The organism is Micromonospora arborensis, assembly GCF_003205615.1.
In the GTDB taxonomy this organism is placed as follows: Bacteria; Actinomycetota; Actinomycetes; order Mycobacteriales; family Micromonosporaceae; genus Micromonospora; species Micromonospora arborensis.
In genome coordinates this window covers 1-57,127 of record NZ_PYBV01000036.1, presented here as the reverse complement: position 1 = coordinate 57,127, position 57,127 = coordinate 1, and the positions used below count along the sequence as shown (strand labels likewise).

50 protein-coding genes are annotated in these 57,127 nt (G+C 72.0%); 22 read left to right on the top strand and 28 right to left on the bottom strand.

What is annotated here, in order from left to right:
• Positions 1–47 precede the first annotated feature (47 nt).
• Entirely contained in the window at positions 48–1,016 is a 969-nt protein-coding gene (locus C7C45_RS25740; RefSeq protein WP_167454829.1) for a LysR family transcriptional regulator, read from the top strand.
• A gap of 212 nt (positions 1,017–1,228) precedes the next feature.
• Entirely contained in the window at positions 1,229–1,672 is a 444-nt protein-coding gene (locus tag C7C45_RS25735) for a hypothetical protein (RefSeq protein ID WP_146247409.1), read from the top strand.
• 137 nt (positions 1,673–1,809) lie between these two features.
• Here the strand turns inward: C7C45_RS25735 and C7C45_RS25730 are convergent, their stop codons facing one another.
• The gene (locus C7C45_RS25730) at positions 1,810–2,631 is read right to left on the bottom strand and encodes an SAM-dependent methyltransferase (RefSeq protein WP_244200565.1); all 822 of its coding nucleotides are present in this window, start codon (positions 2,629–2,631) and stop codon (positions 1,810–1,812) included.
• 157 nt (positions 2,632–2,788) lie between these two features.
• Between C7C45_RS25730 and C7C45_RS25725 the strand changes: the two genes are divergently transcribed.
• Positions 2,789–3,049, top strand: a complete 261-nt coding sequence (locus tag C7C45_RS25725; RefSeq protein ID WP_110566281.1) for a type 1 glutamine amidotransferase family protein — start codon at positions 2,789–2,791, stop codon at positions 3,047–3,049.
• 361 nt (positions 3,050–3,410) lie between these two features.
• Here the strand turns inward: C7C45_RS25725 and C7C45_RS35570 are convergent, their stop codons facing one another.
• A complete protein-coding gene (locus C7C45_RS35570) occupies positions 3,411–6,533 on the bottom strand; it encodes a S8 family serine peptidase (RefSeq protein WP_110566280.1) in 3,123 nt (1,040 codons plus the stop codon).
• A 234-nt stretch (positions 6,534–6,767) separates the two neighbouring features.
• Positions 6,768–8,090 (bottom strand): GNAT family N-acetyltransferase, encoded by a 1,323-nt coding sequence (locus C7C45_RS25710; RefSeq protein ID WP_110566279.1) that lies wholly within the window; start codon positions 8,088–8,090, stop codon positions 6,768–6,770.
• A gap of 83 nt (positions 8,091–8,173) precedes the next feature.
• Here C7C45_RS25710 and C7C45_RS25705 point away from each other — a divergent pair, with 83 nt between their 5' ends.
• Together C7C45_RS25705 and C7C45_RS25700 are read left to right on the top strand one after the other, a co-directional pair.
• Positions 8,174–8,611 carry a MarR family winged helix-turn-helix transcriptional regulator gene (locus C7C45_RS25705; protein WP_110566278.1) on the top strand — a complete coding sequence of 146 codons (438 nt, stop codon included), beginning with the start codon at positions 8,174–8,176 and terminating at the stop codon, positions 8,609–8,611.
• Entirely contained in the window at positions 8,598–9,116 is a 519-nt protein-coding gene (locus tag C7C45_RS25700) for a hypothetical protein (protein WP_208641328.1), read from the top strand. The genes C7C45_RS25705 and C7C45_RS25700 overlap by 14 nt, the downstream gene beginning before the upstream one ends.
• A 210-nt stretch (positions 9,117–9,326) precedes the next feature.
• On the opposite strand, the gene C7C45_RS25695 is transcribed toward C7C45_RS25700, so the two are convergent.
• Complete coding sequence (locus C7C45_RS25695; protein WP_110566277.1) at positions 9,327–10,142, bottom strand: ABC transporter ATP-binding protein; 816 nt, start codon at positions 10,140–10,142, stop codon at positions 9,327–9,329.
• A 175-nt stretch (positions 10,143–10,317) separates the two neighbouring features.
• Between C7C45_RS25695 and C7C45_RS25690 the strand changes: the two genes are divergently transcribed.
• The 3 genes from C7C45_RS25690 to C7C45_RS25680 all read left to right on the top strand — a co-directional run bounded on the left by C7C45_RS25690 (position 10,318) and on the right by C7C45_RS25680 (position 12,454).
• On the top strand, positions 10,318–10,824 hold the full coding sequence (locus C7C45_RS25690; RefSeq protein ID WP_110566276.1) for a hypothetical protein: 507 nt from the start codon (positions 10,318–10,320) through the stop codon (positions 10,822–10,824).
• A gap of 95 nt (positions 10,825–10,919) precedes the next feature.
• A complete protein-coding gene (locus C7C45_RS25685) occupies positions 10,920–11,732 on the top strand; it encodes a GntR family transcriptional regulator (RefSeq protein ID WP_341866508.1) in 813 nt (270 codons plus the stop codon).
• On the top strand, positions 11,729–12,454 hold the full coding sequence (locus C7C45_RS25680) for a PP2C family protein-serine/threonine phosphatase (protein ID WP_110566275.1): 726 nt from the start codon (positions 11,729–11,731) through the stop codon (positions 12,452–12,454). Before C7C45_RS25685 ends, C7C45_RS25680 begins: the two co-directional genes overlap by 4 nt.
• Here C7C45_RS25680 and C7C45_RS25675 read toward each other — a convergent pair.
• The 8 genes from C7C45_RS25675 to C7C45_RS25640 form a co-directional block, all read right to left on the bottom strand.
• Positions 12,451–13,656 carry a purine-cytosine permease family protein gene (locus tag C7C45_RS25675; RefSeq protein WP_146247408.1) on the bottom strand — a complete coding sequence of 402 codons (1,206 nt, stop codon included), beginning with the start codon at positions 13,654–13,656 and terminating at the stop codon, positions 12,451–12,453. The genes C7C45_RS25680 and C7C45_RS25675 overlap by 4 nt on opposite strands.
• Complete coding sequence (locus tag C7C45_RS25670; RefSeq protein WP_110566405.1) at positions 13,649–14,446, bottom strand: sugar phosphate isomerase/epimerase family protein; 798 nt, start codon at positions 14,444–14,446, stop codon at positions 13,649–13,651. The genes C7C45_RS25675 and C7C45_RS25670 overlap by 8 nt, the downstream gene beginning before the upstream one ends.
• 5 nt (positions 14,447–14,451) lie before the next feature.
• Positions 14,452–15,603, bottom strand: coding sequence for a dihydrodipicolinate synthase family protein (locus C7C45_RS25665; protein WP_110566273.1), 1,152 nt, complete (start codon positions 15,601–15,603; stop codon positions 14,452–14,454).
• A complete protein-coding gene (locus C7C45_RS25660) occupies positions 15,600–16,751 on the bottom strand; it encodes a Gfo/Idh/MocA family protein (RefSeq protein ID WP_110566272.1) in 1,152 nt (383 codons plus the stop codon). The genes C7C45_RS25665 and C7C45_RS25660 overlap by 4 nt, the downstream gene beginning before the upstream one ends.
• A 38-nt stretch (positions 16,752–16,789) precedes the next feature.
• On the bottom strand, positions 16,790–17,545 hold the full coding sequence (locus tag C7C45_RS25655) for an ABC transporter ATP-binding protein (protein ID WP_425271173.1): 756 nt from the start codon (positions 17,543–17,545) through the stop codon (positions 16,790–16,792).
• 43 nt (positions 17,546–17,588) lie between these two features.
• A complete protein-coding gene (locus C7C45_RS25650) occupies positions 17,589–18,593 on the bottom strand; it encodes an ABC transporter substrate-binding protein (RefSeq protein WP_110566404.1) in 1,005 nt (334 codons plus the stop codon).
• Positions 18,594–18,616: 23 nt separating this feature from the next.
• Positions 18,617–19,534 carry an ABC transporter permease gene (locus C7C45_RS25645; protein ID WP_244200564.1) on the bottom strand — a complete coding sequence of 306 codons (918 nt, stop codon included), beginning with the start codon at positions 19,532–19,534 and terminating at the stop codon, positions 18,617–18,619.
• A 167-nt stretch (positions 19,535–19,701) separates the two neighbouring features.
• A complete protein-coding gene (locus C7C45_RS25640; protein ID WP_110566270.1) occupies positions 19,702–20,421 on the bottom strand; it encodes a cupin domain-containing protein in 720 nt (239 codons plus the stop codon).
• Between the two features lie 93 nt (positions 20,422–20,514).
• On the opposite strand from C7C45_RS25640, the gene C7C45_RS25635 reads away from it, so the two are divergent.
• Both C7C45_RS25635 and C7C45_RS25630 read left to right on the top strand, forming a co-directional pair.
• Positions 20,515–21,588: a LacI family DNA-binding transcriptional regulator gene (locus tag C7C45_RS25635; RefSeq protein WP_110566269.1), complete on the top strand. Its 1,074-nt coding sequence runs from the start codon at positions 20,515–20,517 to the stop codon at positions 21,586–21,588.
• A complete protein-coding gene (locus tag C7C45_RS25630; RefSeq protein WP_110566268.1) occupies positions 21,585–22,604 on the top strand; it encodes a phosphotransferase family protein in 1,020 nt (339 codons plus the stop codon). Before C7C45_RS25635 ends, C7C45_RS25630 begins: the two co-directional genes overlap by 4 nt.
• A gap of 354 nt (positions 22,605–22,958) precedes the next feature.
• Here the strand turns inward: C7C45_RS25630 and C7C45_RS25625 are convergent, their stop codons facing one another.
• The 3 genes from C7C45_RS25625 to C7C45_RS25615 form a co-directional block, all read right to left on the bottom strand.
• Positions 22,959–24,263, bottom strand: a complete 1,305-nt coding sequence (locus C7C45_RS25625; protein ID WP_110566267.1) for an MFS transporter — start codon at positions 24,261–24,263, stop codon at positions 22,959–22,961.
• 49 nt (positions 24,264–24,312) lie between these two features.
• A complete protein-coding gene (locus C7C45_RS25620; protein WP_244200563.1) occupies positions 24,313–25,218 on the bottom strand; it encodes a LysR family transcriptional regulator in 906 nt (301 codons plus the stop codon).
• Positions 25,219–25,346: 128 nt separating this feature from the next.
• Complete coding sequence (locus C7C45_RS25615) at positions 25,347–25,907, bottom strand: NADPH-dependent FMN reductase (RefSeq protein ID WP_110566266.1); 561 nt, start codon at positions 25,905–25,907, stop codon at positions 25,347–25,349.
• Positions 25,908–26,043: 136 nt separating this feature from the next.
• Between C7C45_RS25615 and C7C45_RS25610 the strand changes: the two genes are divergently transcribed.
• Complete coding sequence (locus C7C45_RS25610) at positions 26,044–26,517, top strand: MarR family winged helix-turn-helix transcriptional regulator (RefSeq protein WP_110566265.1); 474 nt, start codon at positions 26,044–26,046, stop codon at positions 26,515–26,517.
• 59 nt (positions 26,518–26,576) lie between these two features.
• Here the strand turns inward: C7C45_RS25610 and C7C45_RS25605 are convergent, their stop codons facing one another.
• From C7C45_RS25605 to C7C45_RS25585, 5 genes are all read right to left on the bottom strand, one after another.
• A complete protein-coding gene (locus tag C7C45_RS25605) occupies positions 26,577–28,415 on the bottom strand; it encodes an IucA/IucC family protein (RefSeq protein WP_280101396.1) in 1,839 nt (612 codons plus the stop codon).
• A complete protein-coding gene (locus C7C45_RS25600; protein ID WP_110566264.1) occupies positions 28,412–29,020 on the bottom strand; it encodes a GNAT family N-acetyltransferase in 609 nt (202 codons plus the stop codon). Before C7C45_RS25600 ends, C7C45_RS25605 begins: the two co-directional genes overlap by 4 nt.
• Positions 29,017–30,294 (bottom strand): lysine N(6)-hydroxylase/L-ornithine N(5)-oxygenase family protein, encoded by a 1,278-nt coding sequence (locus tag C7C45_RS25595; protein WP_110566400.1) that lies wholly within the window; start codon positions 30,292–30,294, stop codon positions 29,017–29,019. The genes C7C45_RS25600 and C7C45_RS25595 overlap by 4 nt, the downstream gene beginning before the upstream one ends.
• Positions 30,295–30,383: 89 nt before the next feature.
• The gene (locus C7C45_RS25590) at positions 30,384–31,922 is read right to left on the bottom strand and encodes a pyridoxal phosphate-dependent decarboxylase family protein (protein ID WP_110566263.1); all 1,539 of its coding nucleotides are present in this window, start codon (positions 31,920–31,922) and stop codon (positions 30,384–30,386) included.
• A gap of 126 nt (positions 31,923–32,048) precedes the next feature.
• Positions 32,049–33,080, bottom strand: coding sequence for an ABC transporter substrate-binding protein (locus tag C7C45_RS25585; protein ID WP_110566262.1), 1,032 nt, complete (start codon positions 33,078–33,080; stop codon positions 32,049–32,051).
• 73 nt (positions 33,081–33,153) lie between these two features.
• Between C7C45_RS25585 and C7C45_RS25580 the strand changes: the two genes are divergently transcribed.
• The 5 genes from C7C45_RS25580 to C7C45_RS25560 all read left to right on the top strand — a co-directional run bounded on the left by C7C45_RS25580 (position 33,154) and on the right by C7C45_RS25560 (position 38,799).
• A complete protein-coding gene (locus C7C45_RS25580; RefSeq protein WP_425271172.1) occupies positions 33,154–34,266 on the top strand; it encodes a FecCD family ABC transporter permease in 1,113 nt (370 codons plus the stop codon).
• 67 nt (positions 34,267–34,333) lie between these two features.
• A complete protein-coding gene (locus tag C7C45_RS25575) occupies positions 34,334–35,359 on the top strand; it encodes a FecCD family ABC transporter permease (protein ID WP_110566261.1) in 1,026 nt (341 codons plus the stop codon).
• Positions 35,360–35,424: 65 nt separating this feature from the next.
• Positions 35,425–36,201 (top strand): ABC transporter ATP-binding protein, encoded by a 777-nt coding sequence (locus C7C45_RS25570; protein WP_208641347.1) that lies wholly within the window; start codon positions 35,425–35,427, stop codon positions 36,199–36,201.
• A complete protein-coding gene (locus C7C45_RS25565) occupies positions 36,198–38,252 on the top strand; it encodes a penicillin acylase family protein (RefSeq protein WP_110566259.1) in 2,055 nt (684 codons plus the stop codon). The genes C7C45_RS25570 and C7C45_RS25565 overlap by 4 nt, the downstream gene beginning before the upstream one ends.
• A complete protein-coding gene (locus C7C45_RS25560) occupies positions 38,242–38,799 on the top strand; it encodes a GNAT family N-acetyltransferase (protein WP_110566258.1) in 558 nt (185 codons plus the stop codon). Before C7C45_RS25565 ends, C7C45_RS25560 begins: the two co-directional genes overlap by 11 nt.
• An 87-nt stretch (positions 38,800–38,886) precedes the next feature.
• On the opposite strand, the gene C7C45_RS25555 is transcribed toward C7C45_RS25560, so the two are convergent.
• The 3 genes from C7C45_RS25555 to C7C45_RS25545 form a co-directional block, all read right to left on the bottom strand.
• Positions 38,887–42,606, bottom strand: coding sequence for a S8 family serine peptidase (locus tag C7C45_RS25555; protein ID WP_110566398.1), 3,720 nt, complete (start codon positions 42,604–42,606; stop codon positions 38,887–38,889).
• Positions 42,607–42,722: 116 nt separating this feature from the next.
• Positions 42,723–43,331 (bottom strand): bifunctional 4-hydroxy-2-oxoglutarate aldolase/2-dehydro-3-deoxy-phosphogluconate aldolase, encoded by a 609-nt coding sequence (locus C7C45_RS25550; protein ID WP_110566397.1) that lies wholly within the window; start codon positions 43,329–43,331, stop codon positions 42,723–42,725.
• A gap of 68 nt (positions 43,332–43,399) precedes the next feature.
• The gene (locus C7C45_RS25545) at positions 43,400–44,425 is read right to left on the bottom strand and encodes a sugar kinase (protein ID WP_110566257.1); all 1,026 of its coding nucleotides are present in this window, start codon (positions 44,423–44,425) and stop codon (positions 43,400–43,402) included.
• A 196-nt stretch (positions 44,426–44,621) separates the two neighbouring features.
• Between C7C45_RS25545 and C7C45_RS25540 the strand changes: the two genes are divergently transcribed.
• Both C7C45_RS25540 and C7C45_RS25535 read left to right on the top strand, forming a co-directional pair.
• Positions 44,622–45,803, top strand: coding sequence for a low temperature requirement protein A (locus C7C45_RS25540; protein ID WP_167454828.1), 1,182 nt, complete (start codon positions 44,622–44,624; stop codon positions 45,801–45,803).
• A gap of 158 nt (positions 45,804–45,961) precedes the next feature.
• Positions 45,962–47,140 carry a low temperature requirement protein A gene (locus C7C45_RS25535; protein WP_167454827.1) on the top strand — a complete coding sequence of 393 codons (1,179 nt, stop codon included), beginning with the start codon at positions 45,962–45,964 and terminating at the stop codon, positions 47,138–47,140.
• A gap of 10 nt (positions 47,141–47,150) precedes the next feature.
• On the opposite strand, the gene C7C45_RS25530 is transcribed toward C7C45_RS25535, so the two are convergent.
• On the bottom strand, positions 47,151–47,723 hold the full coding sequence (locus C7C45_RS25530; protein ID WP_110566254.1) for a nucleosidase: 573 nt from the start codon (positions 47,721–47,723) through the stop codon (positions 47,151–47,153).
• Positions 47,724–47,890: 167 nt separating this feature from the next.
• Here C7C45_RS25530 and C7C45_RS25525 point away from each other — a divergent pair, with 167 nt between their 5' ends.
• Positions 47,891–48,349 (top strand): Rieske (2Fe-2S) protein, encoded by a 459-nt coding sequence (locus tag C7C45_RS25525; protein ID WP_146247406.1) that lies wholly within the window; start codon positions 47,891–47,893, stop codon positions 48,347–48,349.
• A 184-nt stretch (positions 48,350–48,533) separates the two neighbouring features.
• Here C7C45_RS25525 and C7C45_RS25520 read toward each other — a convergent pair whose 3' ends face one another.
• Complete coding sequence (locus C7C45_RS25520) at positions 48,534–51,479, bottom strand: Hsp70 family protein (RefSeq protein WP_110566252.1); 2,946 nt, start codon at positions 51,477–51,479, stop codon at positions 48,534–48,536.
• Positions 51,480–51,775: 296 nt separating this feature from the next.
• Here C7C45_RS25520 and C7C45_RS25515 point away from each other — a divergent pair, with 296 nt between their 5' ends.
• The gene (locus C7C45_RS25515; protein WP_110566251.1) at positions 51,776–52,468 is read left to right on the top strand and encodes a response regulator transcription factor; all 693 of its coding nucleotides are present in this window, start codon (positions 51,776–51,778) and stop codon (positions 52,466–52,468) included.
• Entirely contained in the window at positions 52,461–53,474 is a 1,014-nt protein-coding gene (locus C7C45_RS25510) for a sensor histidine kinase (RefSeq protein WP_110566250.1), read from the top strand. The genes C7C45_RS25515 and C7C45_RS25510 overlap by 8 nt, the downstream gene beginning before the upstream one ends.
• A 4-nt stretch (positions 53,475–53,478) precedes the next feature.
• Here C7C45_RS25510 and C7C45_RS35565 read toward each other — a convergent pair whose 3' ends face one another.
• From C7C45_RS35565 to C7C45_RS25495, 3 genes are read right to left on the bottom strand one after another with little or no spacing between them, the layout of a single operon-like run.
• The gene (locus C7C45_RS35565; RefSeq protein WP_280101395.1) at positions 53,479–54,183 is read right to left on the bottom strand and encodes a class I SAM-dependent methyltransferase; all 705 of its coding nucleotides are present in this window, start codon (positions 54,181–54,183) and stop codon (positions 53,479–53,481) included.
• A complete protein-coding gene (locus tag C7C45_RS25500; RefSeq protein ID WP_110566249.1) occupies positions 54,180–54,860 on the bottom strand; it encodes a TIGR04282 family arsenosugar biosynthesis glycosyltransferase in 681 nt (226 codons plus the stop codon). Before C7C45_RS25500 ends, C7C45_RS35565 begins: the two co-directional genes overlap by 4 nt.
• Positions 54,857–55,531: a glycosyltransferase family 2 protein gene (locus C7C45_RS25495; protein ID WP_110566248.1), complete on the bottom strand. Its 675-nt coding sequence runs from the start codon at positions 55,529–55,531 to the stop codon at positions 54,857–54,859. Before C7C45_RS25495 ends, C7C45_RS25500 begins: the two co-directional genes overlap by 4 nt.
• A gap of 145 nt (positions 55,532–55,676) precedes the next feature.
• On the opposite strand from C7C45_RS25495, the gene C7C45_RS25490 reads away from it, so the two are divergent.
• Entirely contained in the window at positions 55,677–57,098 is a 1,422-nt protein-coding gene (locus C7C45_RS25490) for a hypothetical protein (RefSeq protein ID WP_110566395.1), read from the top strand.
• The last annotated feature ends 29 nt before the right edge of the window (positions 57,099–57,127 follow it).

Here is a 57,127-nt window from a genome sequence, read left to right as displayed (position 1 = left end):
TCCCCGGCGAGCCACAACCATTGGTTGTGCATCTGCATAATGGCCCGGTGGATACCGAGGCGCTGCGATCGTTCGTCCGAGCGGCCGAGCTCGGGCAGTTGCAACACGCGGCCGACGAGCTCGGCGTGACGCAACAGGCCGTGTCGAAGCGGATCGCCACCCTGGAGCGCGACCTCGGCGTCCGGCTGTTCACCCGTACCGCCCGAGGGGTCGAGCTGACACTCGACGGCCAGGCTCTCCTCCCGCACGCCCGGGACGTCGTCGCGGGCGTCGATCGCGGCATGGCCGCGATCAGACCAGGCTCGCGGACCCTTCGGATCGACGTCCTCGGCCTACGAACCGCACAGGCCGTCGTCCTGCACGACTACTGGCGCTCGCATCCCGAAACCGACCTCGACGTGGTGACCCTCCGGGTCAACGACCCACGCGCGGCGGTCGCCGCCGTCCAGGCGGGTGACATCGACGCCTCGTTCCGCTCGGTCACCGACCCGGCCGCACTGCCACGCGACGTGCGCATGATCCACGCGTTCGACTCCCCGACGGAGCTGCTCGTCGGCCCGAGGCACCCGCTCGCCTCCGCACGAACGCTGACGCCAGCCCAACTGCGCCGGCACCGGATCTGGGTGCCGGGCATCGCGCCGCACAGCGAATGGGCGGACTTCTACGATCAGCTCGCCACCGACTTCGACCTCCGCATCGACGCGGCGGGCCCGAACTTCGGCAACGAGGTGCTCCTCGACATCCTCGCGGACTCCGCCGACGTGGCAACGCTCGTCGGCTCGCGCGACCGGTACATCTGGCCGACGAACCACGACCTACGCCGCATCCCGATCGTGAGTCCGACGCTCGCGTACCCGCTCTCGCTGATCCTTCCCCGAGCGAATCCACACCCCGGGCTCCGCGCGATCATCGACCATTTCGCGAGCCTGGCACCGCTGCCCGCGACTACCTGGCGTCCCTCCTGGGCGACGACGCCACGACGCCGCGAGGAAGCCGTCGAACACCACCGACCTTGACGGTCAATTACCGCACCGCGCCTGTGGGTCGGTGATGGATCTCGGCGGTTACGGAACCGACACTCGTAGCATGGGTTCTTCGATCCCCAGGGGGCCGCCGAGTAGCCGGCCCACAGTGGACAGCTGCGTAGACGTCCCTGCTCTTCCCAGCAGGCGTTGATGATCTTCACCGCCGAGCGGGAGCGATTTACTACCGTACGAAGGAGATGGGTATGGGCTGGATCGCGGTGGTTGGAACCTTGGCCGGAACCGTCATTGGGATGATCGGAACGATCGCTGGCCAACGAGTGGCTGCCAGCGCGGCGGAATCCCGCGAGCGACTCCAGCGCCGTGCAGCTCTACGCGGCGAACGGAAGACCGCCGTTGACGCCTTCCTGGAGGCCGCCCAAGAGACCGAAGTGGCAGCCGGCAGCCGCGAATCCCTTTCCGACACGGAGAAAGCCCACGTCGCCAAACAACTGTGGTCTCGCCACAAGCAACTTACGTTGATTTGTTCGGACGAGCTCAGCACCGCGGCAGACGATCTCGCGAACAAACTCGGCCACTGTCTCTGGCACGGCACGCCTGAGGGCCAGCGGGTCTATGAGGTTATCGCAGACCACACACGTCTGTTCCGGCAAGCTGCGAAGGCCGAGTTGACGTGGTCAGAGCAGTGACCAACTCGGCGTCCGACACAGCGTCATCGACATAGGCGGATGACCAGTATCCCGGCGGGCTGGGCAGGCCGCTCCAGCACCGACGAAGTCCTCGATCGGCAAGCCGGCGCCGCGCGAGCCCTGGCCTGCGCAACTGGTCAGGGCTTGCGGGCCACCGCGCCGTAGATGGAGGCGTCGGCCAGGGACGGCCGCTGCTCCGGTGGCACCTGCGGCCGCCACTCGGTGACCGGCACGATGCCCGGCTCGGCCAGCTCCAGGCCGGTGAAGAAGCGGGCGAACTCGGCGCGATCGCGAGGTACGGCGTCCTGCTTCATCCGGCCGGAGGCAAACTCGGCCTCCATCCGCTCGACGATCTCGGTGGGGATGTAATCGGTGGTGAAGTGGGTCAGCGCCAGCCAACTGCCCGACGGCAGCGCGTCGAGCAGCCGGGCGACGTGTTCGTGTGGGCGGTCGTCGTCGGTGAGGAAGTGCGTCACGGCGACCAGGACCAGGGCCACCGGCCGGGACAGGTCCAGTGTGGTGTGCAACTGCGGGTCGGCGAGGATCCGCTCCGGATCGCGCAGGTCCGCGTCCAGGTAGGCGGTGGCGCCGGCCGGGTCGCTGGTCAGCAACGCTCGGGCGTGGACCAGCACCATCGGGTCGTTGTCGACGTAGACCACGCGGGAGTCGGCGGCGACGGACTGGGCGACCTCGTGGGTGTTGTCGGCGCTCGGGATGCCGGTGCCGATGTCGAGGAACTGCCGCACGCCGGCCTCCTCGGCGAGAAACCGAACCGCCCGGCCGAGGAAGGCCCGGTTTTCCCGTGCGAGGGTACGCACGCCCGGGTAGACGGCGGCGATCTGGTCGCCGGACTCGCGGTCGACGGCGAAATTGTCCTTGCCGCCCAGCCAATAGTTGTAGCGGCGAGCCGGGTGCACGACGCTGGTGTCGATCCGGTCCGAAGGTGATGGTGTCGTCAAGTGACCTCCCCAGGTCGACCGCCACCGATCGTAGGGGAAGAACGCCGATGTGGTGGCCCCACACCAGCTATTGGCGATCATCACTGGCTGTCAGTACCGTGATGCGGGCAGCGAGAAAGCGCTTTCCGACCCTCACCGTCCGACAGGGAGCGCCCCCATGCCCCGATTCCTCCGCGCGATCTGCCTCGCCCTGCTCGCCGTCGCCACCGTGGTGAGCACCACCACCGCCCTGCCCGCCGAGGCCGCCCCCCGCTTCCGGGTGTTGCTCTTCTCCAAGGTCACAAACTTCTACCACGACTCGATCCCGGCCGGTGTCGCCGCGATCCAGCAGCTCGGCACCGCCCACAACTTCGAGGTCGTCGCCACCGTGGTCACCGCGCAGTACACCGACGGCGGCGCGGCCGGCGGCGTGCCCTGATCGGTAGGGCCACCATCGGCTCGACCGGCGGGTGGGACAACCTGGTCTCCCCCACCGTCACGCTGACCAACAAACCCGCCGGCACCACCACCCTGTACGCGAAGTTCGTCAACAGCGCACAGGTCGGCGGCACCCCGGACCTGCTCTCGCTGGACTGGCTGCGGTTCAACGGGGCCGGCGTCAAGCAGGAGCCCGGCGGGACGCTGTCCCTCGCGGCCAGTCCGGGCAGCGGCACCGCCCGGGTGACGACCACCTACAGCAGCGGGGAGACCCGCTCGATCAACCTGATCATCACGGTCACCTGACCGCTGGAACGACGGTGGGGCGGTGCCCATCGGCACCGCCCCACCGCCAATACCGGTTACTCCCAGGCGCTCTGCTGCGTGTTGACGAGGTTGCCAGGAATGACCGTGCCGTTGGTGCTCAGCTCGGTGTAGGCCCAGAAGTCGCCCTCGGGCAGCGGCTTCTTCGGCTTCAGCGTGAATCCTTGCGTCGCACCGCGCTCCGCCGTGGATGGAAGCGTCAGCGTGGCGGCCGAGTACTTGGCGTTACGGCCGATGATGGCGTGGCTCAGCTGGAAGTCGACGACCGGGCCACCGGAATACTGTGCGAACACGTACGCGGTGTAGCGCCCCGGCTCGGGCAGGAACTTGTACGCCTGCTCCGCGCTGGTCCAGTACCTGTCGCTGCTGTAGATCAGCTTGTCGCCCTTGTACAGGTAGAGGTCGAGGTTCGTGTTCGGGTCGTCGGTGCTGGTTTCGACAATGATGCCGGCGGTGTTCGCCGGCACCGTGAAGTCGACCTTCTTCACTCCGGTGGCGCCCGGGTCGAACACGCCGCCGTCGACGCCAGCCGGCATCGAGTACGACTTCCGCTGCATCGGCGTGTAACCGGTGCTGCGACCGGTGAGTGGTCCGGTGAAGCCGGGCTGGAGCGAGCCGGACGCACCGTTGGCCATCCGGGCGTATTCCTCGCCGTCGTCGGCGTACGGTCGGGGCGCGATTCCCCATGGGCGGGCGGCGACCGGAATCCGGGCGCTGTGAGCCTTGCCGTGCCAGCCGATCGATCCGGTCACGTACCGGTCCCAGGGTGCGTTGCCCCGGCGCAGGGTGATGGTCACCTTCGCGGACCGACCCGGCTCCAGCGTCACCGATTCCGGCGCCACGGTGACCTTCATGCCGGCGAGGCCGGACACCGACGAGCGGTAGGTCTCCCGCGCCTTGCCCACGTTGGTCAGGGTGCGGGTGAGCGTCACCGGCCGGGTTCCGTCGTACTCCCGCAACGAGATGGCCGGCAGGTTGAGCTCCTTGCCGTCCGGTTCCGCCGTCTCGCTGAAGGCGGTCAGCTCCGCCGCCGTGGGCTCGATGACCAGACCCGGGTCGTTGGCCCCGGCCAGGTTGATGAATCCGCTGCCCTGCTCCAGAGGGCTGCTGGTGCCGACCGTGTCGGTGGCGGTGGTCCGCAATGCGGAGGCGACGGCGCCCGGTGACCAGTTCGGGTGCGAGGCCCGCAGAACCGCGGCCGCGCCGGCCACGTACGGCGAGGCCATCGAGGTGCCCGAGTACGCGTCGTACTGCCGCCCGAAGTTGCCTGCTGGCGAGACCGCGGCGATGATGTCCGCGCCCGGCGCGACCAGGTCCGGCTTGAAGACGCCGAGGGTCACCTTGTCCGGTCCGGTGGAGGAGAAGTCCGCGACGCTGGGTACGCCGGGGACGCTGGAGCCGTCACCGCCGGTGCGCAGCGACACCTTCGCGTCGGTGGGGTGGCGCATCAGGTAGTTGAACAGCGTGCCGGCCTGCTTCTCGGTCGGCAGGTAGACGACCGGGAAGTTGAAGATCGAGTTGATCCGGTAGTTGCCGACGGGGTCGAACACCACCATCGCCGCCCCGCCCTTGGCCTTGATCTCGGCGGCAGAGTTGAACATGTTGTCCAACGCGCAGGCGACCACCCTGCCCTTGATCTTGGCAGGGTCGAGGCTGCCTGGTGCGCAGTACACGGCGCCCAGATCCAGCGATCCGGCCTGCTCGCCGAAGACCATCGGCCGCGAGTCGCCACCGGGCAGCGCGTCCAGTGAGCCGCCGACGAGCTTCGTGCCGTCGCCCAGCTTGACGGTCGCCTCGTCGAGGTTCGTCACCGCCGCGCCGACCGTGGTCACCCAGGGTGCCGCGTTGCTGATCGCCCCGCTCACGATGCCGGTGTTGCCGGCCGACGCCGCCACGAAGACTCCCGCCAGCGTGGCGTTGAGGAAGGCGATGCCGATGGGGGTGTTGGCTTCCCAGTCGCCGAGATCGCTGCCGATCGAGTAGTTCAGGACCTGCACACCGTCGGCGACAGCCGCGTCGATGCCGGCGATGATGTCGGCGTCGGAGCCCGCGCCGCCCCAGAGCACCTTGTAGACGGCGATCTGAGCGTCCGGCGCCACGCCGGAGATGGGGCCGAAGCGGCGACCGTCGATCGTGACGTTCGACAACGGCAGACCCGCCGCCGTGGACGCGGTGTGGGTGCCGTGCCCGACCATGTCACGGGCGGAGAGAACCTCGCCCTCGGGCAGCGAGCCGCCGCCCGCGAGCAGCGAATCCGCGAAGTACCGGGCGCCGACGATCTTGCCGTTGCAGTGCTCGGCCACGAACGCCACGCCGGTCTGGCAGGTGCCGTGCCAGGTCGCGGGAGCGGGCATCTTCTTGGCGAACGACGCGCTCTCCGGCCAGATGCCGCTGTCCAGAACGCCGATCACCGTCCCCGCACCCGTGCTGGCGCCAGGCTTGGCTGGCTCGCCAGGCTTGGCCGGCTTGGCCGGCTTGGCGGCGAGGCCCGTCGCGGCCGACTGATCGGCCGCGGTCGAGGGTGCCTGCGAGTCGTTCGGGGTGGTCGCGGACGGCGCAGCAGCGGTCGTGGTGGTCGCGAGGGGCGACGCCGACCGGGTGCCGAGCATCCGCGAGGCGGTGACGGCGCGGACGCGCTTGTCCGCCTTCAAGGTGGTCACCTGCTGGGCGGTCAGCTGTGCCGAGAACCCGTTGAAGGCAGTCGAGTACGACGTGATGATCTTCACGCCGACGGCGGCAGCCACGGCGTTCCGCTGTGCGTCGAGGTGTCCGCGGTAAGCCCGCGATGGTGCCGAAGTCACGTCCAGGCGGTTGCCCGACTCCGGGCGGGTTCGCTCAAGCCCGGACACTCCGCCGGCATACGAGGTCAGCGGGTCCCCGGCCAGTTCGACGATGTACTGGCCAGAGCCGCTCTCGTCGGTCGTGGACCGCTGGCTGGCCGAGTCCTTCCCGGCGGGTCGACGGTCGGTCCCGTCGGTCAGGGTGACCTTCTTGTCGTTCCCAGGGGTGAAGTAGCCGGCCGCACCGCTGCCGTTACCCGACGGCCCGACGGGGGCCGCCGACGCCGCTCCCGCGACACCGGTGCTGCCGGTGACCAGGGCGAAGACCAGCGTCGGTACCGCCAGTCTTCGCAGCCTGTTTCCGCTCGTGCTAGTAGCCACGAGGCTCCTTTCAAGTGCTCCCTTGTGGAGCTGTTCTTCGATCACGATCCGCTGATGGGAGCGCACCCCCACCTAAGCCGCCGACGGTTAATCGGAGGTTCGCGAACTGTTACGGATCGCTGGTGCGTATAAGATCATGTTCTGCCAGCCGCGACTAGATCATGTTGCTCAGGCGCTGCCCAGGCAGGGTGCGCGGGTACGGATACCCGCGGGTAGGGATACCCGCAGGTGCGGTCAGTTGCGGGGCCAGACCTGGACCGGCACCCGGGGAAAGGCCGCTGTCAAGAACTGCTCGGTACGACGGTCGCCCAGGAGGCAGTCTGGCCAGGTGTGCAACACCTCGGGCAGGGTGCGGTGACCGAGGGCCAACTGGAGCAGGGCGCCCGGTGGGATGGCGGCATGGGTTCCAGGTTCGGTGGACGGGCTGACGGCGCCACGCACGCCGATCACGTCAGTCAGTCTGCCGTCGGTGAACTCGAGTCGGGCGGCGCGGCCGTACATGTCGATGGTCATCGTCGGCTCGTGCCAGCGCAGGTCGGCTGCCTGCCAGCGTGCCCGCAGCAGCGGTCGCAGCCGGGCAAGCAGGTCGGCCGGATCACCGGAGCGGACGTACCAGCCTCTGGGCCGCCTCGGTACGCCGGCCGGGCTGAGCCGAACCAGTGGGTGCTCCGGGCCGAGGATGGGCCGCACCGCCGTGAACGGCCCTTCCGCCGACGCCTCGTACCGCCGGCCAGCGTGAGTGAGGTGCGTGTGCATGGCGGCGGCGGCCTGCGGCCAGTCGGCCGGCTGGTCGACTGCGGCGGCGAACACGTTCAGCTCACCGGCGGCGGAGAGCCGGGAACCGTGCACCAGATAACCACACACGTCGCCGCCCTGGACCAGCACGGTGACCACGCGCCGGGCGAGATCCGCCGGACGGCGACCGGCGATCTCGTACCGCCACACCCCGGCGTCTCTCGGGCAGACCAGGGCATCGCCGTCGGCGAGCCGTCGGTCGATGCCGGCGAGCGCGTCCGCGTCGGCGACGGTGGCCGGGCGGACCGTCAGGCTGGCGGAGCGATCGTGCTCGATGGCCAGCAGCGCGGCGGCGGGCACCGTCGGAGCACCGTCGTTCGCCAGGGCGTACTCGTAGCCGAGCCGCCGATAGAAGTACGGGATCCCCTCGATCACCTGCACCGGCACGCCATCTGCCGCGTACCGCTGGTGCAGTGCGGCGAACATCCGTTCGGTGAGCCGGTTTCCGCGGTGCTCCGGTGCCGTACCGACCAGCTCGACCTGGGCAACCGGCAGCCGCACCCCGGCAAGGCTCCAGTGCTGCCGCAACCCCACCAGACTTGCCACCGGGCGGCCGGTGGCCGAGTCCTCGGCAACCAGGAAGTCGTCGGGCACGACAGAGGGATGACCATCCAGCAGGTCCTCCACCCAGGCAGCGATGCCGGGGTGCGGCTGGCCGCCGGTCACCGCCTGAAGCTGGACCGAGGCGTGCAGTCGGGCGAGTTCAGCGGCGTCGCTGGCTCGGCCGGGCCGGACCACGTAACGGTCGCTTGCCGTTGTCATGTCTTGTCCTCCGCAGGAATCCGATGCGAGCCCGTTCTCCACAATGGTTGCACAGTCGAACCATCCGGTTGTACCGTCGAACCATGCAGGCTGGTGAACTCGACGCGGCGCAGGAGGCCCTGATGCGGTTCGTCCGCAACTTCGGCCTCCATCAGCCCGACCGGACCCCCTGCGGGCAGCCACTGCCGGTGTCGGAGGCGCACGCCATGGTGGAGATCGCCCGAGAGGGGCAGATCCGGCAGGTGGAGTTGGCTCGCCGGCTGCGGCTGGAGAAGAGCAGCGTCAGCCGCCTGGTCACCAACCTGGTCAACCGGGGCTGGGTGCACCGAGAGACAGCCGAGGGTGACGGGCGTGGTGTTCTGCTTCTGCTGACTGCCGCCGGCACCACTGCCGCCGCCCGGCAGGCCGACGCCCGCCGGGACCGGCTCAGCGCCCTGCTCGATCGCGTCCCCGACGACCAGCGCACGGCAGTGGTGCATGCGCTCCAGACCCTCGCGGAGGCCACCGGTGAACCGTTCTGACCGCCCTCGTTCCCATCGGGCCCTGCTCCTGACGGCCGTCGCTGTCGCCGCGCTGAGCGGCGGCTGCGCCGACGACTCCACACCGTCGACAACGCCCACCTCCAGCCGACAGGCCGACGTCGCCGAGCGAGGCGCGTCAGTCATGCCGTTCGACCTGGACCGCACCACGCACCGTTTCACCAGGACCGACACCGGCGGCGTGCAGACCGTCGTCGCCGACGACCCTCGGGACACCACCCAGATCTCCCTTGTCCAACGACATCTGACCGCAGAGGTCGAGCGGTTCCGGCGCGGCGACTTCAGCGATCCCGCCCGCATCCACGGCACCGGGATGCCCGGCCTGGCAACGCTTCGGGCACACGGCGGCCGCATCACCATCGAGTACGGAACCATCCCCGGCGGCGCGCGCGTCACCTACACCACCGACGACAACGAGCTTCGCGATGCCCTGCACCACTGGTTCGACGCCCAGGTCAGCGACCACGGCCCGCACGCCACCCGTTAGGAGCCGCCCGGTCCGCGCTCCCTCGGCGTTGCCAGAGCACCGCGCACGCCTCGGCCAGGGCCAGTCCGAGCAGTGGGGCGACGCCCGCCCCGGCGAGCGTGCGGACCACCGCCAGCAACACCGGCGGCACCCCACACCAGGCCGCCACGGTACGAAGTACGACCGCGCCGACGGGCGGCGGCCTTCACCTGGGCGTCACCCGGCTGAGCGTTAATGGGCGACGTGGCCCAGTCGCACACCTGACGCACGTGCTCTCGCGTGCCATCGCCCCTCGGTGCGCTGGACGTCGATGGGGTGCTTGAAGGCACGGGAGATCGCATCGGAGGTGATGGCGGCTTCGGCGCGACCGCTGGCAACGGCGAGACCCTCGGAGATGAGCAGCGCGTGCGTGGTCGTCGCCGGCAGCTCCTCCAGATGATGGGTGACGATGACCGACGCAAGGTCGGGAGTCGCGCTGACCACGTGCGCGATCGTCTCCAGAAGTTGCTCGCGGGCGGCGACGTCGAGACCCGTGGTCGGCTCGTCGAGCAGGAGCAGCCGCGGGTCACCGGCCAGGGCGCGGGCGATAAGGACGCGCCCTCGTTCTCCTTGAGACAGGACGGGCCACGCCGCTGTGCGGCGGTGAGCCAGGCCGACCGAGGCGATGAGCGAGTCGGCCTTCTCGACCTGTTCCGCGGCGGGCGTCCAGCGCATGGGCGTCTCGATCGTGCCGGTGATGCCGGTCAGGACGACCTCGCGCACCGAGAGCGGCGACCGCAGCGGGTGGCGGGGATCGACGTGGCCGATGTCGCGCCGCAGCGCCTGCAGCTCCACGCGCCCGAGTCGCCGCCCCAGCACACTGACGACACCGGAAGTGGGATGGGCCCACGCTCCGCAGAAATTGAGCAGCGTGCTCTTGCCAGCGCCGTTCGGGCCCAGGAGCGCCCAGTGCTCGCCTCGGTGGACCGTCAGGCTGAGGCCGCGGATGATGAGGTCTTGGCCACGACGGAAGGTGACGTCTTCCAACTTCAGGACGGCGTCCGTCACGGGGGGTCCTCCTGAAGTGAGAGGAGCGAGGAGGACCTTGGCCACTGCGCTGACGTCTGCCCGAGCAGGACCAGGTCCCAGTCCACGGCCATGATCATACTCCTCTGCTTGTCTGAGGAGTTGTGCCGACTGGTCCGATTGCGTACGCCCATGAGCGGGCTGCGATGATCAGCGGATGGAGTTCGTGCTCGACCCACCGCGCGGGGTGGGTCCGCTTTCGCTCGGCATGACGATCGACGAGGCCCGTGGGGCGCTCGAAACGCTGGGCCGGCTGACGCCGACCGTCCATGGCGAACTGGTCCTGCATCTGCCGAGCGGGCTGGGGTTCAGCGTGGGGTTCGGGGTCGGGCCGACGCGGGGCCGGGTCAACGCGATCGAGGTGTGGCGTCCGCACGAGCAGGACGTGGTGCGCTACCGCGACGTCGATGTCTTCGGGCTGCCGGCGCTGGAGGTCGTGGAGCGCCTCCGTCGCCATATCGACATCGTGCCGAACGAGGACGACGACGGGTTCACCGCGCGAAAGCTGCACCTCGCGCTGTGGCGGCCGTTCAGCGAGGAAGACGACCCGGACGACGAGCAGGGCCGCTTCTTCCAATCGGTGCTCCTGGCTCGGCCCGGCTACGACGACACGCCCGCCGAGGCAGCGGCCCGGCTGGCCGCGGGCGACGAACCGGGCTACTGATTCAGCTCACCTGCATTCGGTGTCGCCAACCGGGCGCGAGTGTGGGGACAATCTGACCCAGAGTCAAGGATTGTCATGGGACAATCGGGAAGGGTGTGGGCGTGCCGGTGCACTCGCGCTACCTCGACATCGCGTCCATGATTCGAGAGCGGATCGAAGCCGGAGAATGGTTGCCGGGCGCACGGCTTCCGACTCTCAACGACCTCGCTGCCGAGTACGACGCCAACCGCGACACCGTCGGTCGGGCCATCGCCCTTCTTGAGACAGAGGGCTATCTGTGGGCCGTCCAAGGGCGGGGCATCGCTGTTCGCTACGGCACCATGCGCCCCCGTCGACCACGTGGTGACCTGGTCAAGCGCAACGAGCAAGCAACCGGATACTCGTTCCCCTCGGCGAGCAGCCAGGAGGTTTGGGTTCGCCACGGCGAGGCCGTCAGCGCGCCGGCCCGGCTGGACAATCCCCGCGTCGCCAAGCTTCTCGGCGTAGACCCGGGCACCGAGGTGCTTCGCCGGTTTCGGGTCACCGGGCCCGCGTCCGAAGCCCCATTCCAGATCAACGTGTCGTGGATTCATCCGCGTGTCGCCGACATCGTTGCCAACCTGGACGCGAACCCCGCTGCGGGCGAGTGGCTGCACCACATCGAAAAGGCTGGCCACTGGCCCATCAGTTGGATGGAGATTCACCGAGCCCGGATGCCCAGCAAGGACGAAGCCGCCCTCTTGGAGATCCCCACCAACCTGCCCGTACTGGAGATCGTTCGGGTCGGCACCTCGGGTGCCGACAACAATCCGGTCGAGGTGACCGAGTACGTCGTGGCGAGCGACCGGGTCGAGACGGTCCACGTCCTGCACCGTGCCGAGAACGCCCAGCAGCCGTGGCCTGACGCCGGATCGAGAGGTGACTCATGACCGTCACCCTCACTGTCGAGGCCGCCAGCCGAACTCACCAGGGCCTCGTCCGTAGACGGAACGAGGACTCCCACCACCAAGGGCAGTGGCTCTATGTCGTCGCGGACGGCCTCGGCGGCCACGTCGCCGGTGACATCGCCAGCAGCACGGTGACAAACGCCTTGGCGGCGTATGACCGTCCGGTCCAAGCGAAGGATCTTGCCAGCTTCATGGGACGGGCGATAAACGAGGCGAGCGAGGCGTTACGCCGGAAAGTCCGCGCGGACCCGGAGCTGGCCGGGATGGGAACCACGTTGGTCGCTCTGCTGTGCTCCGGCGGCGAGGCGGTCGTGGCGAACGTCGGGGACTCCCGCGCCTACCTGATCCGACGCCACGGCTCCCGCGACAACGCGATGCTTCAGATCAGCGAGGATCACAACTACGAACATCTCGTCGCCAACGCCGCGAAGGTGCCGGGTCTGGGCGAGAGGCTGACCCGCTGCCTCGATGGCCGAAACGACGGCCGATCGCCCGACCTGACGCCTCTCCAACTCTCTCCCGGTGACCGAATCCTGTTGTGCTCTGACGGTCTGAGCTCCTACGTGCCCCACGAGCGGATACGGGCCACGCTCGCATCCGACAAGAGTCCCGGAGAAGTTGCCGACCAGCTCATCGACCTGGCGGTGGACCAGGGCGGGCACGACAACGTCACCGTCATCGTGCTTGACGTGACCCAGCGCTAGACGCCGACTCCGCGACGCCGCCAGAGCAGGGTGCACGCCCCGGCGAGGGCCAGCCCGAGCAGCGGCGCGACGCCGACCCCGGCGAGCGTGCAGCCGACCGCCAGCAGCGCCGGCGGCACCCAGCACCAGGCGGGCACGGTCCGCGGCGCACGACCGCGTCGACGGGCGGCGGCCTCGGTCGCCATCGGCACCACCAGCACGGGCAGCGCGGCGGCCAGCAGGGTGAGCCAGGGCAGCACCAGGCGGTCGAAGCGCGCCACCGCCAGCATCCCGCCGAGCACCGCGACGGCGAGCATCGCCGCACGGGCCGGCACCCGCGGTGCCAGGCCGCGCACCGCCAACGCCCCGGAGTACGTGGTGGTCAGCGCCGCGGCGAAGACCGCCACCGCGACGAACAGATTCGCGTACGCGGCCAGCCCCGAGCCGCTGGCTAGCAGCGCGACCACGTCGGCCGAGCCGGTGCGCAGCCACAGGCCGGCGCCGGCGAGCACACCGAGCAGCGCGGGACCGATCAGCAGCCCCACGCACCAGGCCAGGTCCCGCCGCCGGGCCAGGCCGACGCTGAAGTCCGGTGCGCGCAGCGCGAACACGGCCGCGTACCCGATCAACGCGGCGGCGTCGGCGAGCCCGCCGCCGGCGAGGCGGACCGGTGCGGCGGGTGGCGGCAGCACGGTCAGGCACCAGCCGACCAGCACCACCGCGCTCAGCGTGGTGAAGATCGCGACCCGGTTGCCGAGCCGGGCCGGCCCCCACGAGACGGCGAGGACCGCGACCTCCAGCAGGGCCGGTCCGGCCCAGCCCGGCAGGTGCGTCAACGCGGCCAGGGAGGCCCCGCCGAGCCCGACGTTGAACCCGTTCCAGCCGATCATCGACACGGTCAGCACACCCGCCAGCAGCAGGCGCGACGTGGTGCCCAGGTACGCGGGCAGCACCGCGGTCAGCGTCCCACCGTCGCCGAGCGGCCGGCGCAGACCGATCCGGCCCTGCCCCCAGAGCAGCGCCGCCATGAGTGCCGCGCCGACCAGCAGCCCGGCCACCGGCACCGCGCCACCGTGGCGGGCAGCCATCGCCGCGCCCAGAACCAGGGTGGCTGGCGCGGTGCCGATACCCAGCCAGGCGCCGACCGCCGCCGGCCATCGCCGCCCACCGGCCAGGTCCACGGAGGACCGGCTCGGGCCGACGTCGAGGCGACGGTCAGACAACGTGGCCCAGGTAGCCGGCGATCGCCGCGTCCAGCACCTCCGCACCGGGACGCGCCCACACCTCTGCGGAGAAGACCTCCACCTCGATCGGGCCGACGTACCCGGCCGCGTCCACCGCCTCGCGCAGCCGACGCAGCTCGATGCAGCCGTCGCCGGGCAGCGCCCGGCCGAGCAGCACCCCCTCCGGCAGCGGCGTCACCCAGTCACAGACCTGGAATGCGGCGATCCGTGGGCCGGCCCGCTCGATCTGCGCGTACACCGTGTCGTCCCACCACACGTGGTACGCGTCGACCACCACCCCGACGACGGTCGGCTCGAACAGCTCGGCGATGTCCAGCGCCTGACCCAGGGTGGCGATCACGCACCGGTCGGCGGCGAACATCGGGTGCAGTGGCTCGATCGCCAGGCGCACCCCGGCTGCCGCCGCGTGCGGGGCCAACTCACCGATCGCGTCGGCGACCTGACGACGGGCGCCGTCGATGTCCCGGCTGCCGGGCGGCAACCCTCCGGAGACCAGCACCAGCTCCGGTGCGCCGAGCGTGGCTGCCTCCTCGATGGCGCGCAGATTTTCCGCACGCCAGTCGTCGGCCGCGAAGAAGCCGCCGCGACACAGCGAGGTGACGGCGAGGCCGGCGTCGCGGACCAGCTTCGCCGACCGGGCCAGGCCATGCTCGGCGACGGGCTCCCGCCACAACCCGATGCCCGGTACGCCGGCAGCCACACAGCCGGCCACCGCGTCGGGCAGCGGCCACCGCTGGGCGGTCGCCTGGTTGAACGAGAACCGGCGCAGCCCGGTCACTGCGATACACCCGCGACGGTGAACAGCGCCCGGGCGCGGGCCGCGGCCAGATCGGCGTCGGGCAGCAGCCCGGCCGCGTCGGCCAGGGTGAGCAGGGTCGCCAGGTGCGCCGGAGAACGGCCGGACTGCGCGCCGCCGACCATCGTGAAGTGGTCCTGGTGCCCGGCCAGCCAGGCCAGGAACACGATCCCCGTCTTGTAGTGCCACGTCGGTGCCGCGAACAGGTGCCGGGCCAGCGGCACCGTGGGCGCGAAGATCTCGTCGTACGCCGCCCGGTCGCCCCGGTCGAGGGCGGCCAGCGCCGCGGCGGCGGCCGGCGCGATGGCCGCGAACACCCCGAGCAGCGCGTCGGAGTGACCCACCTCGTCACCCCGGATCAGCTCCGGGTAGTGGAAGTCGTCGCCGGTGTAGAGGCGTACCCCGGCTGGTAGTCGACGGCGCAGCGCCACCTCACGGCCGGCGTCGAGCAGCGACACCTTGATGCCGTCCACCCTGGACTGGTGTGCCTTGATCAGCTCGATGACCGTGTCGGCGGCCAGGTCCAGGTCGACCGCACCCCAGTAGCCGGTCAACGCCGGGTCGAACATCGGGCCCAGCCAGTGCAGCACCACCGGCCCTTCGGCGGCGGTCAGCAGCTCGTCGTACACCCGCAGGTAGTCCTCCGGGCCGCGGGCGGCGGCGGCCAGGTGCCGGCTGCACATCAGCACCGGCTGGGCGCCGACCGCGTGTACGTCGTCGAGCTGCTCGGCGTACGCGGCCCGGACCGCGGCCAGGGTGGCCGGGCCGGGCGGTAGCTGATCGGTGCCGACACCGGCGACGATCCGCCCACCCACCGCGCGAGCCTCGGCGGCGCTGCGGCGGATCAACTCGCGGGTGGCCGGATAGTCCAGCCCCATCCCCCGCTGGGCGGTGTCCATCGCCTCGGCGACCCCCAGCCCGTACGACCAGAGGTGCCGCCGAAACGCGAGCGTGGTGTCCCAGTCCACCGCCGCCGGTGCGCCCGGCACGTTCTCCGCCCCCGGGTCGGCGACCACGTGCGCGGCGGCGTACGCGATCCGGCTGGTCGCGGGTGCGGCCGGCCGGGCGAACCCGCTCCCTGAGGCCAGCCGGTACCGCCGCCCGCCCGGCAGCACGACCTCGGCGGTCATGAACGCAGCTCCGGCACCTCGATGCGACCGCCCTCGCGGGCCGAGCGCAACCCCAACTCGGCGAGTTGCACGCCGCGGGCGCCGGCCAGGAAGTCCCACCGGAACGGCTCACCGGCCACGACGTGCCGCAGGTACGCCTCCCACTGCACCTTGAAGCCGTTGTCGAACTCCTCGTTGTCGGGCACCTCGGCCCACTGGGCCCGGAAGTCCTCGGTGGCCGGCAGGTCCGGGTTCCACACCGGCTTCGGAGTGACCGCCCGATGCTGGATCCGGCAGTTGCGCAACCCGGCCACCGCGCTGCCCTCGGTGCCGTCGACCTGGAACTCCACCAACTCGTCGCGGTACACCCGCACACTCCAGGCCGAGTTGATCTGCGCAATCACCCCGCCGTCGAGTTCGAAGACGGCGTACGCGGCGTCGTCGGCGGTGGCCTGATACACCTGACCGGCCTCGTCGACCCGCTCCGGCACATGGGTGGCGGTCACGCAGGAGACCGCGTTGACCCGACCGAACAGCTCCTCCAGGACGTAGTGCCAGTGCGGGAACATGTCGACCACGATGCCGCCGCCGTCCTCCGCTCGGTAGTTCCACGACGGACGCTGCGCGGGCTGCCAGTCGCCCTCGAACACCCAGTAGCCGAACTCGCCGCGCACCGAGAGAATCCGGCCGAAGAAGCCGCCGTCGACGAGGCGCTTGAGTTTGCGCAGACCGGGCAGGAACAGCTTGTCCTGCACGACGCCGGTGCGTACGCCGGCCGCGTCTGCCGCCCGGGCCAGGTCGAGCGCCGCCGCGGTGTCCTCGGCCAGTGGCTTCTCCGTGTAGATGTGCTTGCCGGCCTCGATGGCCTGCCGGATTGCCTTCTCCCGCTGCCGGGTGACCAGGGCGTCGAAGTAGATCTCGACGTCGTCGCGGGCCAGCGCCGAGGTCAGGTCGGTCGTCCAGTCGCTCAGCCCGTGCCGTTCGGCGATCTCCCGGAGCTTCGTCTCGTTGCGCCCGACCAGGACCGGTTCCGGCCAGATGGTCGTGCCGTCGGCCACCGTCACACCGCCGGATTCACGGATGGCCAGCAGCGAGCGGACGAGATGCTGCCGGTAACCCATCCTCCCGGTCACTCCGTTGACGATGATGCCGATCGACCTGCGGGTCATGGTGTTCCTTCCGTCGTGCTGGTCGTGCCGATTCGCGCTCAGTGGTTGGCGGCCGCGCTGCCGAGCAACCCACGCAGGTCGGTGGCGAGCCGGTCGAACCGGGAATCCGACATCACCTGCGCGTAGTCGCGGTGCGCCGGCAACTCGACCGGGAAGGTGCGGATGATCCGGCCGGGCCGGGCGCTCATCACGACGACCCGGGTGCCGAGGAAGACCGCCTCCGCGATGGAGTGGGTGACCAGCACGACAGTGGTGTCGGTCTCCCGCCAGATCCGGTGCAGTTCGGCGTTCATCTGCTCCCGGGTCAGCGCGTCCAGGGCGCCGAACGGTTCGTCCATGAGCAGCACCGGCGGGGAGTGCAGCAGCGCACGGCAGAGCGCCACCCGCTGCTGCATGCCGCCGGACAACTCGTGGGGCAGCGCCTTCTCGAAGCCGGTCAGCCCGGTCATCTCGATCAGCTCGTCCGCCCGGCGGGCCGCCAGCGCCCGGTCCATGCCCCGCATCTCGGCCTGGAGCAGGATGTTGGCGCGCGCGCCGCGCCACTCCAGCAACGCGGCCTTCTGGAAGACGAAGCCGATCTCCTTCTGCGGGCCGCGCACCGGGCGTCGCCGCAACGACACCGCGCCGCTGGTCGGTGTGACCAACCCCGCGATGATCTTCAGCAGGGTGGACTTGCCGCAGCCGGACGGGCCGACGATCGTGACGAACTCACCCGGCTCGATGTCCAGCGACACGTCGTCCAGCGCGGTGGTCTGCGACCGTCGGGAGGTGAATCGGACGGTCACCCCGGACATCCCGATGGCGGTGCCGGTGTCGGCCGGCGCGGCGGTCACCGGGTCACCCCTGGGCCGCGTACGAGGAGTCCCAGTACGCGTTCGGCGCGCCCGGGTCCTTCAGCTCCGCGTAGCGGGACATCAGGTCGATGGTCTCGGTCCACTGGGCCTCGGTGTTCACTCCGGGCGGGCCCTCGCCGCCGAGCAGCGGGAGGTTGAGGGTGAGCTGCTTGGTGAGCACCTCGGGGGCGGGCTCGTTCTCGGCGAGCGTGACCATCGCGCTCACCGCGCCGGCCGGGTCGCGCGCGGCGTCAGCCCAGGACTTCTGGGTGGCCCGGACGAACTTGCGGGCCAGCTCCGGGTCCTTCTGCAGGGTCTGGGTGTTGGCGATCAGGCCGGTGCCGAGCAGGTTCATCCCGTAGTCGGCGAAGAGCAGCACGTCGACCTTCTTGCCGGTCTTGCTCTCGATGGTGGGCGCCTGGTCGTGGAAGAAGCCCATGATGGCGTCGACCTTGCCCTCGGCCAGGGCGGCGATCTTGCCGGCGGCGTCCACGTTGACCACCTTGACGTCGTCCTTCTTGAGGCCGTTCTTCTCCAGCCAGGCCGGGAAGGTCGCGTAGAGCGCGTCGCCGGGGGTGCCGCCGACGGTCTTGCCCTTGAGGTCCGCCGGGGTCTTGATGTTCTCCTCGGTGAAGAACTCCACCGAGGAGGGGCCCTTCTCCAGGTACGCGCCGAGGCTGCGTACCGGCATCCCGCTGGCCACCGACTTGAGCAGCACCGGGCTGTCCGCCCAGCCGAAGTCGGTCTGCTTCTGGGCGACCTGCTTGACCGTGTTGCCCGAGCCGTTGCCCGGCAGGATCTTCAGGTCGATGCCCTCGGCCGAGTAGTAGCCCTTCTGCAGGCCGTAGTAGAACGGCGCGTGCTCGCCGTAGGGCACCCAGTTGAGGGTGAGGGTGACCTGCTTACTGCCGTCGGCGCCGGTCTTGCCGGCGGAGTCGTCCCCACCGCAGCCGGTGGCGGCGAGGAGCAGTGCGGCGGTGGCCAGGATGGTGGTGGCGGTGCGTTTCATCGGTGCCTCCGTGATGGGGTCGGTCAGGAGGTGGTGAGTGACACGCCGGCTCGACGGCTGGCGTGCCACGGGATGAGCAGTGCCTCGGCGATCTCGACCAGGACGAACAGGACGATGCCGATGGCGGACATCAGGATCAGGTCGGCGAACAGCAGCGGGGCGTCGAGATTGCCGTTGGCCAGCAACAGGACGTAGCCGAGCCCTTCGCTGGCACCGACGAACTCACCGACCACGGCACCGACCACCGCGAGGGTGACGGCCACCTTCAGGCCGGCCATCAGGTGCGGCAACGCGTTCGGGAAACGGATCTTGCGGAAGGTGCGCCACGGACCAGCGCCCATCGTGGCGGCGAGGTCGAGCAGCTCCGGGTCGGTGGAGCGCAGCCCGGCCACGCCGGAGATGACCACCGGGAAGAACGCGATGAGCACCGCCAGGATGATCTTCGGGGTGAGGCCGAGACCGAACCAGACCACCAGCAGCGGTGCGATAGCGATCTTCGGGATGACCTGTGCGAACAGCACGATCGGATAGAGCGCCTTGTCCAGGGTGCGCGAGTAGGCGATGGCGACGGCGGTGGCCAGACCCAACGCGGCGGCCAGCACGAAGCCGAAAACCGTCTCGTAGAGGGTGACCACTGTGTGTCGGGCCAACTCGGACCACTGACCGGTCATCGTCTCCCAGACCTGGCCGGGCGTGGGCACCAGGTAGTTGGGGACGTACTCCCGGGCGGCCACGAACCACCACGCCGCGACGAAGGCCGCGAGCACCAGCGCCGGGCGCCAGAGCGAGTCGGCGAAGGTCGCCGCGCGGCGGCCGAGCGTCGGGCGAGGAGGGCGGCCACCGCTGCCGGGTGGCAGTCCAGCCACAGGGGACGGTCCGACACCGCCGGTGGCCGGCGATCCGGCCCGTCGGCCCGCCGTGTCCAGAGCGTTCTCGGTCACGCGGAACCTCCTCGGGGCCCGGCCCGGCCTTCGGGGAAGGGAGCCGGTCGGCGGATCAGGCAAACGCTTTCCAGGAGCGTAGGCGGCCCACCAACACCAGGCAAGGGCTTTCCTCTATCTGTTTCCACCGATGCCTGTCGAGCTCGACGGCCGTATTCTGTGGACGGTCAGCCGGCCGCCGGATAGGTGTCGAGCAGGCCGCACATGCCCAGCCGACCCCGCTCGATCGGCTCGTCCACCGCGTACACCCCCGCCTCGCCCAGGTGACCGGGATCCCCCCGTTCTAGGGCATCGAGCTGCTCGCCGGTGCCGGCGGCGGCACGGCCCGCGCCGGCCTCCCACCGCTGCCGCCACCGCGCCAGCAGCGGCTGACGCAGCGCGATCGCGGCGGCATGGAACGCGGCAAGCGCCGCCGGGCCACCAGAGCGCAGCGCCTGGAAGCCGGTCACCGCAAGGTCCCTCCTGCGGTACGCGCAGCGCACGTCCGCACCCGGCGCTCCCCCGTCGGGCAGCGCCGCCGCGGCCGCGTACGCGGCCGGATCAGCAAGCACGTCGGGCGGGAACGTCAGCACCGCGTCGCCGGCCTCGGGTAGACCGCTGTTCTGCATGAGCACCACAATGGTCAGACCGCCGCCGTTGATCAGGCGGTGCACGGTGCCCGGCTCGAACCAGACCACGGCGCCCGGCCGCAGCGGAGTCTCCCGGAAACCGGCGGTGGTCAGGGTCTGCACCGCGCCCTCGCCGTCGGTCACCAGGTAACCCTCGGTGCAGCAGAGGTGCAGGTGCGGGGTGCCGCCCACCAGACCGTCCGGGGCGACGGTGTCGTAGACGCGCAACCGGGAGACCCCGATGCCGCCGGGCAGCGGGGCGGCGAAGCGATTCGACACGGCCGGGCCTCCCTGCGGGAAAGGGCTTTCTCTGCGGTACCGTGACGCTAGCCGGCACGATGAAACGCCGTCAACAGACCGAGGGGGCGGGCCATGGCGACCCTGTCCGATGTGGCCCGCCGCGCGGGCGTCTCACCCGCCACCGCCTCCCGCGTGATCAACGGCAGCAGCAAGCCGGTCACCGACGAGCTGCGCGAGCGGGTGCTCGCCGCGGTCGCCGAGCTGCAGTACGTGCCGAACGCGCACGCCCAACTGCTGGCCCGCTCGCACCGCAGCGCGGTCGGCGTGATCGTGCACGACGTTTCCGACCCGTACTTCGCCGAGATCACCCGTGGCCTGCAACGCGTCGCCACCGACCAGGGCCGGCTCCTGATGATCTGCAACAGCTACCGCGATCCGGACCGTGAGCTGGAGTACGTGGAGCTGCTGCGTGGTCACCAGGTGGCCGCCCTGATCCTGGCCGGCTCCGGCTACCACGACGAGGCGTTCACCCGGCAGCTCAACGAGAAGCTCGCCGCGTACGAGGCGACCGGCGGGCGGGTCGCGGTGATCGGTCGGCACGAGCACTCCGGCGACGCGGTGATGCCCGACAACCGGGCCGGCGGTTACCTCGCCGGGCGGGAGCTGTGCGGGCTGGGGCACCGGGCGATCGGCGTGGTCGCCGGCCCGCGCATCCTCACCACCACGACCGACCGGCTGGCCGGCCTCCGGCAGGCCCTCAGCGAGCAGGGCCGCGACCTGCCCGAGCGGCGGATCCGGTACGCCGAGTTCGACCGCGACGGCGGGGCCGAGGCGACCGCCCGACTGCTCGACGCCGACCCGGAGCTGACCGCGATCGCGGCGCTCAACGACTCGATGGCCATCGGCGCGCTCGCCACCCTGCGGGCCCGTTCGCTGGCCGTGCCGCAACAGGTCTCCGTGGTGGGCTTCGACGACATGCCGATCGCCCGGGACGTGACCCCGGCGCTGACCACCGTGCGGCTGCCGCTTGTCGACATGGGAGTGCGGGCGATGTCCCTGGTGCTCGGCGCCGGGGCACCGATACCCCGGGTCGAGGTGCTCCCCGCCGAGCTGGTCCGCCGCGACACCACCGGTCCCGTCCCCCACTCCGCCCGTGCCTCGGCCGGCTCGGTGCCGCGCGCGCGAAGAGGTGACGCCGCCCCGTGACCGTGGTCAGCCCGACGCAGCGTCGGATCACGAGCGACGACGTGGCGTACCTGCTCCGTGCGTCGTTCGGGTCGCACACCCGGGTCCGCGACACCGGTCCGCTGACCGGCGGCGGGTACGCGACGGTCTGGTGGGCGCTGCTCGACGACGACAGCCGGGTGGTGCTGAAGCTGGCCCCACCGGCCGGGACGCCGCTGCTGCGCTACGAACGAGGACTCTGCGCCGCCGAGGCCCGATACTTCCGACTCGTCGCCGACCATGCGCCGCAGGTGCCCGTACCCCCGGTGTTGCATCACGGCACCGACCCGGCGTACGGCGAGTGGTTGGTCACCGCGCTGCTGCCCGGCCGGTCGCTGCACGAGCTGGCTGAGGCCGGTGTCGTGGTCGACGACGGCCCGGCACGGTACGACCTCGGGGTGGCCCTCGCCGCGCTGCATCGGGTGACCGGCGACCGGTTCGGGTACGACGGCGACCGGGCCGACGGGTCGACCTGGCGGGCGGCGTTCACGGCGATGCTCGACGCGCTGCTGGCCGACGCGACCGAGTGGAACGTCCGGCTGCCCGTGCCCCGGGAGCGCCTGCACGCGCTGGTGGGGTCGCACGCCGACGTGTTGGACGAGGTGCGCCGCCCGGCCCTGCTGCACTTCGACTGCTGGGACGGCAACGTGCTGGCCGCGCCCGACGCGGACGGCCGGTTGCGGCTGTGCGGGCTGGTGGACGGGGAACGGTTCCTCTACGGCGATCCGCTGCTGGATCTGGTTTCGCCGGTGCTGTTCCGACGCGTCGAGGACGACCCGGAGCAACCTCTGCTGCGCGGCTACCGGGCCGCTGCCGTCGAGCCGGTGGTGCTGGACGCGTCCGCGCGCTGGCGGCTCGGTCTCTACCGGTTGCACCTGTACCTGCTGATGACCGTCGAGATGCCCAGCCGCGGCATGACCGCGCAGAGCCACCCACAGCGGCACGCCCGGCTCGCGGCGCTGCTGGAGTCGGAGCTGGCCGCACTCGCCGGCGACTGAACCTGTTGCCCGGCCGGGTTGGCCTGCACGTGATGTACCAGGAGTTCTGACCGGGCGCGCCAACGGGCGGCGGACCACGGCTGGCGGGTGGGGTGTACCGGTGAGTGCCTGTAGAGCTGCCCCAGCAGTGGGGCAGACCGCTCGGTCGGCGATCACACCGGTCGCTCACCGGAGACCGGCGGCGCACATCAGACAGACCGGCCACGCACACCAGACAGACCGGCCACGCACATCGGGCAGGCCGGCCACGCACATCGGGCAGGCCGGCCACGATCCTGATTGCCCCACGTCTGGGGCAGCTCGACAGGCAGCACGGGACATGTCGGCGGGAGCCCGGCTCACTCGCGTCTCAGCTCACGCTGTCGACGAATGCTCCACCGGTGACTGGCCTGCCTGATCCCCCAGGATGGCGGCAGGTGGACCATCCGGCAGCACGCCGGCGCGGCGGATCGGGGTGAAGAGGCCACCGACCGCGACCAGCAGGCATCCCGCCCCTGCCACGAGCGTGACCGCCTGGACGCCGTACCGGCCGGCGGCCCAGGTCAGCGCGGCGGCGCCGATCGGCCCGAGGGCGTAGTGGGTGCTCCAGAACGCCGAGGTGACCCGGCCGAGCAGGTAGTCGGGTGTGATCTCCTGACGCAGTGACATCGAACAGATGCCGCCGACGCTGAGGCAGCACAGGTACACGGCGGTCAGCGCGGTGACCGCCGGCACGGTCGTCGCGATGCCGACGCCCGCCACCGCGAAGCCGCAGATCGTGTGCGCGCCGATCCAGGTCGGGCCGAAGCCGCGACGACGGCGCAGCGGGGCTACCAGCAGCGCGCCGGCGACCGTGCCCAGCGCCGCCAGGCCGAGCACGATGCCGACGGTGCCCTCGGAGCCGCCAAGGTCGTGTGTGACGTGGTAGATCAGCACGTCGGTGAAGCCATAGGTCAGGAAGATGAAGACCGACAACAGGACGGTCAGCGCGCGGAGCACGGGCTGTCGCCACAGGAACCGCGCCCCGGCGAGAAACTCGGCGAGTGGCCTCTCCCGGGTTTGCGGTGCGGCGTCGTCGGCCCGCGCGGGTCGTAGTCGGATCAGCCACAGACCTGTCGCGGAGAGCGCGAAGCTCGCCGCGTTGACGGCGATGGCGACCGCCGGGCCGAAGCGGGCCGACACCACGCCGGCGAGCAGCGGCCCGAGGACGGCCGTCGCCGCGTACGTCGCCTGCAGCCGCCCGTTGGCCTCGGTGATCCGATCGGAGTCGACGAGGTTGCGGACCGCGGTGACCGCGGCGACCTGGAACAGCATTCCGGCCGCCTCGCAGATCGGCAGCACGACGAAGAGCAGCCACACCTGTGGGCCGACGAACCAGACAAGTGGCACCAGGCCGTAGAGCACCAACCGGACCAGGTCCGCGACGATCATCAGAGTGCGGCGGTCGTACCTGTCGACCAGCACCCCGCCGAAGATCCCGGCGGTGACGGACGCGGCGCCCGCCACGGCGGTGAGCAGGCCCATCTGCGCCACCGACCCGGTCGCCTGCAGGACCAGTAGCGGCACCGCAAGGTAGGCGAACGAGTCGCCGGCCGCCGAGAGTGACTGCGCTACCCAGTAGGTGCCGAAGGCGCGGTCCCGCCACAGCGGAGCCCGGCCGGCGGCGACAGATCGGCTCATCGCGATGAGATTAGTCGCCTCGACCACTCAACGTCGGCCGCGGCGGGCGTCAGCCGGTCGTGGTGAGGTCGGTCGTGGCGGCGAGTTCCGTGACCACGTCCAGGAGCCGGTGCAGGGCCGGTGAGGTGTTGCCCGGCAGCCACACCATCTCGGTCTGCGCGTAGGCGCCGGTCAGCGGGACGAACACCACGCCGGTGCGGCGCAGGCTGGCTGCCGAGCTGGCCAGCCGGGTGACACCCAGCCCGGCGGCGACCAGGCCGAGGAGGCTCTGCACGCTGGCTTCCTCCTGGACGATGTTCGGCACGAACCCCGCTTCGCGGAACTGGTCCTCGAAGGTGCGATGCCAGGGTTCCCAGGAACTGCGCGGCGTCGTCACCCACGGTTCGTCCGCCAGGTCGGCGAGCTCCAGTTCGGCCCGGCCGGCGAGCGGGTGGCCCTCGGGTAGCACGGCGCACACCGGTTCGGTCGCCAGCTTCTTGGTCTGCAGGCCGGGAACGAGCGTGGTCCGGGTGAAGGCGGCGTCGTAGTGGCCACCGAGGACACCCTCGACCAGGGAGGCGATGCCGGTGGACTCGGTCGCCAGGTGCAGATCGGGAAGTTGGTCGCGCACCGCCCGGACCACCGGGGGCAGGAGGTGGTTGGCGACGGTGGTCAGGAAGGCGAGCCGGAGGGTGCCGACCTCGCCCCGCAGTGCCCGTCCCACGACGGCGACGGCTTCGTCGGCGCGGTCCAGCACCGCCCGCGCCTCGGGCACGAACAGGGCGCCGATGTCGGTCAGGGTGGTGCCGCGGGAGTCGCGGGCGAACAGCTTCACCCCGAGGGTGCGTTCCAGGGCGGTGATCTGCTGGGACAGCGACTGCTGGGCGATCATCAGGCGGGTGGAGGCCCGCGTGAAGCTCAGTTCCTCCGCGAGGACCAGGAAGTATCGCAGTTGCCGCAGCTCAGGGGTGGCCACAAGGACAGACTGTAGCCACGTCAGGAAGCGTGTGTTGGCCGTCTCGCAGACCTCCGCGCACGGGACTGAGCAGAGGGTGACGGCCGCGGGAGGGATCCCGCGGCCGTCTCCAGAAGTGCTCGAAACGATCAGGCTTGGCGCAGCGGAGCAAGCGCGGTGCTCCAGGCGACCACCTGGTCGAGGGTGGTGCTCAGCGCGTCCTGCTGGAACTGGTTGGGCTTGAACACGCTGAAGTTCTCGAAGTCGGTGAAGAGCGACAGGGCGACCTGCGAACGCACATCGGCCATCTGCAGCTCACCGGAGATCAGACGCAGGTGCTCCACGGCGCGGGCGCCACCGACCGAGCCGTAGCTGACGAAGCCGACGGCCTTGTTGTTCCACTCGGCGTACAGGAAGTCGATCGCGTTCTTCAGGGCACCAGAGGTGGAGTGGTTGTACTCGGGGGTGACCATGATGAACCCGTCGTACGAGGCGATCGTCTCGGCCCAGCGCAGCGTGTGCGGCTGGGAGTACTGGCCCATTGACGGCGGGTACGCCTCGTCGAGGTGCGGCAACTGGTAGTCGAGCAGGTCGATCAGCTCGTACTCCGCGTCGGAACGCTGCTTGGCGATCTCGAGCACCCAGCGGGCGACGGCCTCCCCGTTACGCCCCGGGCGGGTGCTTCCGAGGATGATTCCGATCCTGGTCATTTTGGCACCTTTCAGAAGTCCTTGCCTGGCGACGTGAACGCTAGCGGGTGCTTGTTTGGTCAAGCAAATGCCCTCGGTATGGCTACGATCACACACAGAGTAGGCAGTTGCTCGTTCAAGCAACTATGATATGAGGATGTCCGACCCCTCCGCAGAAGCGTTGCAACCCCTCACGCCCGACGAGGAGGCCCTGGTCCGCGCCCTGGGCCACGTCATGTACGTGCTGCCCCGCACGATCGACGCCGACATGGTCAACGACCGTCAGCTGCCGCTCACCGAATACACCGCACTCATGAACCTATCCGAGGCGCCGGGTCGGCGGATGCGGATGAACGAGCTCGCCTCGGCCTGCCACCTCTCGCTCAGCGGCATGACCCGCACCATCATCCGGCTGGAGACACAGGGGCTGGTCAAGCGGGAACGCTGCGAGGAGGACGCCCGGGGCTGGAACGCCGTCCTCACCGACGCGGGCTTCGCCCGCCTGGAGGAGTCCTGGCCCAGTCACCTGGCCGCCGTACGCCGGCGGTTCCTGCAGCACTTCGAGGGCTTCGACCTCGCCCAGTTGGCCCGCGCGTTCCGCGGGGCGGGAACGGCCGAGACAACCGACTGAGCGGGGCCCGGGCAGGCGGGTCAGCCGGGCAGCCGACCCGCCTCGACCAGCGCCCGCCGTCACCGGGCCGGAGCGTGAGCCGCCAGCGGGTTGGCGAGCGTGCCGACGAACTGCAGCGCGGCCGACGGGTCGGCCAGGTCGATCATCTGCTGGTTGTCGCGCAGCTGGAGTCGGTTGAGACAGGACAGCGTGAACTCCGGTGCGAACAGGTCGTAGTGGCGCACCCGCTCGGCCAGGTGCGGCACCCGTTCGAAGTAGTCGGTGGCGCAGGCCGCGACCGTACGCCAGAAGTCGTCCTCGGCGAGCACACCGGCCTCGACCAGCACCGCGTTCAGGTGCCGCAGGAAGCAGTCCACCACGTCGGTGAAGATGGTCAGCAGCTTGGTGTCGTCGGGCACGTCGACCCGGATCCGCTCCACCGCGGCGGGCAGCTCGGCCTCGGTGTTCAGCACCGCGATCTCCTCGGCGATGTCCTTGAAGATCACCCGTTCGACGGTGTCCCGTTCGTCGAGGACCAGGATGACGTTCTCGCCGTGCGGCATGAAGGCCAGATCGTGGGCGTAGAAGCTGTGCAGCAGCGGGGTCAGGTAGGCGTCCAGGTAGCGGCGCAGCCACACCTCCGGCGCCAGCCCGGACCGGGCGATCAGCGCCGCCGCCAGCGAACCGCCGTCAGCGTCCACGTGCAGCAGCGCGGCCATCGTGGACAGTCGCCGCCCCGGCGCCAGGTCCGGCACCGGGCTCTCCCGCCACAGAGCGGCCAACATCTTCCGGTACGGGGAGGTGCGGTCGGTCGCCGCCTCGTACTGCTGATGCCGGTAACCCACCGCGGCCCGCTCCCGGATGACGGTCAGGCCCGTGCTCGTCAGCACCTCGTCGCCGGCGATCAGGTCGGCCAGCCAGTCGTTGATCGCCGGGGTGGCCGCCATGTACGCGGCCGACAGCCCTCGCATGAAGCCCATGTTCAGCACCGACAACGCGGTCTTCACGTAGTGCCGGCTCGGCGCGGAGACGTTGAAGAAGGTGCGGATGGACTGCTGGGCCAGGTACACGTCCGGGCCGGGGCCGAGGTGCACCAGTCGGCGCGCGGCCAACTCCCCGGCGAAGGTGACCGCCAGTTTGTTCCACCACTGCCACGGGTGCGCCGGGATCAGGTGGTAGTCGGCGAGGTCCAGGCCGAGGTTGGCCATCGTGGCCGCGAACCGGGCCCGGGTCTGCGCGTCCAACTCGCCGTCGATCAGGGTGTCGTAGTCGAGGTCGGCGGCGCTGCTGAACGTCGAATGGTCCCGGTGCGCGGCGAGCCACTCCAGCCGGACCGGGGCGGCGGCCTCCGGGGCGTACCTGTGGTATTCGTCGACGCCGAAGCCGAGCCGGCCGTTGTTGGCCACGAAGCAGGGATGGCCCTCGGTCATCGACGTCTCGATGGTCTGGAAGTCCGCGTCGGCCAGTTCGGCGGCGCTCGGCGCGGCCTGGGCCAGCTTGTACGCGGTGCCGGCCAACGTCGAGGTGATCTCCTCCAGGTAGACCGGGAGCACCCGCGCGGAGAGGCCCAGGGCGTCCCGCAGCTCGATGATGAGGTCCACCGCGTCCGGCGGTAGCGAGCTGCCGTCGCGGTGCCGGGTGATGCTGTCCGTGTCGATCTGCCAGTGCGCCAGGGCGAGCACCCGCGCCGCGAACCGGTACGTGACCGCGCCGTCGTCGCTGCGGACCTCGTACCACTGCCGGTCGTCGGGGCCCGGCACGGGCTCCGGGGTGAGCAGCCGTTCGTGGGTGAACTCGGCGAGCGCCTTGCGGACCAGCAGCCGGTTGGCCCGGGCCCAGCGCTGCGGGGTGAGATGCCCGACCGGGTCGCCGGGGGCGGCGGGCGCGGCGATCTGGGTGGGGACGGCGGTGGCGGTCACGCCGGGGCTCCTTCGATTCGGGTGGCGGCAGCGCGGCCGGTCGCGGCGCGGTCGGTCGCGGCCTGGAACTGTGCGCGGGTGCAGACGCTGAGCAGCGCGTCCTTCTCGGGCTTGGCGATCGGGCCGACGACCTCGAAGCCGACGGCGGCGTTCAACGCGTGCACGGCGGTGTTGCGCACGTCCGGCTCGACCACCACCCGCCTGGTCGCCGGGTCGGCGAAGAGCCAGGTCATGACCGTGTCGAGCACCGCCCGGGTGAAGCCGTGCACCGGGGTGCCGACGGGCGCGCAGAGGAAGTGCATGCCCACGTCACCGAGCTGGTGGTCGTAGCGTCCGACCAGCTCGACGTGGTCCGGGTCGTAGCGTTCGGCGAGGAACGCGGGACTCCCCCGCCACAGCCCGAGGTACGCGTCGTGGTGCGGGTGCTCCGCGACGCGCTGGTACTCCTCGGCCACCTGGGCCTCATCGGCGTCCTGCATCAGCCAGAACGCCGCCTTCGGGTGGGTCACCCAGGTGTGCAGCAGCGCGGCGTCGGCGACCGGGTCGACCGTACGCAGCGCGAACTCGCCGAGCCGATCGTCGGAGCGGGTGAAGACGACGCTCACGACGACACCCCGAACTCCTGGAAGGTGATGCTCTTCTCGATCGGGTAGTGCTCCCGGCCGAGCAGCTCGCGGATGATCCAGGAGTTGCGGTAGGCGCCCATGCCCAGGTCCGGTGAGGTGATGCTGTGCGTGTGGGTGCCCGCGTTCTGCAGGAAGATGCCCCGCCCGCTGTGGTCGATGCTGTAGTTGCGGGCCACGTCGAAGCGGCCGTGCGCGTCCCAGCGGATCCGCTCGTGCACCGGCGCGAGGAACGTCGGCACCTGGTAGCGGTAGCCGGTGGCGAAGACGAGGCCCTCGGTACGCAGGGCGTAGTCCCGCTCCTGCTCGACCTGACGCAACCTGAGGGTGTACGCCCCGTCCTGGTGGCCGGCGCCGACCAGCTCGGTGTTGGTGAGCAGGTGGGTGTTCACCGGCCCGTCGACGCTGTGCGCGTACAGCAGGTCGAAGATGTCGTTGATCAGGTCGGCGTTGATCCCCTTGAACAGGCCCTTCTGCTCGGACTCCAACCGGTAGCGGGTCGCCTCGGGCAGCGCGTGGAAGTAGTCCACGTAGTCCGGTGAGGTCATCTCCAGCGTCAGCTTGGTGTATTCGAGTGGGAAGAACCGCGGCGACCGGGTGACCCAGTTGAGCTGGTAGCCGTACCGGTCGATGTCGCCGAGCAGGTCGTGGTAGATCTCGGCGGCGCTCTGCCCGCTGCCCACCACGGTGATGCTGCGCTTGGTGCGCAGTGCCGCCCGATGCTCCAGGTAGCGGGAGTTGTGCACGGCGTCGCCCGGCAGATCGGCGACAGCGTCGGGCAGGTGCGGCGGGGTGCCGGTGCCGAGCACCAGGTGCCGGGCCCGGTACTCGACGCTCTCCCCCGTGCCCGTGCTGGCGCGCACCACGTACCGCTCCTCGGTGGCGTCGTACTCCACGGTGGTCACGGTCTGACCGAAGCGCAGGTTCGGCAGTTTCGCTGCCGCCCACCGGCAGTACGCGTCGTACTCGCTGCGCAGCGGGTAGAAGCTCTCCCGGATGTAGAACGGGTAGAGCCGGCCGATCTCCTTGAGGTAGTTGAGGAAGGAGAACGGCGACGTCGGGTCGGCGAGGCTGACCAGGTCGGCGATGAACGGGGTCTGCAACCGGGCCGATTCCAGCAGCATGCCGGGGTGCCAGGCGAGGCTCGGCCGGGCCTCCAGGAACACCCCGTCCAGTTCGTCGATCGGCGCGGTGAGGCAGGCCAGACCCAGGTTGTACGGGCCGAGCCCGATGGCGATGAAGTCGTGGGTGGACATCCGGCCCTCCAGGCGCGGGTTCGAGTTCATCGGCGTCAGCCGACGGGGCAGGTTCATCGGCGTCAGCCGACGGGGCAGGTTTATCGGCGTCAGCCGACGGGGCAGGTCAGGTCGGCGGCGACGTGGTCGTGCACGTACCGGCCGGCGTGGCTGGCGATCAGGTCGAGCACGTGACCGACGTCGTCGATGGTGGTCGCCGGGTTGAGCAGGGTGAACTTGAGGAAGTGCCGGCCGTCGACCCGGGTCCCGGCGACCACGGCGAGGCCGGACGCCGCGAGGGCCTCCCGGGCGTGCAGGTTGGCGGCGTCGGCCAGCTCCCGGCCGGGGCCGGTGGGCAGGTAGCGGAAGACCACGGTGCTCAACTCGGAGCGGGTCACCACCTCGAAGCGTGGGTCCTCGCTGACCAACTGCCAGGCGTCGGCGGCCCGGTCGACGACCTCGTCGAAGAGCGCGCCGAGGGAGTCCGGGCCCAGCACCCGCAGGGTCAGCCAGAGCTTCAGCGCGTCGAAGCGACGGGTGGTCTGCAGGCTCTTGTCGACCTGGTTGGGGATGCGCTGCTCCACCATCCGGGCCGGGTTGAGGTAGTCGGCGTGGTAGGTGGCGTGCCGCAGCGTCCGCCGGTCGCGGACCAGCAGCGCGCTGGAGCTGACCGGCTGGAAGAACGACTTGTGGAAGTCGACGGTCACCGAGTCGGCCCGCTCGATGCCGTCGAGCAGGTGCCGCCGCGTCGGTGAGACGAGCAGACCGCAGCCGTACGCGGCATCGACGTGCAGCCAGACGTCGACCGCCGCGCAGATCTCGGCCAGGTCGGTGAGCGGGTCGATGGAGCCGAAGTCGGTGGTGCCGGCGGTGGCCACGACGGCCATCACCACCAGCCCGGCCTGCCGGCACCGTGCGATCTCCTCGCGGACGGCGGCCGGGCGGATCCGGCGCCGGGCGTCGGTGGGCACCGCGATCACCGCGTCCGGGGCGAGGCCGAGCAGCTTTGCCGACTTCTGCACGCTGAAGTGACCGGCCGCGGAGGTGAGGACGCGCAGTCTGGGCAGCAGCTCCGCGCGCGCGGCCGGACCGATCGCCTCGGCGCACGCCTCCTCGCGGGCCAGCAGCAGCGCCTGCAGGTTGGACTGGCTGCCGCCGCTGGTGAAGATGCCGTCCGCGACAGGGCCGAGGCCGATCCGCTCGGCGGTCCAGTCGATCAGTCGCCGTTCGATGAGGGTGGCCCCGGCGCTCTGGTCCCAGGTGTCCAGGGACGAGTTCACGGCGGTGAGCACCGCCTCGCCGAGCAGCGCCGGGATCGCCACCGGGCAGTTGAGGTGGGCGAGGTAGCGGGGGTGGTGGAACCAGACGGCGTCGCGCAGGTAGACGTCCTCCAACTCGTCCAGTGCCGCGCGGGCGTCGCCCAACGGCCGGTCGAGGTCCACCCGGTCGACCAGGGGGGCCAGCTCGTCCGGCGTGATTCCGGTGCCGGGACGGTCCACGGTGGCCACTCGCCGGGCGACCCGGTCGACGCCGTCGGCGATCGTCCGGCGGTACTGCTCGACCGAGCCGCCGTGCAGCAGCTGGGCCCGCGCGGCCGTTGACGCCGGTGGCGGCGTCGTGGTCTCGACAGGGTACGTCGGCACGGTCACGGAGTGTCCTTCCACGTTCTCGACGAGGGGCAGCCGGAACCAGCCCCGGCGCGGCGGAGCGCCTCGGGGCAGTGCTGCCGATCGGTTGGGGTCGTCAGTCAGGCGGTGGCGCTCGTACTCATGGCGTCAGCCGACCTTCTTCGCGTTCCGGATGGCGGTGGCGAGGTTCTCCAGCAGCGGCGCGGAGCCGGCGTACGAGAAGCGGGGTACCGCGTCCCACGGGGTCACCTGGTTGGCCTTGACCGCCGGCAGTTGCTGCCAGGTCGGCTTGGCGGTGAGGTCCTTGGGCTGCAGCGCGGTGCTGCGGTTGTCCAGCAGGATCAGATCGGCCGGGAACTTGCCGGCGTTCTCCCAGCTCAGCGCCTCGAAGTAGTCGCCGGCTTCGAGCTTGGTGGGGACCACGATGTCGACGCCCAGCTCGGCGAAGTACCTCAGGTCAGTGCTGACCTTCGGGTTGGAGACGTAGAAGAGGTCGGGGCTGCCGGAGCAGGCCATCACCTTGATCCCGGGGTTGGCCTTGACCGCCTGCCGGACCGCCTCGGCGGCGGCGTCGAAGCGGGCCTTCGCGTCGGTGACCTTCTTCGCGGACAGGTCCGCGCCGAGCGACTCGGCGAGCGCCGCGTACCGCTCGATGGGTTTGGTCATCGGCACCCGGGCGGTGGTGATCGCCACGCTGGGCGCCAGCGGGAGGATCTTGGTCTTGCTCTCGTCCGGCACGTACCAGAGCGCGTCCGGGTCGTACATGTGGGTGACCAGCAGTTCGGGGCGCAGGGCCGCGTACTTCTCCAGGCTGAATTCGCCCCACACGTTGCCGAGGATCTCGACGCCCTCGACGTTCAGGTCGCCGGCCTGCGGATCGGCCGTGCCATCGGCGCGCTTGGTCTCACCGAACACGCCCACAAGCTGCTTGTCGAGACCGAAATCGATCAGGGCCGCCGCCACGCCGGTGAAGGCCACCACGCGGGTCGGACGGGCCGGGGCCTCGACCTTCGTGCCGCGGTCGTCGGTGAACGACCAGGGGCCACTTCCGTTGCTGGCGGCGGGCTTCGTGGCGTCGTCCTTGCCACAGGCGGCGAGCAGGGTGGCCAGCGTGGCAGCGCCACCGGCGGCCAGCAGGCCACGGCGGGAGAGACGGCGGGCGGACAGGGCATCGGGCATGGTGTCGTCTTTCGATCAAGGATTGGCCGGGGTCGACCAGGGCAGCGGGGTTAGGTTAGCCTAACCTCGGTTATTGTCAACAGCGGTTCGCCGTGTCGCCACCACCCCGGAGCCCACACTGGACGCCACACCCACCGTCACCCGGCCGGCACCGCCCGTGCCGACCAGGGACACGGCCGCACCCCCGATCCGGCGTGGCCGTCGGGCAGCCCGCGCCGCCGGCCTGGCCGCCGCCGCGGCACTGCTCGCGGTGATCGTGGTGCTCAGCATCGCGGTCGGCGCGAAGGCCATGCCGCTCGCCGACGTCTGGTCCGGGTTGCTGCACCGCGACGCCACCGAATACGCCGTGGTGCACCGGATGCGCCTGCCCCGCACCCTGCTCGGGCTGCTCGCCGGCGCCGCCCTCGGCGTGGCGGGCGCGGTCATGCAGGCCCTCACCCGCAACCCCCTCGCCGACCCCGGGCTGCTCGGCATCAACGCCGGCGCGTCCGCGGCCGTCGCCACCGCCGCCGCCTTCCTGGGCGTCACCGCCGTCGGCGGGTACGTCTGGTTCGCGCTGCTCGGCGCGGCGGTGGTGACCGCACTCGTCTACGCCGTCGGCGGCGGTCGGGGCGCCACCCCGGCCCGCCTCGCGCTTGCCGGCGCGGCGCTCAACGCCACCCTCTACTCGTACGTGAGCGCGGTGATGCTGCTGGACACCGCCTCGCTGGAACGGCTGCGCTTCTGGACGGTCGGCTCACTGGCCAGCGCGGACACCGCGACCGTCACCCGGGTGCTGCCGTTCATCCTGGTCGGGTTGCTGGTCGCGCTCGGTGCGGCCCGTCCGCTGAACGCGCTCGCGCTCGGCGATGACGCGGCGCGAGCCCTCGGTGCTCGACCCGCGCTGATCCGCGCCGCCGTGATCGTCGCGGTCACCCTGCTCTGCGGCGCGGCGACCGCCGCGTGCGGCCCGATCGTCTTCGTCGGGCTGCTGGTGCCGCACCTGGTCCGCGCCCTCACCGGCCCGGACCTGCGCTGGCTGCTGCCGTACTGCGCGGTGCTCTCGCCCGCTCTGCTGCTCGGCGCCGACGTGCTCGGCCGGGTGCTGGGTCGGCCCGGCGAACTCCAGGTCGGCATGGTGACCGCCGTCCTGGGCGGCCCGCTCTTCCTGTGGCTGGTCACCCGCCGACGGGTGGCGCAACCGTGAACGAGCGAACCAGCAGGCTCAGTGTCGTGGCGCGTCGCGCCAGCGCGCAGCGAAGCGGAGCGATGACGTGACAGTTCTGCGTACCGGAGGGTTGTCGCTTCGGTTCCGACCCCGCGCGTTGGGCGTCGGCGCCGGCGCGGCGGTGCTCGCGGCCGGGTTCGGCCTGGTGGCCCTGGGCAGTGGCGACTACCCGATGGGGCCGGCGGACGTGCTGCGCACGCTGACCGGCGGCGGCACCCTGGCGGAGCACTTCATCGTGTACGAGCTGCGCCTGCCCCGGCTGGTCACGGCCCTGCTGGTCGGTGCGGCGCTGGCCCTCGCCGGCACGGTGTTCCAGTCGCTGGTCCGCAACCCGTTGGGCAGCCCGGACATCCTGGGCTTCACCCAGGGTGCGTCGACCGGGGCGCTGGTGGTGGTCGTCCTCGGCGGCAGCAGCCTGGCGTTGGCCGGCGCGGCGGTCGTCGGTGGGCTCGGCACCGGCCTGGTGATCTACGCGCTCGCCTGGCGACGCGGGGTGCACGGCTACCGGCTCATCCTGGTCGGCATCGGTGTCTCCGCGATCCTGACCGGCGTCAACGGCTACCTGCTGACCCGGGCGCCCCTGCTGGATGCCGCCCGCGCGGTGCTCTGGCTGACCGGCAGCCTGGACGGGCGGGGCTGGGCCAACGCCGGGCCGCTGCTCGCCGTCCTGGTCGTGTTGGCGCCGCTGGTGCTCGTCGGCTGCGCCCCGGCGCTGCGGATGATGGAGTTGGGCGACGACGCGGCCAGTGCCCTGGGCGTGCCGGTACGCCGGCTGCGCCTGGTGCTGCTCGCCGCCGCCGTGCTGCTGGTCTCGTTCGCGGCGGCGGCCGCCGGGCCGGTCTCCTTCGTGGCGCTCGTCGCCCCGCACGTGGCGCGACGACTGACCCGGGCACCGGGCCCGAACCTGCTGCCGTCGATGGCCGTCGGCGCGGCGCTGCTGGTCGGGGCCGACCTGCTGGCGCAGCGCGCGTTCGCCGGGCACCAACTCCCGGTCGGCGTGGTGACCGGCGTGATCGGCGGCGGCTACCTGGTCTGGCTACTGGCCCTGGAACGCCGGGCGGGCCGGCTGTGAACACCCGCGACGCCCTCGAAGGAGCACCTGTGCACCCCCGCGATTCCCGGCTCGGCGGTACCGCCCTGACCCTCGCCTACGACCAGCGCACCATCGCCAGAGATCTCACCGTGGCGGTACCCGCCAACTCGTTCACGGTGATCATCGGCCCGAACGCGTGCGGCAAGTCGACGCTGCTGCGCGCACTGTCCCGGATGCTGCGCCCCAGCGCCGGCGCGGTGCTGCTGGACGGGCGGGACATCCACGACCTGCCGGCCCGGAAGGTGGCCCGTACGCTCGGCCTGCTGCCACAGACGTCGATCGCACCGGACGGCATCAGCGTCGCCGAGTTGGTCGCCCGGGGCCGCTACCCCCACCAGGGGCTGCTGCGGCAGTGGTCGCGCGAGGACGAACGGGTCGTCGCGGAGTCGATGGCCGCGACCGGCGTCGACGATCTCGCCGATCGACCGGTGGACGAGCTGTCCGGCGGGCAGCGGCAGCGGGTCTGGATCGCCATGGCGCTGGCCCAGCAGACGCCCCTGCTGCTGCTCGACGAGCCGACCACGTACCTCGACATCGCCCACCAGATCGAGATCCTGGACCTCTGCGCCCGACTGCACGAGGAGCAGGGCCGCACCCTTGTCGCGGTGCTGCACGACCTGAACCACGCGGCCCGCTACGCCACCCACCTGATCGCCATGCGCGACGGACGCGTGGTGGCCGCCGGAGAGCCGGCGTCGGTGGTCACCGCCGACCTGGTGGCGGAGGTGTTCGGGCTGCCCTGCCGGGTCATCGACGACCCGGAGACCGGCACCCCGCTGGTCGTCCCCGCGGCCCGACGCCGCGTCCGGGAGTCGGCGTGAGCGGGCGGCGTTTCCGCGACCCGTGGGGCGTGCCGCATCTGCGGGCCGACGACCCGCTCGCGCTGGCGGCGGCGCAGGGCCGGGTGACCGCGTACGACCGGGCCTGGCAGATCGAGGTGGAACGGCACCGCGCCCGGGGCACCAGCGCGGCGTTCCTCGGCCCCGACGCGCTGGGCTGGGACCGGTTCGTCCGGCAGGTCCGGCTCGACGACACCGCGCGCCGCTGCCACGCGGCGCTGGATCCGGCGACCGCCGAGTGGGTGAACGCCTACGTGGACGGGGTCAACGCCGGTCTCGCCGCCGGGGCGGCCCGAGCGCCGGAGTTCGCCGCCACCGGGCTGCGCCCGGGTCGGTGGGAGCCGTGGACACCGCTGGCGGTCTGGCTGGGCCACCACATCCTGTTCGCCGGGTTCCCCGGCAAGCTCTGGCGCGAGCACGTGGCGCAGCGACTCGGCCCCGACGCGATCGAGACGTTCGCCACCGACGGGCCCGCCGTCGCCGGCAGCAACGGGTGGCTGCTCGCCGCCGAGCGCACCGGCACCGGGGCCGCGCTGCTCGCCGGCGACCCGCACCGGTTCATCGAGGATCCCGGCGTCTACCAGCAGATCCGACTGGCCTGCCCGGAGTACGACGTGGTCGGGCTGGCGGTGCCGGGCGTGCCGGGCATCGCGCACTTCGGGCACACCGGCCAGGTGGCCTGGGCGATCACCAACGCGATGGCCGACTACCAGGACGTGTACGCGGAGCGGCTGCGCCGCGACGGCCCCCGGGTGCAGGCGTTCGGCCCGGACGGCTGGCGTGCGGCGCACCGCCACGTCGAGACGATCGAGGTGGCCGGGGCCGACCCGGTCGAGGTCGAGGTGGTGGAGACCGACCGGGGTCCGGTGATCGCCGGTGGACCGGACGACGAGACGGCCGTCAGCCTGCGCTACCCGCCCCGGATCCGAGGTGACCTGGGTTTCGCGACGCTGCCGGAGCTACTGCGCGCCCGTACCGTGGCCGATGTGGACCACGCGCTGCGGCACTGGGTGGAACCGGTGAACGTGGTGCAGGCGGCGGACACCGCCGGAGGGTTGCTGCACCGGGTCGCCGGAGCGGTGCCGGTACGGCACCCGGAGAACGGCCGGCGGGTCGTCCCCGGATGGGACGCCACGCACGCCTGGCGGGGCTGGCACGCGCCGATGCCCCACGCCGAGGTGGTCGGTCGGGCGGTGATGGCCAACGAGCGCGGACTGGCGGCGCCGTTCGGGGTGGAGTTCGCCCCGCCGCACCGGGCACGTCGCATCGCGGCGCTGCTCGACGCCCGTTCGACCTGGACGGCCGAGGAGATGGCCACCGTGCACACCGACACGTACCTGGGCGCGGCCGGGCCGCTGCTGGCGGTGCTGGCCGAGTCGACGGGGCTCGGCCCGGCCGCCGCCGCGCTGCGCGAACGGCTGCTGCGCTGGGATCGCCGGATGGCCGCCGACAGCACGGACGCGGCGGCCTACGCCATCCTGCGGGCGGCTGTCGTACGCCGGCTCGCCGCCCACCCGGCGCTGGCCGCGCTGGCCGAGCCGCCCGCGTACCCCGAGGTGTTCGCGCCCTGGCTGGCGCTGACGCCGCGCATCGGTTACGCGCTGGAGCACCTGCTCGGTGCGACCCCGCTGCCCGGTGTGGACATCGCCGCCCTCGTGGGCGCGGCGGCCGAGGAGGTCGGCGACACGGCGGCCGGTCAGGTGCCCTGGGGTGACCTGCACCGGCTGGCGTCGTGGCGGGCCCTGCCCGACCCGGACGCCGGGCTCGGCCCTCGCCTCGACGGTGACCACGACTGTGTGTTGGCCACCTCCAGCGTGCCCGGGGTCACCCACCGGTGCTTCCGGGGGCCGGCGGCACGCTTCGTCTGGGACCTGGCCCGCCGCGCGAACAGCCGCTGGGTGGTCCCGCTGGGCGCCTGCGGGGTGCCCGGCGACCCGCACCACGACGACCAGACCCCCGCCTGGCTGGCCGGTGAGTTGCTACCGGTCGTGACGGACTGGGACCGCCTCGTTGAGGAGCCAGATGAACACTGACCAGCAGCACTACCGCAGCGACGTCGCCGGGTTCGGGGTGGTCACCATCCGCGCCGTGCGACCGGAGTCCGACGTCGACCTGCTGCACGGGTGGGTCACCCAGGAACGGGCCCGCTTCTGGGGGATGCGGGAGGCGAGCCGCGAACGGGTACGCGAGATCTACGCGTATCTGGACTCGCTGAGCACCCACCACGCGTACCTGGTGCACCGCGACGGCGTGCCGGTCGCGCTGGCCCAGACCTACCAGCCCGAGTCCGACCCGGTCGGCGAGTGCTACGACGTACGCCCCGGCGACATCGGCGTCCACCTGCTCATCGGGCCACCGGTGACCCTCGAGCGCGGGTTCACCGGTGCGCTGTTCGGCGCGATCCTCGACTTCGTCCTCGCCGATCCGCGCCGACTGCGGGTCGTGATGGAGCCCGACGCCCGCAATGGCCGGGCCGTCGACCGGTTGCTGCGCACCGGGTTCCGGCTCGGGCCGCTGATCGACCTGCCGGAGAAGCGGGCCCGCCTGCTCTTTCTCGACCGACCGGCGAGCACCGGCTGACGCCCGGCACGGCGCCGGCCGCCGCTCGGGTGCACGCGGCACCCCGAGCGGCGGCCGGCCACCGTGGCGACCCGACCAGCCGCGCCGTCAGCGCAGGCCGAACGCCCGGGTGATGCGCTGGCTCACGGTGTTGCCGGCGTTGTCCCGCGCGGTGGTGCGCAGGCTGACGAAGCCGGCCTTCGCCGGTGCGGACAGCGAGGTACGCCAGCCGTCGCCGTGCCGGGTCAGGCGCTGCTTCTGCCAGGTCGCACCGTCGTCGTAGGACACCTCGACGGTCACCGGGCCGACAGTGCCCGAAACCTCGGGCAGGTGCGAGGCGACCACGGTCAGCGGCGCCCGCCGCGACGCCCTGCCGTCGGCGTCGATGGCCACCTGGTAGTCCAGCTGGATCATCGGCAGCACCTCCGACGACTCCTCCCCGGTCGCCGCCGAACTGAAGCCCCACTCGGTGCGGGTCTGCCGGGAGTACGGGTTGGTCCAGGCGGCCCGGTCGTTCTCCACCACCAACCGGTACGGCAGTCGCTGCTCGGCCAGGCCGGAGACCTGGAGGTACTCGGCGTTGCCCCAGTTCAACTCCTGGTCGCCCTGGTAGAGGGTGGTCCGGTTGACCATGTCGTAGTTGGCGTTCGCCTCACCGATGTGGCCACCCCCGTCGCCCCAACCGGGCGCGGGCAGGTAGACGGTGTCCAGGTAGCGGACCGGCGTGTAACCCTGGCCGCCCATCCGGGGCCGCTGGATCGGGCCGAACCACTCGACGGTGCTCCGTTTGCCGGCCGGGTACCGGACCACGTCCTTCAGGTGCTGGCCGGTCTCGCCGGCGATGAACGCGTCGTCGATCCACCGCTGATCGGCGCTCACCCAGTCGGTGCGCCGCCCCTGCGCCGGGGCGGCCTCCTGGTTGCTCGACGCCATGCCCCGCCAGATGTCGGTGCGGAACTCCAGCGCCTTGCCCGGCCGGTAGTTGCGGAACTCGACGTCGACCCGGGCCAACTGCCCCGCGGAGGGCCGGTAGGTGGGGTCGGCCGGCACGGTGCCGGTCCAGTGGTGCGCGACGTCGTACAGGTAGCTGGTCTCCGGATGCGACTCGACGGTCAGCCGCACCGTGCCGCGCTCCACCGCCGCGATGAGCTGGTCGCCCTCATCGGCGCTGAGCGTCGCCACGGTCACCGGGGCCGGGCTCTCCGGGCTCCACGGCACCTCGTCCCACGGATCGAGCCGGCCCACGCCGTCGTTGACCACCAGCAGTAGCTTCGCCCCGGCCGCCGCGGCGGCCTGCGCCTGGTTGGCGATGTCCACCGTGTCGCTGCGGCGGACCACCACCGCCCGGTCCCGGACCGGGCGCTTGGCCATCCCAGCCGCCGAGGCGTCGGCGACGTAGACCGCGTCCAACTGGCGACGACCGGCCGGCAGCGCGGGGGTCGCCCGCTTCACCAACAGATCGTCGTACGAGCGTCCGCCGACGGAGACCGTCAACGCCGGCTGCTCGAGTCGCCACCGGGCACCGAACTCGAACTCGCCGTCGGTGACCGCACGGCTCGTCGGCAACGCCCACATGCTGTCGTACGAGTCGTTGGGCAGCACCTGACTCTCGGTGAGGCCGTTCGCGGTGGACCGGTGGATGTCCATCCGCAGCGAGGTGGCGGTGGACTCCTGCGGCACCTTGGCCTGCACCTGTCGGGCGGCCCGCGCGTCCAGCGTGACGGTGCGGTCGCGGTCCAGGTTGACGTCGGTGAAGCTGAGCATCGCCATCCCCTTGGAGCGCGGCCCGTTCACCCCTCGCACGTCGGCGGAGATCCAACCGGTCCAGCTCGCCACCGGCAGGCGCAGCGTGGCGGTGCCGCTCTCGGGCAGGTCCACGGAGGTGAACAGCCCGTCGGTGGTGAGGATGACCTTGCCGACGAGCGGCTTGCCGTCCCGGTCCTTGGCGATCAGCGTCAGGTTCTGCCGCTGACCCTCCTTGCCGGCGCCGATCAGGGTCCGGCCGCGGACCGTACCGGCGTCGTCAGTGGCGACGATCATGCCGCTGACCTGCTTCTCCACCGGGAGCTTGTCGTACCTGGCGGTGAGCGTCACCGTGCCGGTGCCGCCGGCGGGCACGGTGACCGTGTCGGCGGAGAGGGCGAAGAGCCCGGCCGGCGCGGTGGCCGCGTCGAGGGCCAGCCTCAGCGTGACCGGCGCGCTGCCGAGGTTGGTGTAGGTGACCGTGCGGTCGACGGTCATCCCCGGCTGCTGCGGCCAGGCCTGGAAGCCGGAGTAGGCGCTCGGGGTGGCGAAGACGGTGGCGTGTACGGCGGCGACCGCGTCCACCCGACCGGCACCGGCCTGGTACGGGGTGTAGTCCGGGGTGGCCTTGACCGTGCTGACCAGCGCCTCCTTGATCCGCTGACCGGTCCAGTCCGGGTGTGCGGCGGCGACCAACGCGGCCGTACCGGCCACGTGCGGGGTGGCCATCGACGTGCCGCTCATCAGCGTGTAGTCGCCGGAGCCACCGCGGACGAGGTGGGAGCGGGCGGCCAGGATGTCCACACCGGGCGCGGTGATCTCGGGCTTGAGCCCGCCGTCGCCGGCACGCGGGCCCTGGCTGGAGAAGTCGGCGAGGTGGTCGGTGGAGTCGACCGCGCCCACGGTGAGCGCCGAGTTCGCGGCTCCCGGGCTGCCGATGGTGGCCGGGCCGCTGTTGCCGGCGGCGATCACGAAGAGCGCGCCCGTCTCGGCGCTGAGCCGGTCGACCGCCTGGCTCATCGGGTCACTGCCGTCGGTGGCCTCACCGCCCAGGCTCATGCTGACGACCCGGGCCTTCTGCTCCCGGGTCGCCCACTCCATGCCGGCGATGATCCACGAGTCCTGCCCGCTGCCCTCGCTGTTGAGGACCTTGCCGATGTGCAGCCGGGCACCGGGGGCGACGCCCCGCTCGACACCACCGGACGCGGCGCCGGTCCCGGCGATCGTCGAGGCGACGTGCGTCCCGTGTCCCTTGTAGTCGAGGATGTCGGGCTCCGCGGGCACGAAGCTGCTGGACTCGGCGATCTGCCCGGCGAGGTCCGGGTGCTCGGCGTCGGCGCCGGAGTCGAGCACCGCGACGTCGACACCGGCGGCGGTGTTGCCCTCGGCCCACAGCTTCGGCGCGCCGATCTGCGCGGTGGACTCCGACAGGTCGGCGTGCACCCGACCGTCCAACCAGATCTTGGCGATGCCGTTGGTCAGGGTCGGGGCGTCACCCGTACGACGCGCCGCCGTGCCGGCGGTGAGCGCGGTCCAGAACCGGTCGGCGGTGGCACGCGGACGGGTCAGCGCCGCGCCCTGCACGCTGTCCAACGGCCGGACCAGCTCCGCGCCGTCCACGGCAGGGCGGGTGCGGTTGCGGGCCGCCGCGTCGGTCATCGTGACGATCAGCGGCAGCTTGTCGGTGCGGGCGTCGTCGTAGCCGTCGGCGATCAGCTCGGTGACGTTGAAGAGCTGCCGGTCCAACACGCCGCTGGTGACGTACGGCAACGCGACGTCCGGGTACACGTACGTGTCGCCGTGCAGCACCGTGCGGTGGAAGGTCGGCGTGCTGCCGTCCGGTCGGCGCACGGTCGACACGGTGCTGCCATCCGCCGCGGTGGTGACCGTGACCGTGTCACCGGTGATCAGGGTGACGGTGGCGGCGCGTCCGGCAGCGGCCGGGGGAAGGCCTACCGGGTGGTCGGGGGTGTTCGGCGGGGCGGCGGACGCCCCCGCGGCGGGTGGGGTGAACCCGGCCGCCAGGGTGAGGGCGGCGCCGAGGGCGATCAGCCCGGATCGGCGACGCCGGCGAGACAGAGCCAAGATGACCTCTTTGTGTCGAGAAGTGGTACGCAGCACAGCATCGATGCCCCGCCCACCCCCACCACCCATTCACTCCCGACGCATAGACGACATGGCGCAAACCCGCCAGCGCCGGCTCAGGTCGCGGGCTTGGTCAGCTCGGCTAGTTGGTCCAGCTGGTTCGGGTCGGAGAGGGCCGAGCCGACCGCCACCACCCGTACGCCGGCTTGCAGGAACGCGGCGGCGTTGCTCGCGTCCAGGCCGCCGGTCGCGACGAACCGCAGCTGCGGCAGCGGGCCGGCGACAGCCTTGAACCAGGCCGGCCCGAGGGAGATCGCGGGGAACGCCTTGAGCCAGGTGAGGCCGTGCCGCATCGCCTGCTGTGCCTCGGTCGGGGTGGCCACGCCGGGCAGGTGCGGCAGGCCACGCGCGGCGGCCGCGTCGGCGACCGCGAGGTCCAGGCCGGGCGCGACGGTGAACGCGGCGCCCGCGTCGGCCGCCGCGACGACCTGTGCGACGTCGAGCACGGTGCCCGCGCCGACGATCCGGCCGCGCTCGGTGCCCGCCTCGACGGCGGCGCGCAGCGACGGCACGGCGTCGGCGGTGGCCACCGGGACCTCCACCACGTCGATGCCGAGGTCCCAGGCACGCTCGGCGAGCCGAACGGTCTCGTCGACCGGCAGTCCGCGCAGGATCGCCATCACCCGGGCGCCGCCGAAGATGTGGTCGAAGTCCGCTGTGGTCATGGTGCACTCCATCCGAGTTAGCGGTGAATCTGTTGCCTGGTGGTCCGGTCGGGCCACGACGACACGACTCAGGTCGTCGCCCGTGTGCCGGTCAGATCGAGCGGCGACCAGGCGTCGGCGGAGGCGTCGATCAGCCTCTCGAACCAGGCCCACGGCGGGACCGGGGCGTTGTCGCCGCTGCTGGTCAACGCCTGCGCCGCGACCAGGTGACCGAGGCGCAACCGCCGAACGGGATCAAGGCCGCGCAGCAGTCCGGCCAGGTAACCGGCCGCGAACGCGTCTCCGGCGCCGACCGGCTCCACCACCGTCACCCGGGGCGCCGGGACGAAGATCGGCTCGGCGTCGCGGCACAGTGCGGTGGCACCCACCGCGCCGTCCTTGACCACGACCGTCTCCGGGCCGGGCAACAGTTGGCGTACGGCCATCGGGTCGGCGCTGCCCCACAGCGTCTCCGCCTCGTCCTGGCCGACGAAGACCAGGTCGCAGCGGTCGGCAAGGTCACGCAGCACCGGCGCGGCCTGCTCGGCGGGCCACAGCCGGGCCCGGTGGTTGATGTCGAAGCTGACAAGCGCCCCGCCCAGCGGCCGGTTGGTCACCGCGTGCTCGACCAGCGCACGGCAGGAGGCGGAGAGCGCCGGGGTGATCCCGGACAGGTGCAGCACACGGGCACCGGCCAGCCCCGGGGCGGCCAGCGTGCCAGGGTCCATACGGGAGGCCGCCGACCCCGCCCGGTAGTAGTGCACGGCGGTCCCGTCCGGGCCTGGGTCCTTGACGTACATGCCGGTGGGGGCGCCCGGGTCCACGCTCACCTGGTCGACGCGGACGCCCGCGGCGGCGACGTGCCGGACGACGGCCCGGCCGAAGGGGTCGTCGCCCACCCTGCTCACCCAGGCCGCCCGGTGCCCCAGCCGAGCCAGGTATCCGGCCACGTTGGACTCCGCCCCGCCAACCGAGACAGCGACCCGTTCGGCGTGCTCCAGCGGCTCGCCCGGCGCGGGGCAGAGCACCACCATCGTCTCCCCCACCGCGGCCACCTCGACCGGCGGGAAGACCGCCGGGACAGTCACCTGGTCAGGTCGAGGCTCGGTCGACATCGGGGCACACGTCCTCGCGGCGGGGGTCCTGGGCGTCGCCGAGCCTAGGTGCCCCACGCGAGACGAGCAACCCGTTGCACGGTGGCCGGTGGCAACCCGGACCACCGTCTTCCCCGGCCCGCGGGAATCGCCGATCCGGGGACGGGCGATGCCGCTGCCGCCGATAATCCTCGGGAGATACGGCGGGAGGCCAGGCATGACCATCGAAGGGAATGCGGCGCTGGTACGCCGGACAGAGGGGTCGACCCGGGCCACGCTGCTGGAGTTGCTCTTCGACGTGGTCTTCGTGGCCGCCCTCGCGCTGATATCGACACTGTTGACCGAAGAGCGCACCTGGTCGGGCATCGCCAAGGTGCTGCTGATGCTGACAGCCATCTGGTGGACCTGGTCGCTCACGGCGACCACGACCGAGTTCTACGACCCACGGCAGCGCCCGATCCAGGTCGTCCTGATGATCGCCATGGTCGGTTCGGTGGGGATGGCCGTAGCGCTGCCGATGATCACCGTCGGGCACCTGCTGCTCTTCGTGGCCTCGTACGTCGGCACGCACCTGTCTCGCTGCATCATCCTGGTCGTCGCCCTGCACCGGCGGGGGCACCAGACGGCCAGGGAGCGCGCTACCCGGTTTCTCTTCTGGTTCACGGTGTCCGGCGTCTTCTGGGTCACCGGCGCGCTGTCGAACAGTCCGAACTGGGCGCTCTGGACCATCGCCATCACGATCGACCTGGTCGCCTCGGCGGCCCGCTACCCCACCCCCCGGCTCGGCCAGGTGCCCCTCGCCCAGTACCAGCGGATCACCGGGCACCTGGGCGAGAGGTATCAGCAGTTCGTCATCCTGGCCCTCGGCGACATCGTCCTGTTGCCGACCCTGCAGGTCAGCCGGGGCGGACTCGAATTTCTCCGGGTCGTCGCCCTGCTCTGCGCATTCGCCACCATGCTGCTGCTCTGGCAGATCTACGTCTTCCGCGCCGGCGAGTTGGTGGCGGCGGCCGAGGCCAAGGCGCACCGGCCGGTGCGCCTGGCTCCTTATACCCATCTGGTGCTGCTGGCCGGTGTGGTCGCCACGGCGGCCTCGTTCGAGATCGTCGTCGGCCATCCGACCGGAACGACACCGGTGCGGTGGCTCATGTTGATCATCGGCGGCCCGGCGCTGTTCGTGCTCGGTCGCGTCCTGTTGGCCCTGCTGGTGTCCTGGACCGTGCCATGGCGGCGAGTGGCCTGGCAGCTCGCGCCACTGCTGGTGCTGCCGTGGGCCGGCGGCTGGCCGCCGCTGCTGGTCGCCGCCGTCGCGACGCTCGCGCTGGCCGGTCACATCGTCGTCCCCGGCAGCGACCGGGAGACCAGGCCGGGGCTGAACGCACGGCCAACCGACGACTGACCTCAGGCGAGGTGCCGGCCGGTCCACTCGGCCCGCCCCGGAGATGTCCCGTGGCAACCTCCGGCCGCCCTCTTCCCGGACCGGCGGGAATCGCCGATCCAGGGACGGGCCGCGCCGGCACCGCCGATAATCCTCGGAGACACGGCGGGAGGCCGGGCATGACCACCGGAGGCACCGCGGCACTGGTACGCCAACCGGACGGATCGACCCGGGCCACGCTGCTGGAGTTGCTCTTCGACGTGGTCTTCGTGGCCTCGCTCGCGTTGACCTCGACACTGCTCGCCGAACGCCACACCTGGTCCGGCGCCGCGACGGTCCTGCTGATGCTGACGGCGATCTGGTGGACCTGGTCGGTCACCTCCACCACTACCGAGTTCTACGATCCGCAGCAGCGCCCGATCCAGGTCATCCTGATGGTCGCCATGGTCGGGTCGGTGGGGATGGCCGCGTCGCTGCCGAAGGTCTCCAGCGGGCACGCGATGGTCTTCGCCATCGCGTACGTCGGCACGCACGTGATTCGCGGCATCATCCTGATCACGAGCTTGCACCAACAACATCACCGGTCGGCCCTGATCCGCGCCGCCCGGTTCCTCTTCTGGTTCCTGGTGTCCGGCGTCCTCTGGATCACCGGCGCGCTGTCCGGCACGGTGAACTGGACCCTCTGGAGCATCGCCATCGCGATCGACCTGCTCTCCGCGGCGGCCCGCTACCCCACGCCCTGGCTGGGCCGGGTGCCCTTCGACCAGTACGCGCGGACCACCGAGCATCTGGGCGAGCGGTACCAGCAGTTCGTCATCCTGGCCCTCGGCGACATCATCCTGGTGCCCACCCTGCAGGTCAGCCGGGGCGAGTTCGGCGGGCTCCGGGTCGCCACGTTGTTCTGCGCGTTCGCGGTCATGCTGCTGCTCTGGCAGGTCTACGTGTTCCGGGCCGGCGAACTGCTGGCGGCCGGGGCCAGGGCGGGACGGCCGGCGCGGGTGGCTCCGTACACCCATCTGGTGATGCTGGCCGGGGTGGTCTGCACGGCGGCCTCGTTCGACCTGGTCGTCAGCCGGCCGACCGGCACCACGCCGGTGGGATGGCTGTTACTGATCGTGGGCGGCCCGGCGCTGTTCGTGATCGGCCGCGTCCTGTTCACCCTGCTGATATCCATGCTCGTGCCGTGGCGGCGGATGCTCTGCCTCCCCCTGCCGCTGCTGACGCTGCCGTGGGCCGGCCGCTGGCCGCCGTTGCTGGTCACCACGGTCGTGGCGCTCGGGCTGACCAGTCACATCCTGATTCCCGGAGCGACCCGGGAGACCACGCCGGGCCTGCGGGTACGGCGACCCGACAACTGACCCTGCTCGGTCAGGCGAAGTGTCGAGCGGCCCACGCGGCGAGGTCCCGGGCGCAGGCGTCCACCGACTCCCGCCAGGTCCGGGCCGCGCCCTCCCCCGCCTCGTCGCTGACCTGCTTGACCAGGCGGCACGGCACACCGGCCTGCGCGGCGGCCCACGCCACCGCGTACCCCTCCATGTCGACCAGGTCGGCACGCTGCGCCAACCGGTCCCGTGCCGCGTCGTCGGCCACGAACGTGTCGCCGGTGGCCAGCACCGCACCCTCGGAGGCCAGCGACAGTGGCGCTCCGTAGGTCTCGCCGGTGAGGGTACGCAGCAGGTCGGTGTCCAGGTCGTGCTGCAGCACGGTGGCGACCTCGTGGATGCCGGCCCACCCGGGGCGCAACGCGCCGGCCGTACCCAGGTTGAGCAGCAGCGAGGGTCGCGGCCCGGCGGCCAGCACCGCGGCCACCGCGCTGGCCGCGTTCACCTTGCCCATGCCGGTGAGCAGCACCGGCAACTCGGGAGGCAGGTAGCTGGCCTCCTCGCCCACGGCGAGCACCACCAGCGGACGATCGGCGCGCACCGTACCCCGAAGATTCACCGGAGCATCGTACGAGTCGGCCCGGCGGCGACTCTCGGCCGGTTCGGCGGCGACGCTCAGCCTCCGGCGGTGGGCGCTCGGGCGTCCAGCCAACGTCCAGGCTGGTCGCATCGCGCGTCCAGCCTGGTGGGGCAGGCTGAGCTGGCGAGCCACCGGAGGGGTGCGGTGTGCCGACGGAAGAGGTGACCAGGATGTACGACGGGCAGGAGTTCCTCCGCGACAACCGCTGGTGCCTGAGCCGGCGCGGGTTGCTGACCGGGGTGGGCGCCGTCGGCGCCGCCGGGCTGCTCAGCGCCTGCGGTGCCGGCGACAGCCCGACGGACAGTCAGGCGGCTGCCACACCCGGCACCGTGCTGGCCCGCACCGGAGACGTCCCGGTCGGCGGGGGCACCGTCAGCGCCGGTGTGCTGGTCGTCCAGCCCGAGGCGGGCACCTTCAAGGCGTACGACGCGACCTGCCCGCACCAGGGCGTCCGGGTCGGCGCACCCCGCGACGGGGTCGTCACCTGCCCCGCGCACAACTCCACCTTCTCGCCCAGCGACGGCGCCCGCCTGGGCGGCCCCGCCCCGAAAGGCCTCACGGAAATCCCAGTCAAGGTCGAAGGCGAAAACATCACCCACGCCTAACCAGCCCCGCTCCCCGCTCCCCGCTCCCCGCTCCCCGCTCCCCGCTCCCCGCTCCCCGCTCCCCGCTCCCGCGATCTTGCAGTTTCGGTTGGCGTTCTGCCCGAATTTGCCGCATTCGCAACGGCAGAAAGTGCAAGATCGCGGCAGGGATAGGGGGCAGCGGGGCAGCGGGGCAGCCCGGGGGTTAGTCGTTGGCGAAGCGGTACAGGACGAAGTCCTTCTCCGCGCCGCAGGCGATCACGTGGGTGTTCCACGAACAGGACTCGCTGCGGACGTCCTTCAGCTCGCCCAACTCGTCGACCTCACCGGACTCGGCCCACACACCGGCCAGCACGCGACTGTCCGCGACGATGCTGGGCGCCTTGGCGAAGACCAGCAGGTTGCCCTCGTCCAGCCGGACCGCCACGCCGCCACGGTCGCGCAGCACCGCTTTGCCGGCGGCGTCGAAGAGGGTCGCCTTCGGCTCCGAGGACTCCCGTTGGGCGAGCACCTGCTCACCCAACGGGACCAGGTCGGTCACGCCCGGCGCCGGCCAGGTGATCGCGTGTTCTCCCTCGCTCACCGCCACCACCTCGGTGCGCTGGACGTCGTTGTTCGGCACCTGCAACAGGCAGGCCCGCCGTTCGCCGCAGGCCACCAGTTCCGTCGGGCGGTAGTCGTCGTTCCCGGAGCGGTGGAGCACCACCGGTTCCGCGTCGGACCCCAGGTCGTACGCCAGCAACTGGTATCCGCCCTCGTTGGCGGCCACGTACAGGCGGTCCTCGTGTGCGACCACCAGGTCGTCCAGGTCGGCGACACTGCCCCACCGGCGCAGCACTTTGCCGGTTTCCATGTCGAGCAGCCGCACCGACCGGTCCGCACCCACCTGGACGAGTCGCCGCCCCTTGCTCGTCCACGGGTTGCGGGGCGTGCCGTCGAGGAAGGCCGGCCCGCCCGCCGCCGCATCGGTGCCCACCGGCCGGACCACGGTACGGCTGCCGTCGTACTGGTCGCGGGGGTTCGGCTCGGTCCACTTCGTCGAGCCGTCGGTCAGGCGCAGGCCGACCAGCCGGGCCTCGGCCCGGTCCACCAGCACCGCCGTGTCATCGGCGAAGTAGACGTTGTCGTCGCCCCGGACCGCTCGCTGCCACCGCTGCGTGCCCGAACGACCGTCGAGGACGGCCAGCGGGCGGAGGGTACTGTCGCCCGGCGCATCGGCGAGGACCGCGACCGCCCCCGGGACGGCGATGATCGATTCCCAGTCGTCGGCCCGTACGTCGGTCGCCTTGCGCCACAGCTCGTCGCCGGTGCCGGCGTCGACCGCCACCACCTCCAGACGGTCGTCCGGCAGGGGGTACCCGAGGTAGGCCCGGTCGCCGAGCACCGCCGTCCACATGCCGGCCGGGCGCTCCCCGCCGGCCGCCGGCCGGGACAGCTCCTGCAGCGACCGGAACTCCAGATCCGGATAACGGTCACGGGTGAAGTAGAGCGTCGCCGCGGTAGCCACCCCGACCAGGGCGACCACCGCGCCGAGCACCACCCAGCGCGCCCGCCGCCAACGCCCCGCGCCCGCCGGCGAGGGCGGCGCCGCACCGGACCAGCCCGGCCCGGGCGGGCCCGCCGGCGGCGTCGACCCGGGCCAGGGCTGCGACGGTACGGTCGGCGGGATCGCCCCCGGCCACGGCTGCGACGGTACGGTCGGCGCAACCCCGGCCGGCACACTCGGCGCAGACCCATCCGGCACCGTCGGCGCAGCCTCAGCGAGCGCAGTCCCAGCCGGCACGGTCGACGCAGCCCCAGCTGGCACGGTCGACGCAGTCCCAGCCGGCAGAGTCGGCGCGGGCGGTGCGGACGGCACAGTCGCTGCGGCCGACGCGGACGGTGCCGGCCGACTCACGGGAGTCGGTGCGGGCGGACTCGCGGGGGTCGGTGCGGGCGGACTCGCGGGGGTCGGTGCGGGTGGTGCGGGTGCGGCGATTTGCGGCCCGGCGTACGCCGGCGTGGGCAGCGGTCGGCGCAGCGGCAGGTCGGTCAGCGCGCCCTCGGCCACCGGCAGCTCCGGCTGGTCGAGCACGGTCGGCGCGACCCCCAGCTCGGCGTGCAGCATCCGGGCCACCAGCGGAATCCGCGACGAGCCGCCGACGAGGAACAGCCCGGCGAGTTGGTCGGGGCTGAGCCCGGCGGCCGCGATCACCTCCCGGGCCCGGTCCACCGCGCGGCGCAGCAGCGGTGTGGCCACGCGCTCGACGTCGGCCCGGGTCAGTCGGACAGCCTCGGCCACCCCCGGCACCGCGACCGGTGCCGTCGTGGACCGGGACAGGGTTTCCTTCGCACCTCGTACCTCGTCCCAGAGCCGCACCTGGTCGCGGCGCTGCGCCGGGTCAGCCGGTCGGGTCAGCCGGGCCCACTGCGCGGCGTGCCGGTCACCGACCAACTCGCCGACCCGCTGCACGAGTGCGGCGTCGAGGTCCAGGCCGCCCAGGTCGGGCAGACCACCGTCGGCGACCACGGTGAAGCCGGAGTCCCCCCAGGGGTCCGCGCCCTCGTTGCGCAGCACCGCGACGTCGAGCGTTCCGCCACCGAAGTCGAAGACCGCGATCGCGTCGCCGACCGGCACCGGGCGGTGCAGCACCTGCGCGTAGTAGCGGGCGGCGGCCACCGGCTCCCGCAGCAGCCGGGTGCCCGGCGGCGTCGGCCCGGCGAGGGTGTGCTCGGCCGCCTGCGGCCAGCCCGCCTGCAGCAGCGCGTCGGCGAGCACCTGCCGCCGCGTCGCATCCCACGCCGCCGGGCAGGTCAGCACGGCCGGGGGCAGGAAACCCACGGTGCCCACCGCGGCCCGCGCGACCGCCGCCAGCACCGCGGCGAGCAGGTCCGACGGTGGGTACGAACGGTCGCCGAGCAGTACGGTCGGCTCGTCCACCCGACGCTTCGGGTTCGCCTCGAAGCGCGCCGGGTCGGCCTGCGCCAGCCGTCGGGCGTCCCAGCCGGTGTGCAGGGTGCCGTCCGGGTCGGCGTACACGGCCGACGGACTGACCGGCTGACCGTCCATCAGCAACGGGCGGGTCCGCCCGTCCGGCCAGCGCAACACGGCGACGGTGTTGGACGTACCGAGGTCGACGCCGAGGGCGAAACCCTCGTGCTGGCCTGCCATCTACCCGATACCTCCGCCGTGACGAGGGGGACTCGACCCCGCATCGTACGCAGGCCGCGCCGCCCTGCTGATCACTCGGTCAGGGGGACGGGCTCCTGATCAACTCCAGGTCGGCGACCTAGCGGCCTCCGAGCGGCTGGACACCGCAATATCGGTGAGATGGAGTGGATCATGCACGGAGCGCCACGCCGGACCCCGCCGCGCCAGGGGCGGAACGGCGGGACGTAAGGGGATCGCAAGATCTGCGCGGTCGCCGACGGTAACGGCGCTGGCTAGGCTGGCCGGGGAGGTGGCCGGTGACGCAGCGGGTGCTCGTGGTCGACGACGACCGGACCGTCAGCGATGTGGTGTGCCGCTACCTGGAACACGCCGGCTACGACGTCAGCCACGTCGGGGACGGGCTGGCCGCCCTGGACGCCGTACGGGATCGGGCGCCACACCTGGTGGTGCTGGATCTGATGCTGCCCGGGCTGGACGGGTTGCAGGTGTGCCGACGGCTGCGGGAGGGGCCGGACGGCGTACCCATCATCATGTTGACCGCGCGTGGCGACGAGGCGGATCGGGTGCTCGGCCTGCAGTTGGGCGCCGACGACTACCTGGGGAAGCCGTTCTCCCCGCGCGAGCTGGTGTTGCGCGTCGGCTCGGTATTGCGCCGGGTCGGGGAGCCGGCGGTGCCGGCGGCCGAGCTGCTTGTCGACGCGGGTCTGGAGGTGGCCACCGGGCCGCGGATCGCCCGGTTGCACGGCGCTGAGCTGGCCCTGACGCTGCGTGAGTTCGACCTGCTGGCGCACCTGATGCGGCACCCGAACCGGGCGTTTCGCCGCACCGAGTTGCTGGAACGGGTGTGGGGTTGGAATTTCGGCGACCAGTCGACCGTGACCGTCCACGTGCGGCGGCTGCGGGAGAAGATCGAGGACGACCCGGCCGAACCCCGACGGATCGTCACGGTCTGGGGCGTCGGCTACCGGTACGAGCCGGCCGATGCGTGACCTTGCGCTGATCTTCGGGTCGGCGCTCGCGGCGGCGCTCGGCGTGGGCCTGCTCGGGGCGCTGGCGCTGCGGCTGCTGCGCGACCGGTCGATCACCGTGCACGTGTGCGTCCTGCTCACGGTCACCGTGGCCGCCGTGGTGGCAGGTGTGGTGGTGGTCGCCCAGGCGATGTTCCTGTCCCGACACGATCTCCAGGTCGTCCTGCTCACCGTGGCCGCGGCGGCGACGGTGAGCCTCGGCGTGGGCTGGTATTTCGGGCGCCGGCTGGCGACCGCCGCGGTCTGGGCGGACCAGGCCCGGGAGCGGGAACGGCGGGTCGAGAAGGGTCGCCGCGACCTGGTCGCCTGGGTGTCGCACGACCTGCGCACACCGCTGGCCGGCCTGCGGGCGATGGCCGAGGCGCTGGAGGACCGGGTCGTCGACGATCCGGCCACGGTCGCCGAGTACCACCGGCGGATCCGCGGGCAGACCGACCGGATGACCCGGCTCGTCGACGACCTGTTCGAGCTGTCCCGGATCAACGCCGGGGCACTGCGGCTGACGCTGTCGGCGGTGCCGCTCGGCGAGGTGGTCTCCGACGCCCTGGCCGGCACCGCACCGCTGGCCGAAGCCCGACGTATCCGGCTGGTGGCCGCCGAGTCGGGCTGGCCGACCGTGTTGGCCAGCGAGCCCGAGCTGGCCCGGGTGGTGGGCAACCTGCTGCTCAACGCCGTGCACTACACCCCGAGCGACGGCACCGTCCGGGTCGACGCCGGGCGTGAACGCGACGCCGCGTGGCTGGCGGTCGCCGACACCTGTGGCGGCATCCCCGAGGACGACCTGCCCCGCCTGTTCGACGTGGCGTTCCGAGGGGAGCCGGCTCGCACTCCCCGCTCGGGCGGGGAGGGCTCCGGCGGGCTGGGTCTGGCGATCGTGCGGGGCCTCGTCGAGGCGCACGGCGGCCGGGTGGACGTGCAGAACGTGGTCGGCGGCTGCCGCTTCGTCATCCAACTTCCGGCGGCCTGACCCCTCACCGGGCCGACCTCAGCTCACCGAACCAGCGCCGGCCACGGCGGAACACCTCCCGCACGGACAGGCCCGCGGCCTCGGCGACCGGGTGGACGGCGCGTACGTCGAGCCGGGCCCACCGGAACGCCGGCCCCAGCAGCAACCGACCGGCACGCTGCGCGGCGGCCACCTGGGCCTGGCCCTGCCAGAGCCCGGCGCCGGGCGGCTCCAGCTCGACCAGCACCGTGCCGCCGGGTACGAGCAGCTCCCGGCACCGGCGCAGCAACGCGACCGGGTCCCCACCGATGCCAATGTTGCCGTCGATCAGCACAGCGTGCGCCCACCGGCCCTCGCCGGGCAGCGCGGCGAACAGGTCCCGGTGCAGCGCCACCGCACCCCGGGCACGCGTCAGCCGCACCGCCACCGCCGAGGCGTCCACACCGACCGCCGTCAACCCTGCCTGCGCCAACGCGACGGTGAATCGGCCCGGCCCGCAGCCGAGGTCGAGCGTCGGCCCGACACAGCGGTCGACCAGCCCGGCGACCGCCGGTTCGGCGCGGCCGTGCCAGCGGTCCACGGGCAGTGGGCTGCGGACACCGTCGCCGTACATCAGCCAATGCCCGCTGGCTGTGCGCTGTGCGAGTACGGCAGCGAACCCGTCCGCTCCGCCGTTCCCGGACGGCCCGTCGGGGACGGCGACCCGCAGGGGCGTGTCGACCGGGTTCACCGGCGGCCCCTTGGTACCAGGGTGTGGTGGACCGCCGCGACCTGCCGGGCGAACCGACTCTCGGGCACCTCGACCGCCACCGCGAGCGCGTCGGGCCACTCGTCGACGTCGCGCAGCACCGGCAGCGGCGCGGCGCGCAGCCCTCGCCCGGTCAACGCCTCGCAGGTGTCCCGGCCGGTGTCGTGCGTCGACATCCGCACCGCACGCAGCACACTCGCGTGCCGGGGGTCGCGCAGGCCCAGCGACCACCAGCCTCCGTCGTGCGCCCGGCCGAGGACCGCGTCGGCGGTACGCAGCCGGCGGACCGCGGCGGCCAGCTGGGTCGGGGTCACCTGCGGGGTGTCCATCCCGATCTGCAGCACCGGTCGGCCCGGGTACGCGGCCGCCACCTCGGCGTACGCGTTGGCGAGCCGGTCGCCGAGACCTTCGCCGTGCTGCTCGAACACCGGCCAGCCGAGCAGCGCGGCGGTCAACTCGACGAAGTCCTCGGCCTCGGTCAGCGGGCCCGCGCAGGCCAGTACGGGGATCACCCCGGGGGTCGCACGGACCGCGTCGAGGGTGTCGCACAGCGCCGCGGCGGCGATCCGGGCCGCCTGCGCAGGGGTGGCCGGCGGACAGAGGCGGGTCTTCACCGCCCCGGGGACCGGTGCCTTGGCGGCCACCAGCAGGACGGTCACCGGGGGCCGTCCACCGTGCGCAGCACGCCGGCGAAGTCGCGGGTGGCGCGCAGGGTGCCCCGGACCGAGCCGGACACCTTGGAGCGGGTGCCGGCGGCCCGGGGCGCGTAGGTGACGTCCAGCTCGTGGATGCGCCAACCGGCGGCGGCCGCGCGGATCAGCAGTTCGAGCGGGTAGCCGAAGGCCCGGTCGGCAACGCCGAGGTCCAGCAGCGCGTCGCGGCGGGCCACCCGGATCGGGCTGAGGTCCCGCAGGGGTACGCCCCGACGGCGCAGCAACGCCGCGACCAGCGCCGTGCCGGCACGGGCGTGCCACGGCCACACCCCGGCCCCGACCGGCCGTCTCCGGCCCACGCTGAGATCAGCCGTACCACCCAGCACCGGCGCTACCAGGGCCGGTAGTTCGGCAGGGTCGAACGAGCCGTCGGCGTCGAGGACGCAGACCAGCTCACCGTCGGCAGCCTCCAGCCCGGCGTGCACCGCCGCGCCGTAGCCACGGCGGCGTTCGTGCACCACCCGGGCGCCGTGCCGGGCCGCCACCTCGGGCGAGCCGTCCCGGGACCCGTTGTCCACCACGATGGCCCGGTAGCCGGGCGGCAGGGCGGCGAGTACGCCGGGTAGGGCGGCCGCCTCGTCCAGGCAGGGCAGCACCACGTCGATCTGAGTCGGCATACCGCCGACGCTAGGACGGCGCTCGGGCCGTGGAGGCCGGAATGTGCTTACCGAACCCTTACCACCTGCGCATTTCTTACCGTCCGATGACGGGCCGGCGGTTCCGCTCCCCGGAGGCCAGCGGCCGCCGTACCGTCCGGTGGTCATGACCTCGACCACCGCTCTCCCTGCCACCGACGGACGCACGCCGACCCGCCGCTTGCCCGGCGACCTGCTGGTGCTGGGCGTGGAGGTGGCGCTGCTCGCGGTGGCCGTGCTGGTGGGGGCGCTGCTCAACGCGCGCGACGCCGGCCTGCACGCCGACGCCGCCCCGGTCTACGCGACCTGGCGACCGCACCTCGGCTGGGGCAGCCCCGCCGCGCTGCTGGTCGCGGTCGCGGTGGTGGGCTGGGGGGCGCGGTGGGCCCGGACCGCCCGGTGGGGCCTGCTGCTGATCTCCGCGTGGCTGGCGGCCGTGGCGTGGACGTTGTCGTTGGCCCTGGTGGACGGGTGGACGGAGGGCCTGACCCGGCGGCTCACCGCGCAGGCCGAGTATCTGCACGAGGTGCCCGGGGTCACCGACATCCCGACGATGCTGACCGGGTTCACCGACCGGATCCTGGACTTCCAGCCCGCCGCCTGGTCCACCCACACCGCGGGTCATCCGCCGGGCGCCCTGCTGATCTTCGTCTGGCTGGACCGGGTCGGCCTGGCTGGGGGTGCCGCCGCGGGGTTGGCCTGCGTGCTGCTCGGGGCCACGGTCGCGGTGTCGGTGCCGGTGGCCCTGCGAGCGCTCGGCGCGGCCGACGCGGCCCGCGCGGTCATCCCGTTCCTGGTGCTGCTGCCCGGCGCGGTCTGGGTGGGCGCCTCGGCGGACGGGATCTTCGCCGCGGTGGTCGCCGCAGGCCTGGCCCTGCTGGCGGTACGCGGCCGGGCCGTCGCCGCGCTCGGCGGCGTGCTGCTCGGCTTCGCGCTGCACCTGTCGTACGGATTCCTGCTGGTCGGGGTGCTGGCGCTGGTCGTGCTGGCGCTGCGGCGTACCCATCGGTGGGGTGCGCTGCTCGCCGCGTGCGCCGGGGTGGCTGCCGTGACGGGGGTCTTCGTCGCCGCTGGTTTCCAGTGGTGGGTCGGCTACCAACTGGTGGTCGAGCGGTACTACCAGGGGTGGGCGGCGGACCGGCCGTACGGCTACTGGGTGTGGGCCAACCTGGCCGCGCTGCTGCTCAGTGCCGGGCCGGTGCTCGGGCCGGCACTGCGCCGGGCGCTGGCCGCCGCCGGGCGGCGACCCCCGGTGCTCGGGATGCCCCCGGCGGTGGGCCGGTGGCGGGCGACCCGCCGGCTGGTCGGGTCGGCGGCGGTACGCGCGGCCGGCCCGACGGTGCTGCTGCCGCTGGCCGCCGCGCTGGCGGTGCTCGGCGCGGACCTGTCGGGTCTGAGCAAGGCCGAGGTGGAGCGGATCTGGCTGCCGTTCACGGTCTGGCTGCTGGTGGCCACCGCCTGGTTGCCGGTGGGGTCGCGGCGCTGGTGGCTGGCCGGGCAGGCGGCGACCGCGCTGGCGGTGAACCACCTTCTCTGGACGGTGTCCTAGACGAGCAGATCACCTCCGTCAGGGCGGAT

Excerpts from the sequence above, each read along its gene's own strand:
- C7C45_RS25660 (WP_110566272.1), bottom strand. The coding sequence starts at position 16,751 with ATGACCCGCAGGTCGATCGGCATCATCGTCAACGGAGTGACCGGGAGG.
- C7C45_RS25510 (WP_110566250.1), top strand. The coding sequence starts at position 52,461 with ATGCGTGACCTTGCGCTGATCTTCGGGTCGGCGCTCGCGGCGGCGCTC.
- C7C45_RS25635 (WP_110566269.1), top strand. The coding sequence starts at position 20,515 with ATGGCGACCCTGTCCGATGTGGCCCGCCGCGCGGGCGTCTCACCCGCC.
- C7C45_RS25495 (WP_110566248.1), bottom strand. The coding sequence starts at position 55,531 with ATGCCGACTCAGATCGACGTGGTGCTGCCCTGCCTGGACGAGGCGGCC.
- C7C45_RS25710 (WP_110566279.1), bottom strand. The coding sequence starts at position 8,090 with ATGACAACGGCAAGCGACCGTTACGTGGTCCGGCCCGGCCGAGCCAGC.
- C7C45_RS25520 (WP_110566252.1), bottom strand. The coding sequence starts at position 51,479 with ATGGCAGGCCAGCACGAGGGTTTCGCCCTCGGCGTCGACCTCGGTACG.
- C7C45_RS25595 (WP_110566400.1), bottom strand. The coding sequence starts at position 30,294 with ATGTCCACCCACGACTTCATCGCCATCGGGCTCGGCCCGTACAACCTG.
- C7C45_RS25540 (WP_167454828.1), top strand. The coding sequence starts at position 44,622 with ATGACCATCGAAGGGAATGCGGCGCTGGTACGCCGGACAGAGGGGTCG.
- C7C45_RS25625 (WP_110566267.1), bottom strand. The coding sequence starts at position 24,263 with ATGAGCCGATCTGTCGCCGCCGGCCGGGCTCCGCTGTGGCGGGACCGC.
- C7C45_RS25735 (WP_146247409.1), top strand. The coding sequence starts at position 1,229 with ATGGGCTGGATCGCGGTGGTTGGAACCTTGGCCGGAACCGTCATTGGG.
- C7C45_RS25665 (WP_110566273.1), bottom strand. The coding sequence starts at position 15,603 with ATGACCGCCGAGGTCGTGCTGCCGGGCGGGCGGCGGTACCGGCTGGCC.
- C7C45_RS25655 (WP_425271173.1), bottom strand. The coding sequence starts at position 17,545 with ATGTCCGGGGTGACCGTCCGATTCACCTCCCGACGGTCGCAGACCACC.
- C7C45_RS25690 (WP_110566276.1), top strand. The coding sequence starts at position 10,318 with ATGGAGTTCGTGCTCGACCCACCGCGCGGGGTGGGTCCGCTTTCGCTC.
- C7C45_RS25725 (WP_110566281.1), top strand. The coding sequence starts at position 2,789 with ATGCCCCGATTCCTCCGCGCGATCTGCCTCGCCCTGCTCGCCGTCGCC.
- C7C45_RS25650 (WP_110566404.1), bottom strand. The coding sequence starts at position 18,593 with ATGAAACGCACCGCCACCACCATCCTGGCCACCGCCGCACTGCTCCTC.
- C7C45_RS25680 (WP_110566275.1), top strand. The coding sequence starts at position 11,729 with ATGACCGTCACCCTCACTGTCGAGGCCGCCAGCCGAACTCACCAGGGC.
- C7C45_RS25610 (WP_110566265.1), top strand. The coding sequence starts at position 26,044 with ATGTCCGACCCCTCCGCAGAAGCGTTGCAACCCCTCACGCCCGACGAG.
- C7C45_RS25705 (WP_110566278.1), top strand. The coding sequence starts at position 8,174 with ATGCAGGCTGGTGAACTCGACGCGGCGCAGGAGGCCCTGATGCGGTTC.
- C7C45_RS25560 (WP_110566258.1), top strand. The coding sequence starts at position 38,242 with ATGAACACTGACCAGCAGCACTACCGCAGCGACGTCGCCGGGTTCGGG.
- C7C45_RS25490 (WP_110566395.1), top strand. The coding sequence starts at position 55,677 with ATGACCTCGACCACCGCTCTCCCTGCCACCGACGGACGCACGCCGACC.
- C7C45_RS25545 (WP_110566257.1), bottom strand. The coding sequence starts at position 44,425 with ATGTCGACCGAGCCTCGACCTGACCAGGTGACTGTCCCGGCGGTCTTC.
- C7C45_RS25535 (WP_167454827.1), top strand. The coding sequence starts at position 45,962 with ATGACCACCGGAGGCACCGCGGCACTGGTACGCCAACCGGACGGATCG.
- C7C45_RS25550 (WP_110566397.1), bottom strand. The coding sequence starts at position 43,331 with ATGACCACAGCGGACTTCGACCACATCTTCGGCGGCGCCCGGGTGATG.
- C7C45_RS25615 (WP_110566266.1), bottom strand. The coding sequence starts at position 25,907 with ATGACCAGGATCGGAATCATCCTCGGAAGCACCCGCCCGGGGCGTAAC.
- C7C45_RS25585 (WP_110566262.1), bottom strand. The coding sequence starts at position 33,080 with ATGCCCGATGCCCTGTCCGCCCGCCGTCTCTCCCGCCGTGGCCTGCTG.